Raw genomic sequence first — 45,822 nt, 5'->3', positions numbered from 1 at the left:
TTTTTTATTTTCTGTCACAAAATATATTTGCGTACCACAAATAGACTGTCTGATTGGCAGTCTAAAAAATTATTTATTTTATATAAGATTATATATTTTTATATAGTTCGGTTACTCGAGCATAATAAATGCGTAAAAACTTATTTAATCCGGCTATCTTTGCTGATTTTTTACTTTTACCTTCTGATTCCTTTTTTACAACATATCGGTAAACCGGATCTTCTGGTCTGGAACGCATTTTTAAACTTCTCATTGTTTCGTATCCTACTTTGCGCAATGATGCTGAACCACGTTTCGAGATTTTCCTATTACAACCTACAAATTGACCAGATTCATACGGTGGTGGATCAATTCCTGCGAATGCAACCAATGCCTTCCCGTTGCGAAATCTGCGAACATCTCCTATTTCTGCAATTAACTTTGGGGCTAATGTATTTCCCACTCCACCCATTTCTCTTACAACCGAATATTCTGGCAAAGTCTTGGCTATTTCCTGCATCCGTGATAAAATTAGACCAAGGGTTGCATCAACTTCCTTGAGCACCCGAACTGCTTCAGTCACCAGCATTTTGATCGATGAGGTTTCTGAAGGTAATGTGGGAATACTTTCCTGAGCCAGGGTGTATATAACTTTGGCTTTTTCCTGGCTTGGGACGTATTTCTTTTCTTTTGCCCAAAGTATATACTCTTCAGTAAATTCCTGTTCAGACATAGATGTTATTACATCATAATGCCAAAAACGTTCCACAAAATCACTTCTTTTATCTTTCCGATTTGTTTCATTCCAACTTGCAAGAAGATTCTTTATTCCAGGCATGGTCAAATCTAAAAGATGGGTCAATTCAGCGAGAGATAAAAGATGAAGTTTCATATAATGCCGATATTGCTGTCCAAGCAACTTCAACTCTTCATAAATCTCTCCAGAAGTTTGAAATTCTTTTATTTTAAACCAATGATCAATTCCATAATTAGCAATGATACGGGAATCAATCTTGTCGGTTTTGGCTTTTCGCAGACTTTCGTTACGATAACTTTTCATAAGATACGGATTAATTACAGAAACAAAAAATCCTTTTTCCTGTAAATATGTAAGAACTGGAAGATGATAAATTCCGGTTGCTTCCATAACGATTTTGACTTCATCATTTAGTCTGAAAAGCATGGAAGATAATTCGCTTAAATCCTTTTGGGTATGGGTAATATTGAAAGGCTTACTAACAATCTCTCCATATGGTTTCAAAATACATACTGTACTTTTCCCTTTTGATACATCAATTCCTACGCTGATCATAATATACTCCTTTTCTTTTTATAGAATTGCAGTTGTTTATCCCATCTACACTTATTATGATTCAGTTTAGTTCGTTACGCGAAAGCTCCTGCGAGTTTCAACCTGCTTAAATGAATGTTTATAATAAGGGGATGGCTGACGGTTTCATTCACGGATGTGAAAATCCTAATGGCAATATGTCATACCAACTACTTCCCTTATTATAATAAAATAAGTGTAGATGTTAGAGTTAATTCCTCTCTAACAACTACACTTTTATGGTACTAAATGGCAAATGCGTAACCGTAGTGGCCTCCACCGAGTTACACTTCCGGGCATTTCATTTATTAATATCCGCTGCCAGTCACGACTTGAAGAAAACAATAGATAAGGATTATTGTGAATGTGGAATGCCGTTAGAAACAATTAGAGAGTCAGAAGCACCGTTAAAGGAACGAAGCGAACGTGTTTGAGGCGAACGCCGAGTTTGAGCGTAGTTCCTTTGCTTTTAGGTGATTCTGACTCTCTTAGTGTTTCTTATGGTATGGAACCTGAACAAGAAGCCTTATCTATTGTTTCCTTCAAGGACTGAGAGGCCGCTTCCCCAGTTAATAAATTAAACCCCAATTTATTTCAACGTATATATAAATTCAAAACACCGTATGGTATACTGACAATGTTACCGCCTCCATACTGGCAACAGGAAGGAGGTGTTCATTATGGATTTGGCATTATCTTTTATTGTCGCTGTTGCGGCTGGTGTAGTTTGCCACTACATCATCAAATGGTTAGATGGCGACAAATAGCCGGTAACTAACCTGTGGAGTTAAGCCTTTCCACACCAAAATCAGGAATAGAAAAACCCTCGGATGGCACTCCGAGGGTTTTTCGTTGCTGTTCACTATGGAATAGCATTATCTTTTTGCCTACTGGCATTATAGCATATGCAATTTAACAATACAATATGTAAATTTAATAGAAAGTGGGTATGTTCTTGCTTTTCTTGTCTTTTCATGCTATACTATCACCCGTTACAAAACCCGAAAAACCAAGGTCTTACAAGGGTTTCGCCGATTCCCGGCGTAAAGAAGATGATAGAAAAGACATCCACCGGATTTCTTTCCTATCCGCTACGGCGCGTGTGTTCGTGACCTTCCACACGTAAAACAAAACTAAAGGAGAATTGAAAAATGAAAAACAAAAATCTTAGTTTCATGACCCAGGCAGCCATGATCGCTGCAATCTATGTGGTGCTGACTTACATCTTTGCACCATTTTCTTTCGGAGAAGTACAAGTTCGTATCTCCGAGGCACTCACTATTTTACCAATATTTACACCAGCCGCTATTCCGGGACTCTTTGTCGGATGTCTGATCGGTAATATTCTGGGCGGTGCGATCCTTCCGGATATTGTATTCGGCAGTATTGCAACTCTGATCGGTGCATTTTTCACATGGAAACTGCGTGAGCAGAAGCCGGTTGTCGCAACACTTCCACCGATTATTTCGAATATCATCATCGTTCCGTTCGTACTGCGTTACGGTTATGGTGTGACACTTCCGATTCCGTTTATGATGCTGACGGTTGGAATTGGTGAGGTGATCTCCTGCACTGTTCTTGGTCTGATCGTGTATGGGGCATTGAAGAAATATAAAGGAACACTTTTCCACACAGCTTAATCTATATCTGAATGGTATTAAAAAGAGCGGACATATAACTCATTTCATAACAGTTATATGTCCGCTCTTTTTTATTTTCTATACACAACTATCCAATATACGCATTTCCGCTTCCGGATGTCATCTGATCCATCTCTTCATACTTCACGCTGTGTCTTGTACTGTCATTCAAGTCTTCATACACAACATTCGTATCACTATATCCCACCAGAATAACCGCATTCTGCGAATCCAGCATTGCAATGACCGGTCTGCCCTGATTGATAATGTACAGGATCTCTTCTGTCGTACATCCGGTCAGGTCATAGGCAGCACCATCATTTATATCCTTCAAAATATCAATTGGCTTCTCCTGGTTTTTAAGACGGTCCTTGATTGTATTTAATACGTCATCTTTCTCTGTGATCGAATACTGCAGGTTACGGTTACCACGCTCCCATACATAGTCCTGTGAGGAATCGACTACCACTCCGTTGTAATCATTTGCTTTCTTGATCGCATCCCCTGCCTTTGTATACACACCCTGGATCTCACCATGTCCATAGACATAATATTTCTCCGGTGCGTCTTTGTCTGAAAATGTGATCGTCTGCGGTGTCTCGAACAGGATCTGTTTTGGTTTCAGTACTTTTGGTTCCTTATCCGATATCCCATCATTGTATGTCAGTCGTACCTGTGTCTGCTTCAGATCTGTCGCATATGTCTCCAGTGTAATATTGCTTTTCGTCTTCTGTTCATTGTTCGTAATATAATCCGGAGCTGTTGCAGTATAGGTGGCCCCATCCTTTGATGCACGCTCCAGCGTGATCATATCTTCATCAAATGCTGCATTTAAAATGTAAATGCCATCTGTCTGATAGGTTTTGATCACTTTTCCTTTTTGATTCCGGATCTCCAATTTGTACATTGGGACGGTTGCTTCTCCAGACACGGTATTTCCTATGTCTTCCGTCTTCGCAATTCCATATACAAAATCACTTCTGATGAAGCCCAGTGGACGGATGCATTCTCCTTCGCTGCAGGTTATTTTCTGCTTCTTTCCTGTCCCTACATTCAGGATCGATACTTTCGTTGCAGTTCCAAGTTCTCCGTCTGCCTGATATGCGATCAGACTTCCATCTTCCGATACGACATACTGCTGTGCGTCCAGACCTTTGACCAGTACTGTTTTCTCATCATCCTCTATACTATACTGATATAGTGTACCGTCCACCATGGTGTAGAGCATGTCTGTCTTCGCATCATAATAAGACATTTCTCCCAGTTCACTGACTGCCTGTGCATAAGATTTATTGGTAGAGATAAAGACTTTCTCTTCCACGGAATTTTTCTCTATATCGTAATAATATACGGCCACTCCGACTTCACCTTCATGCTCACCACGATTCATATATCCCGACACAAGGAAGGTCGTGTTGCCCTTTGCGTCTACTTTCAAAATCTTAATCTTGTGATCCGGAACCAGATTTCTCACATCTGTATTTTCCGCATCTGAAAATCCGAATACAAGTGACACCTCATCCGAATCTTTATTATAATTCCAAAGTTCATTTGCCTCGACAAATGATACGATCGTCCCGTCTTTATTCACCTTATAAGACAGATTCGTTGGTGCAATTCCGAGGATAATTCCCTTCTCATTCAGAACCTTCTTCGTCGCATCAAATATCTGATCCATCGTTCTGTCATAATCTAAGAGGTATGCCTTTTGTGCATCTGCGATGTATCTGACACGGAAGAATTCTTTGACCGCATACCGGTCGGATTCATTTTCCTCTCCTTTACAGCTTACCCTGTATTGTAACAATACCGACATGCAGGTACTGTTCAGTTCTTTGATACTCCAGCGTTCTTCCTGTTCTACCTGTGGTTTCAGACTGCCCCATGTAACCTGTTCGTAATTCGAATTGATCGTTACATGCTGAAGCGTCGTATTATCCGCATCATCCGTCGGCTCAAGCGCTGCTCCTACGCCTGCATTCTCTGCCTTTGCAAGTGCATTTTCATGATAATCACTGATATAATTCAGACACTGTGCAACATTGGCATCTTCATCACTGACAATTCTGGTGTAAAAATATACCGGATCCGCACCATTTCTGTTCAGCCGAACCTCCAGAATTCTTTCTTCATCCAGTACCTTATCTCCACTCAGATCCAGACTGAAGTTCTTTCCTGCCTTTTTGATTTTCTTAGATTCCAGTTCACTTGTCCCGTCCAGTGTGTAGACTTTATAGCTGGCTCCTGTAAATTTATTGCCATATGCTTCTATATTTACATCCAGACTCTGATCGGCTACCGGAGTGATGGTATTATGCATAGAAGACACATCCATCCTCTTTGCATAGCCTGTAAGTGTATTGATCTTATAATCTCCATATGAAAATGAGATCTGTGGAAATGTTGCGGCTCCCATATCAGCCGTCATGTTGTCATTCCCCTTATTCGTCACGTAGCTGAATATAATGACAGCCACGATAAATACTGCAGACAGAACGCCCACATTTATCAAACGTTTCTTTAAAGTTAATGTCATTTATACTCCCTCTTTATTCCGTTTTTCCCTGGTTATCTAACAGATGCCCCAGTGTCGGTGACACCCTGAGTTCTGCTTCACATTTCCGAATAGATGCTTCGATTTGCTGCCGCCTTACAGATTCTTTCTGATCTGCTTTCTGATTCCTTTTTACTGCCCGGATCAGGATATTCTTCGGCGTGTGTTCCATATCGATGAATTCCAGTATCTGTGCTTCATACCCCTCGCGCTCCAGATACTGTGCCCGGAGTCCGTCCGTGATCAGCGCCGCCATACGTTCCTTCAACAGTCCATATCTTAATACCGGTTCTAATACCTCATTCCGGATCTGTCGGTTCAATTCATGCTGGCAGCATGGTACAGACAGGATCACTTTTGCATCCCAACCGACCGCTTTCGCCAGTGCATAATCCGTTGCCGTATCACAGGCATGTAGAGTTACTACCATATCTACTTTGTTGACTCCGGTATAATCTGCAATATCCCCTTCCAGAAATCTCAGCTTTTCATAGCCGTATTTCTCACTCAGTTCATTACAGTGACGGATCACCTCTTTCTTCAGGTCCAGTCCTATGATTCTTATGTCATATTCTTTCAATTCATGCAGGTAATAATACATGGCAAATGTAAGATAAGACTTTCCACAGCCAAAATCCAGGATTGTAAGTTCTCTTCCCTTATCCAGCTCCGGAAGGATATCTTCGATAAACTCCAGAAAACGATTAATCTGGCGGAACTTATCGGATTTTGCACGCACAATCTTTCCATCCTGCGTCATAACTCCAAGATCCTGAAGAAACGGTACCGGGACTCCCTCTTCCAACACATACTTTTTCTTACGGTCATGGCTCATATCAATCTTCTTTTTCCCGCCCTTTTTTATCTTACTTTTTATGGTCACTTTTCCTTTTTTACTTACAAGAACCGTATAATCCGCTCTCTGTGTCTCCATCTGCATCTGGCGCATATTTCCCATATATTCGAGAAGTATTTCACAAGCTTTTTTCTCCTCCACATTCTCGTGAAATGCCTGATTGTTCCGGAACGATTCAAACTGGAAGTAAAGTACCTCTTTTTTCAGTACAGGTCTTACCTTTACCTTCTGCACATCGTCTTTCTTCTTCGGATTACTCAGCGTTGCTGATATAAATTCTATATTTAAATTTTCCTGTAATAATTTACTTAATTCATTCATAATATTATATTTTACTGTTTTTTAGACAAGAGCGCAAGTATCATGGATAGCAATTTTACCGGACAGAACCGAGAAAATGCAGTTAAGGACGGAGGATTGCATGCAATCCTCCGTCCCCAACTATGAAACCGGGAATTTTATTGTCACTTTAAACAAATCTCCATCCAGATATAATTCAAATGTTCCGCCCTGCATTTCCGTCAGCGACTGTGCAATCGACAATCCCAGACCACTGCCTTCTGTGCTTCTTGATACATCCCCGCGGATGAATCGTTCCGTCAGCTCGGAAGCCGGGATGTTCAGCGGCCGTGCCGATATATTCTTCAGGCTGAAGCATGCCATGCCATCTTTCTTCTCGAGATCAGCATAAACTCTTGTTCCCTGCATCGCATATTTTGCCGCATTGTTATATATATTAGACAGCACTCTCCAAAGCCGTCTTCCATCTGCGCGGATCACAATCTCCTCATTCGGAAGGTTCATGACCTCTTCCAGATCTCCTGCCTTGAATTTTTCCTCGAATTCTCCACTCGTCTGCTGGATCATTTCCACCAGGTTCAGGTTCATGAATTCCAACGTAATATTCCCTGAACTTACCTTGGAAGCCTCTACGACGTCTTCTGTCAATGTCTTCAGGCGCTGTGATTTCTGTTCCAGAACTTCAATGTAACGCCGGATCTTCGGATCCTTAAAGTCCTCCTGCTTTAACAATTCTACATAATTAATGATAGATGTAAGCGGCGTCTTGATATCATGCGAGACATTCGTAATGAGGTCTGTCTTCAGCCGTTCGCTTTTCATACTCTTTGCAAGTGCTGTTTCCAGTCCTTCTCCAATAGAATTTACTTTCTCTGCAATCTCTTTCTGCTCTGCCAGTAATCCATTTACCGGAATCTGATACTCCACTTCGCCGCCGGCAATCTTCTCGATCCCTATCATGATCTTTCCGGTTCCTTTTGCCTTTTGAACCATCCAGACGAATGCTGCGGCATCTGTTACCAGCAAGATGAATGCCCACGCCCAGGTAGTACTTCCATCTGCAGCAAATATATAGGTCAGCCAGTGGAACAGTAAAAATGCTGCTAATCCGATCATCATTTTCCACAGATACCGGATGTTTTGAAGCATCTCTTTCAAAAAGAGTAACAGCCATCTGAATACACTGTTCTTCCATACAGTCTTCGCCTTGATTCTTCTCACCAGACTCAGATAACCCAGAAGGAACATCGCACAGCTATACAGCGCCCCCAGACATCCCACCACCATTCCTTGCAGATATATCTGTTTATTTTCTGTATAGATAGTCTCTCCATTTACGCTTTGCCATGTAAATATCCCGGCTTTTGTTACTACCAGCATAACTACTGCCCAGAGCAATATTACACCAACTGCTGCCGGTTCTGTCTTTATGTGATCAAACTTCACCAGATGCACTTCTTCATCTTCTGCACTTCTTCCGGCTCCGATCGTCAATAACACCAGAATCGCCAGATAAGCTGCGACTGCCAGAACTGCCCCTATACCGGCCGCTTTTGCCCCGGCCGCATATTGTGTAAAGATCTGTTTCTGCTCGTAAAAATCATCTTTCACAGGATACGCTGTATCCACAACCGATGCATATACATAATCTGACGCATTTACATAACCGGCTACTGTCTTCTGCCATTCCTGTGCCATTGAATCTCCTTTGCCGGCTTTTTCAATATTACTTTCATAGTCTGCAAGCTTCGGTCTTACGATCACATATTTCCCTGATTTTTTTATTTGTTCCAGGCTCTCCTCGTAATGATCATAGTCCTGATATTTCTTTTTATTCGTAATGACCGTTCCGTTATCCCGGTTCACATACAGGTATGTGATATTCGTATTTCCTTCCTGATACTGCTTCTGGTTTAGCACATAATTGTCAACATCCGAATAGATGATCTCGGCCGCATCATTTATCATTCTGTAGGCATCACTCAGCCTGCCGTTCCATATCTTGGAATTATTCACAAGCTGAAGTACCGTTTCTCCGTTTACCGTCTTATAGTCTCCGGGAATCTTTGTCCCGTCATAATTCCAGCAATTGATGTAAGCAATCTTTCCATCGATATCCTGAAGTCCCCTGAATCTGGATTCCCCGCTGCTGCTTTCCTGATATTCCCCCTGTTTCAACTCATCCAGAATATCATCTGCAGAACTGTTTCCTGTAATGACAAATGACAGATCCCCTCTGTCGATCATCTGTTTAAATTCTTTATAACGGAAATAGTGGTAGCTTCCGTCTGACCGCTGACACACAATGATAGCGTCCTGTTCGTCCCGGGTATCTGAGACGGAACCATCATCTGTCATCGTTTCTGCGATTAATTTGCCCCAGGAATACATGTCCCCCAGCCGGAAGGACAGTCCGGTCTCGTCTTTACCCGTTATCCCGCCTGTATCTTCATATTTTGCCACATCTACGATCTTATCCGGGTCATATTTTCCATCTGTATCATATAAGGTCTGATATTGGATCTCGTCCAGGATGTGATAATTGGCATTGGCCACAGCATTGGCAAATGCATTGCTTTCCTCATACGTCTTCGCAGCATCAGCAGAACACAGCTCCTGTATCAGCATCGGATAACGCGTAGCCCACAGGATGCATAACACCCCTGCAGCTGCAAGTATATGTGCCGCTGCCAGCAAAAAGAATTTTACTCTTGGCATTCGGTACCATTTCTTCATATATGCTCCTTCCTAAAGCTTCTCTATCTTATACCCGACACCCCAGACTACCTTCAGGTATCTCGGCTCCTTCGGATTGATCTCGATCTTCTCTCTGATATGGCGGATATGTACTGCCACTGTATTATCCACCCCGATAGCATCCTCATTCCAGATACTTTCATATATCTGATCGATAGAAAATACTTTTCCCTGATTTTTCACCAGTAATAATAAAATATTATATTCGATCGGTGTCAGTCTGACCGGTTCCCCGTCAACCGTAACCTCCTTCTGTTCATCATCGATAGATAATCCACCGACCGCATAAACAGCCTGATTACTTTTATCGATCGTGCTTCCAAGCTGTGTATATCTGCGAAGCTGGGACTTTACCCGCGCTGTCAGCTCCAGCGGATTGAATGGCTTCGTCATATAATCATCCGCTCCTACATTCAGCCCCAGGATCTTATCGGCATCCTCAGATTTTGCCGACAGGATTATGATCGGCATATTCTTCTTCTCGCGGATCTTTAACGTTGCCCGAATCCCATCCAGCTTCGGCATCATCACATCAATGATCAGAAGATCCACCTTCTCCCTGTCCAGCACTTTTAACGCTTCCTCACCGTCATAGGCTTTTAACACTTTATATCCTTCCTGCGACAGGTATATCTCTATTGCTTCTACAATCTCTCTATCATCATCACATACAAGTACGTTGTACATTTCTCATCACCTCCCTTATACTATACAAGAATATCAACTAATTTTTAAGTCCTGGTCTTGTAAATTCTTAAGATATTATGAAAATATGCTCTTTATCCGTTCTGTCGTCTAAAATAGAAACTGCTAATATTATGTCTAAAAACAATAAACCATATTTTCGTAAAGATATTTTTTCTATATAATAATCCCTGGTGATTTAAGAATCTTTTTTATTTTTTCATACTCCGTGGGATTTTCATCTTGTCGGATTCTTCCAAACAAAATTTTTAGAAAGAAGATGACATATTATGCATGAACCAGAAATAGAATATCTTATTCGCTCTCTTGGTATTGGTGCAACTTACCGTGGCTATGAATATCTCATTTATGGTATACGTCTTTGTCTGTCTGATGAAAACTACCTCCTTTTCGTCAGTAAGTATCTTTATCCAGACATCGCACGTCACTATAATACGACAAGTTATAGTGTTGAACGTGATATCCGCACTGTCATCAAGGTCTGTTGGGAGCACGGAAACAGACCGCTTCTCGAAAAAATTGCATTACGCCCTTTAACTCTGAAACCAACCTCCGGTGAATTCTTTGATATCGTAACTGCTCATTTACGCAAATACTCTGAATGCTGTCCTTTACTTTCCGCTCTTTAGAATCTGTTTTTGTCTTCTTCATTTTTAGTTAAGATTTTTTCGAATTCTTTTATGTTTTTAACATACTTTAGACATATTTTTTGTCTATACTATATATCAGATAGTTGATAAGCAACAACTATCACCCCCCTCATAAAGTAAAACACCGGAATCACTCTCCGGTGTACACTTTACTCTCATTCCTTTAGTAATTATAACAACAACAAAAAGCTCTCCGAAAAGGAGAGTTTTTTGTTGCATTTTTTTATAAAATGAACATACTTTTTTCACATTTCTTGATTATAATACTTTCAGATAGTTGGATAACAACTATCGCCCCCCCTCATAAAGTAAAGGCCGCCAGAAGATTACTTCTGACGGTCCACTTTACCGATAATTTCTGCGGATGTCTTTACGACTCCGCTTTTGTTTTATTTCTTTCTTCGATCCATGCAAGGATATCCTGATACACATTCTGCCGGTCCACCTCATTCAAGATCTCATGCCGGTCGCCTTCATACAGATGGATCGACACATCTTTGATCCCGGCATCTTTATATTTCTCATAGACTTTGGTCACATTCTTTCCGAATGCCCCTACCGGGTCATCGGATCCTGCCATAAAGAGCACCGGAAGCGTCTTCGGAATCCGCTTCATACTTCCCTTCCGTACCAGAACCTTCATACCGGTAAACATCTGATAATAGGCTCCCAGTGTAAATGTATAGGAACACAGCGGATCCCGCACATATTCATCCCTTTTCTTCTTGTCGGATGTGATCCATTCCTTCGATGTCTCGCCCGGTTCAAATTTCTTATTGAAACCTCCAAAGCTCAGATTATCCACAAATGTACTTCTGTATTTCCATCCTTTGAACGCTGCGATGATCCTGCAGATCATCCTTCCCGCACAAAGCGTCAGCATTCCCTGATAACCGGTTCCCATAATGACAACTCCCGCAAGGCCTTCCGCATACATCGTCAGATACTGTCTCAACAGGAATGACCCCATACTGTGCCCCAGCATAAAATACGGCACATCCGGATATTTTTTCCGTGTCATCTCCTGCAGCTGATAAATATCTCCGATTACATACTGATTCCCTTTCCGTTCATCAAAATATCCCAGATCAATTTCTGTCTGTATGGATTTTCCATGTCCCAGATGATCATGTCCGACTACATAATATCCGTGCTCCGACATAAATTCGGCAAATTCATCATAACGGTCAATATACTCCACCATTCCATGACATATCTGTAAGACACCTTTTATCTCTCTATCCGGAAGCCATTCGATCGCATGGATCTTTGTCACGGAATCTCTGGATGTATAATAAAATTCATGCTTCATCATCTATCATCCATTCTGACATACTCTTTATATTCGGCCAGCGGTTTGTACGCCGGACGAATGATCTTATCTACATTCTTAAGCTCTTCCAGACGGTGTGCACTCCATCCGACGATACGCGCTGCCGCAAAGATCGGTGTATAAAGTGACGGTGGAAGATCCAGCATACTATATACAAGTCCGCTGTAGAAATCGACATTCGCATTTACACCTTTGTATATCTTACGCTTTTCTGCGATGACCTCCGGTGCCATGTGCTCTACCTTTTCATACAGTGCATATTCCTTCTCACAGCCCTTTTCTCTTGCAAGCTGCTTAACGAACTTCTTAAAAATATCGGCTCTCGGGTCAGATACGGAATAGATTGCATGCCCCATTCCGTAGATCAGTCCTTTCCGGTCAAATGCCTTCTTATCCAACAAATCGGTCAGATACCGGCGTACCTCATCATCATCTTCCCAGTCACTGACTTTTTCCATCATATCGTCAAACATCTGGGTTACTTTGACATTTGCTCCCCCGTGCTTTGGTCCTTTTAAGGATGCCATAGCAGCCACGATCGTCGAATAAGTATCCGTTCCGGATGATGTTACCACATGCGTTGTAAATGTAGAATTGTTACCGCCGCCGTGATCCATATGAAGGACAAGTGCCATATCCAGGATCTTTGCCTCTAATTTCGTATATTCCTTATTCTCACGCAACATCATCAGTATATTCTCTGCTGTTGATAATTCCGGTGACGGTGCATAGATGAAGAGATCTTCTCCCATACGGTAATTATATGCATGATAGCCATAGATCATCAGCATCGGGAACTGACTGATCAGATTCAGGCACTGACGCAGTACATTTGGAATCGACGTATCGTCTGCATGAGGATCATACGTGTACAGGCTTAAGATTGATCTCGACAGGCTGTTCATCATGTCACGGCTTGGCGCTTTCATGATCACATCACGGACAAATGTCGGCGGCAATGTCCGTCTTTCCACCAGTGTCTCATGAAATGTCTGCAGCTGCTTCTTATCCGGAAGTTCACCGAATAACAGCAGATAGGCGATTTCCTCAAATCCATAGTGCTTATCTTTCAGAAACCCCTGCACCAGATCTTTGATATTGTAGCCGCGATAGTAAAGATTTCCTGCACATGGCACTTCCTCTCCGTTCACGATCTTCTTCGCACATACATCGGAAATGTTCGTAAGTCCCGCAAGGACACCTTTTCCGTTCAGGTCACGGAGTCCCCGTTTGACTTCGTACTTCGTATACAGCTCTTTGTCTATCGCATTGTTCTTCTCGCAAAGTTCTGCAAAATGGCTGATTTCCGGTGTTACCTCAAATAGTGTCTGTCCTTCTTTTCTGTCCATCGTCATCATCCTTTCTTATATGGAGATAATAAATCACTCAATCTTGCGAATTCTTCCAGTGTCAGTGTCTCACCTCTCACACTTGCACCCTTTCCAAGTGCATCAATCGCTGCTTCCACTTCTTCTTTTGTAAAATCTAATGTCGCCGCATTCTTCAGACCGTTCGCCAGTGTCTTCCTTCTCTGGTTGAAAGATGCACGGATGATGTTGAACATCAGCTTCTCATCCTGCACCTGTACCGGTTTCTCCTGATGACAGGTCAAGCGTATAACCGCTGATCCCACCTTCGGCCTCGGCATGAAACAGTTCGGCGGAACATTTGCCACAATATACGGGTCGGCATAATACTGTACTGCTAATGACAGTGCGCCATAGTCCTTATTACCCGGTCCGGTCTGCATACGGTCCGCAACTTCTTTCTGCACCATGACAGTGATACTCTCTACCGGAACCTCATTTTCAAAAAGTCCCATGATGATCGGCGTCGTAATATAATATGGCAGGTTCGCCACCACTTTGACCGGCTTTCCGTTGTTCTCTTCGTCTGCAAGCTTCTTAAGATCCAGCTTCAATACATCTTCATTGATGACACGTACATTGTCATATCCGCTTAATGTATCCTCCAGGATCGGGATCAGATTCTTATCGATCTCAACTGCGATCACCTTTCCTGCCGCCTGTGCCAGATATTGCGTCATCGTACCGATTCCCGGTCCGATCTCCAGTACCATATCATCCTCCGTGATATTCGCCGACTGTATGATCTTATCTAATACATGTGTATCGATCAGGAAATTCTGACCGAATTTTTTCTGAAATGAAAAATTATATTTCTGCAGAACCTCGATGGTATTCTGCGGATTTCCTAACGTTGGTTCCTTCATAGATCCTCCCGTATCTGTTATATGGTTTCTTGATTATTTCTCATTATACAATAATTTGGCCGGGATTGACAGCGATAAAAAATGAAATATGTATAAATAGAACATTGTATTCTACAGCCGATACATCTCTCTTGCATTTTTCTCCGTCTGTTCGACTACCTCTTCATACGTAATACCTTTTAATTCCGCAATCTTCTCTGCCACATAACGGATATAAGCAGAATTGTTGCGCTTTCCACGATTCGGTTCCGGTGCCATATACGGGCAGTCCGTCTCGAGTACAATTGACGTCAGTGGAATATTTTCCACTACTTCTTTCAGCTTCTTCGCATTCTTGAACGTTACCACTCCGCCAACGCCGATATAGAATCCCATCTTGATATATTCCTGTGCCATCTCTTTAGAATACGAATAACAATGGATCACACCGCTTAGTCCTTTCGCATGCTCCTTCATAATCTCCATGGTATCTGCCGCTGCCTCCCGGCTGTGGATCAGAACCGGAAGATCCAACTCTCTTGCCAGTTCCAGCTGCCGTATAAACCATTTTTTCTGCACTTCTCTCGGCTCATTGTCCCAGTAATAATCCAGACCGATCTCGCCTATCGCAACCACTTTCTCCTCTTTAAACAGCTCTTTCATCTGTGCAAAGTTCTCTTCATTCAGGCAGCCGACCTCATCCGGATGAATCCCGACTGCCGCATATACAAATGGATATTCCTTTGCAAGTGCAATAACCTTCCTGCAGGAATTATATGCTGCACTGACATTTACAATTGTGCCAACGCCCTGCTCTTCCATAGAATTCAGCAATTCTACTCTGTCCTCATTAAACTGCTCATCGTCATAATGTGCATGTGTATCAAATATCATATATCCCTCCGGGGACGGAGGATTTTCAAAAATAATGTCTTAAATCCTCCGTCCCAAATCAAAAATGTCCTGTCCCCAGTATCCCAATATTTATCCCATCTTTTCCACACGTTATCCCAAGGAATTTCATGGTTATCCCACCCTTATCCCAAGGTTTTCCACATACTTATCCACATCATGTGGATAACTTGTGTGACAGATACTGTATATAGATGTCGGATATTGGAGATATATATCAAACAAGGACGGTGATTCCAAAAATCCTCCGTCCTCATTTTCATTCTTTCATATACAAAGCCAACTATTATCAACCAGTTTCTTTGTATCTTTCTATACTTGCATTAGCAGATCTCTGCACCGGCCGGCATATTCTTCTCCGGTGTCATAAGTGCCAGATTACCTTCTGCGTCTTCCGCGCACAGTAACATACCCTCAGATAATACTCCGGCAAGTTTTGCAGGTTTTAAGTTCACAAGAACCATAACCTTCTTGCCTACCATCTCTTCTGCAGAGTAATGTTTCTTAATTCCGGATACGATCTGTTTTACTTCGCTTCCGATCTTAACCTGTGAGCAGAGAAGTTTCTTAGATTTTTTCACTTCTTCGCAGGCAATGATCTCACCAACCTGGAACTGCATCTTTCCGAAGTCATCGAATGTGATCTCTGGTTTTGCTTCGATGTCGATCACTTCTTCGTCAGCTTCTTCTTTTGCCTCTTCCTTCTCTTCTACATGTGGGTGAAGTTCTTCTACTTTTTTCATTACTTCATTGACATCCAGTCTTGCGAAAAGGATCTCCGGTTTTTCTGTTACTTTTCCGTCTCCAAGCTGAGCAAGGATCTTCTCTGAAGTCTCCGGCATGAAGGATTCCAGAAGTTTTGCTCCTGCTTTGATGCTCTCGATCAGGTTGTAGAGAACGGTCTCCAGACGGTCTTTCTTTGCCTCATCTTTTGCAAGTGCCCACGGCATTGTCTCGTCGATGTATTTGTTGCAGCGTTTGAACAGTACGAAAATCTCTGTGATTGCATCTGCGACACGCAGTTCATCCATCTTCGCATCGACTCTCTTCGGAGTATCTTCTGTGACAGCCTTAAGATCTGCATCGACAGCCTTTTCTTCTTCTGTCTCGGCAACACCCTTATCTGTTACAACACCGCCGAAGTATTTATTTGTCATGGAAATAGTTCTGTTTACCAGGTTTCCAAGTGTATTTGCAAGGTCAGAGTTCATACGCTCTACCATCAGCTCCCATGAGATCACTCCATCATTTTCAAATGGCATCTCGTGAAGTACGAAGTAACGTACGGCATCTACTCCGAAGAAATCAACCAGCTCATCTGCGTAAAGTACATTTCCTTTGGACTTACTCATCTTACCGTCGCCCTGCAGAAGCCATGGATGTCCGAATACCTGCTTTGGAAGCGGCAGATCCAGTGCCATCAGGAAGATTGGCCAGTAAATGGTATGGAAACGGATGATATCTTTTCCGATCAGGTGGAGGTCTGCAGGCCAGTTCTTATTAAACAGTTCTGTGCTGTTACCGTCGCAGTCATATCCGATTCCTGTGATATAGTTGGTCAGCGCATCGAGCCATACGTATACGACATGTTTTGGATCGAAGTCTACCGGGATTCCCCATTTGAAAGATGTTCTGGATACACACAGATCCTGAAGTCCCGGAAGCAGGAAGTTGTTCATCATTTCATTCTTACGTGAAACCGGCTGAATGAATTCCGGATGCTCATTGATGTGGTTGATCAGTCTGTCTGCATATTTGCTCATCTTGAAGAAATATGCTTCTTCTTTCGCAGGCTTACACTCACGTCCGCAGTCCGGACATTTACCGTCTACTAACTGAGACTCTGTCCAGAAAGACTCGCATGGAGTACAGTACATTCCTTCATAAGATCCTTTGTAAATGTCTCCCTGATCGTACAGTTTTTTGAAAATCTTCTTAACCTGTGCTTCGTGATCTTCGTCTGTTGTACGGATGAATTTGTCATAAGAAGTATTCATCAGATCCCAGATCCTCTTGATCTCGCCTGATGCATTGTCAACGAATTCCTTTGGTGTAACACCTGCTTCGTCTGCCTTCAGCTCGATCTTCTGTCCATGTTCATCTGTTCCTGTCTGGAAGAATACATCGTATCCCTGACTTCTTTTATATCTTGCGATGGCATCTGCCAGCACGATCTCATACGTGTTACCGATGTGCGGTTTGCCTGATGCATAAGCGATTGCTGTTGTAATATAATATTTTCCTTTATTACATTTTTCACACATGTTTTTTCTCTCTCCTTCTATGTTTACCGGATATATGAAATATAGAATGTGCCCTGGCACATTCTCGCGCTGAGCGCGGTCGCTTGCGACATCCTACTTCTTCGCGCGAATGCGCATCCTGCCGGAGGCTTTTTATATAACAGGAAACTCAGTTTCCTGTTATATAAAAAATCTCCCCTGCATTCACTCCTCATAACTTCTGTTACAATTCGTAAATCCCAGGGAAGACGAAAATCCGTGTTACCACTTCCATTCACTATCAGTCTCGCAACCGACAGTCTCTGCGGGTGAAGTCACCACTCCACCTCTCCGCTGTAAAGGGCGGAACCCTTCGTGAACTTACATTTTCCATGCTCATCCACACCGCTCAGTAAGCCATCTTCTGTAACGTTCCACCTGTCCCTCTCAGCATCACACTGCAGTATTCTCACCTGCAGTTCACGGGATTCTCTGTAAGGTTTCCTGTTACATACTCTCTTCATCAATGCGTTTGTCATATATCCATTCGTAATATAAATCGTAGCATATAAGCGGGCGGGATGTCAAGGTCTACAGGCTGTACGTATCAATCTTCTGCAATTAAATTCCTTAACTATCAATCAAGTACTTCCTTAGAATCAAACTGCTCCATAAATTTTGTATATTCTGCAGAATCTTTGAATACCGGTTTGTAATTTTTAACCAGTTCTTTACTTCTTGCAGCTTTCTCTTTCAGCAATCCATATGCTGCCAATGCAAACATTTTCGCTGTATCAATATAAGCCTCTTCTTCATTCGTCACTTCAAAGTTAATCTGATGAAGTCCGCCTTTTACACCGCCTGTATTGAATGTATAAACAGGCATCAGATGCTGCACATCACCTACATCTGTAGAACCGCCGGAATGTCCCGCGGCCTCTCTTACAGGTACTTCCGGTGCTGCAAGTTCTGCAGCTCTCTTCAACTCTGGCAAAGCCTGTTCTGCAAGTGTCGGAAGGTATCCCGGCAGTGTAGTAATCTCTACTTTTGCTCCCATCGCCACTGCACCTGCCTGAAAAGAACGATCTGTTTTCTTTGCCGCATCCGTAAATGCTTCAATTGTTTTCGCTCTTACCAGTGTCTCGATCACAATTTCATCCGGAATAACATTAACCAGATTTCCACCTTTCGTAATGATCGGATGAACACGGACGCAGTCTTCGTCACGAAAAGTCTCACGGTTGAGCCCTAATGCCTGAAGGCCAAGAGAAGCTGCGGAAAGTGCATTCACTCCCTTGTCAGGAGCTCCGGCTGCATGAGCTGCTTTTCCTAAATAGCGGATTACTTTTGATACAAATCCATTTCCTGTTCCGCTTCCGACTTGAATTTCATCTCCCGGCTGAATATGATGCGCCAGGCAGAGATCAATATCATCAAACGCTCCTGTACGGATCAATTCGCATTTTCCACCTCCATAGCGAATCTTGCCCTGCTCACGCAGCTGATTCTTAAATTCAATCTCACCATACTCTTCTGCAGGTGTGGCAAAAAATACTACCTGTCCACCCAGTTTTTCTGCAATCTCAGGTACTGTAAGTGCAAGTGCCGCACCAAATATGCCTGCCATCTGTGCATGATGTCCGCAGCAGTGAGCCGCATCTGTTTCAGGATTTACATAGGCATGTTCCGGGATTCTCAGAGCATCCAACTCTCCTAAAAGTGCAAGACTTGCATTCTCCTTCTTCTCTTCATTCAGGTATGCTTTTACACCTGTGATGGCAAATCCTGTTTCTGTGTGAAGTCCTAATTCTTTCATCTTATTTACAAATTTCTGTGAGGTACGGAATTCTTTATAGCCAAGTTCCGCATGTGTATAAATATCTCTTGCAAACTCAATAATTTCATCTCTATGTTGATCAATTATATCTATAATTAACTTTTCCGTCTGATCCATGTCTTCTACCTCGCTTTCTTTAACTCCGCTCAGAACCACTTACTGAAGTTCTTCTGGGATCCACCATAATCCATCATTATTTTTTTTCATATATTCTTTGAATTCATCAGAATGATATGCATCTACGATTGCCTGTGCCCATGCTGCATCTTTGTTCTCTTTTTTTACTACAACCTGAAGTACAAGGTAATCTTGGATATCTTCGTTCGCAAGTGCTGTAGAAGCATCGATTCCTGCATTGTATACAACACTTCCTGTAATTGCTACATAATCAAAATCAGCCATTGTAGCCGGAATTGTCATACTGTTCATCTCTGTAAACTTAATGTTATGTGGGTTCTCAGTGATATCATCCTGTGTTATTGCGGATGGATCTGCATTCTCATCCAGTTTGATCCAGCCGATCTTCTGAAGCATCAGATAACACCGTGCTGTGTTAGATGCATCGTTTGGAACTGCCACTTTTGCACCGTTCGGAATATCGTCGATCGAATCATATTTATCAGAATATACACCTGCCGGCACTGTCGGGATCGGGCTGATTGCTACCAGATCTCCGTTATAACTCTTGTTGAAATTTTCCATGTAAGCTGTATGCTGCTCAACGTTAACATCAACATCTCCGTCATTTAATGCAACGTCTGCTGTCTGAAGATCAGAAAGATCAACGCCCTTTACTGTGTATCCCTCTTTTTCAAGAATCGGAACAATGGCATCTTCAAAAAGCTCTGTATATGGTCCCTGAGATTTTCCATAGACGATTTCCTTCTTATCTGTGTTTTTTGCTGATGAATCACTCTTTGCAGAATCGCCTGATCCTGAGTTTCCGCATGCCACAAGACCAAATGCTGTTGCCGCTACTAATACACTTGCAATAAATTTTTTCATTTTCATAATCTAAATCTCCCTATTCTTTTTATCTATCTCATGTCCGGCTGTCGTTACACAGTGACTGTAAACACTCACAACTATTATTACCAGGCTTGTTGTCCTGTCTTTTTTGTTTCTTACAGAACTCTGATATTTATTTATGCTGTCTTAATTTTCTTGAAATTGTATTTCCTGCAAACTGAAGGATCTGTACAAAGATAACCAGTACTACAACTGTGAAAATCATCAGTGGTGTGTTCATTCTCTGGTATCCATAAGTCAGTGCCAAATCTCCGACACCGCCTCCACCTACATATCCTGCCATCGCAGATGCTCCGAGAAGTCCGATTGTACCAGTTGTCAGTGCCAGAACAATAGATCCCAGTGTCTCAGGAAGAAGGAAGTAACGAATAGTCTGCCATGTTGTAGCTCCCATCGCTTCTGCTGCTTCCAGAATACCCGGATTAATTTCCAACAAACTGTTCTCCATCAATCGTGCCAGATATGGACTGATGTAAATAACAAGTGGTACCAACGATGCCGTACTTCCAATCGTAGTTCCAACAATTGTTCTTGTCAGTGGCATGATTGCTACAAGAAGGATTACAAATGGAATGCTTCTTACAATGTTAATGTAGATACTTACAATATTGTAAAGAATCCGATTCTCTGCAAGTCCGCCCTTGCGACAAAGCACAAGGATCAATGCTAGAATGATTCCTATGATGGTTCCGATGATCAGTGACCATGCCACCATATATAAAGTCTGTCCTCCACTGGTCAGTAATTTCTCCAGTGAAACTCCAAAATACTGCTGATCCATTAAATCACCTCTACCCTTTCTCTGATTACTCCGTTTTCGTCAATCTGTTTCTCTGCTTTCAGAATCTTCTCTTCAGATCCTAGCAACTGTAAAATGAACACACACATTATGTTGTCCTGAAGTTCTTGAACGGTTGCTCCTAAAATATTTACTACAATTCCTTCTACATGACAAATATCTGAGATAACCGGGCGTTTTACGCTGCTTCCGATAAATTTCAGTCGTTCTACACGGAAATGCTCTTTCTGCTCTTTTACAAGACTTATGATGCTTTCAGGAATCTGATCATTCACAACAGTCTGAACAAATCTCTTTGTAACTGGTGCCTGCGGTTTTCCGAATACATCCAGTACACTTCCCGCCTCGACTACCTGGCCTTTCTCCATGACTGCTACTTTATTACAGATCATCTGAACCACCTGCATCTGATGTGTGATCAGAAGGATTGTAACCCCCATCTCACGATTAATCTTCTTAAGCAGTTTCAGAATTGCCTCTGTTGTCTGTGGATCCAAGGCACTGGTTGCCTCATCACAAAGCAGGATATCCGGTGTTGTTGTCAATGCTCTTGCAATTCCGACTCTCTGTTTCTGTCCACCAGAAAGCTGGCTGACATACACGTCTTTCTTGTCTTCCAGTTCTACAAACTGAAGAACTTCTTTGACTTTCTTGTCAATCTCAGCCTTCGGTACTTTCTCAAGAATCAGCGGCAATGCTATATTATGATAAACTGTTTTGGATTCCAGAAGGTTGAACTGCTGGAATACCATTCCAATTTTTCTTCTTAATTTACGAAGCTGCGGTTTCTTCAGACTTCCAAGTTCTTCTCCATGAACCGTTACAGTTCCGCTATCCAGTGTTTCAAGTCCATTTACAAGACGAATCAATGTGGATTTACCGGCTCCGGAGAATCCGATGATTCCGTAAATGTCTCCCTTTTCTACATGGATGCTTACATCCTGCAAGGCATGTACCTTACCGTATTTTCCGGAAAAGGTTTTGTTTGCGTGTTCTACTTTTATCATACTCATCACTCCATCTATGTGTGTTTTTCGTATCTCAGATTCGATATGCGTATGATACTGCTTTTACCCTACCTTGTCAATAGGTTTTGTATGTTTTATATGTTTTCCACTAATTCGGCAGCTATTTTGAATTATTTCTATTCATTTTTTTATTCGTTTACATAGTATACTGTTATCTTTGTTCTCAATCTCTCCCATCTTCCACTTTTCACATCATTGACGCAACCAATCAGAGCGCTTATAATATTCTCGTTATTTACAGAAACTATACATAAGATTGGGGAATTTATTATGACCAGAAGACAATATTTCACCGCCGGTTTCAAGGACGGAATACCGATCTGTCTTGGATACATAGCGGTTTCATTTACATTTGGGATCATGGCAAAAAAAGTCGGAATTTCGATCTTTGATGCGGTTCTGATCTCTCTGACAAATGTGACCAGCGCCGGACAGTTTGCAGGGCTGTCGCTGATCGCATCGACCGCTTCTTATATAGAGATGGCCATCACACAGCTTATCATCAACTTAAGATACTGTCTGATGTCCTGCGCACTTTCGCAGAAGATTGATCCGGAAGCGCCGCTGTTCCACCGTTTTCTCATTGCTTACGGTGTGACCGATGAGATCTTCGGCGTCACAGTTTGCAAGGGTGGAAAACTGAGTCCTTTTTATTCTTACGGGGTTATATTTATCTCTGTATTCGGATGGGTATTCGGTACATTTCTTGGAATCCTGTCCGGTAATATATTACCGGCTCGTGTTGTCAGTGCATTAAGTGTCGCACTTTATGGTATGTTTCTGGCGATCATCATTCCGCCGGCCCGTAACAACCGTGTACTCGCAGGTGTTGTTGTCATTTCCATGGCAGCCAGCTTTTTATTTGACAAAACACCTGGGCTTAGGAATATTTCATCCGGATTCCGTATTATCATCATTACTCTGATCATTGCAGGAATTGCGGCTTATTTCTTCCCGGTGAAAGAGGACGAGTACGATGAACTGGAAGAAGCTGGCGAATTGAGTGACAGTACAAAGGAGGCACACCATGAATCATAATATTTACATTTACATATTTGTGATGGCGGCAGTTACTTACCTGATCCGTATGCTTCCGCTGACGCTGATCCGCAAAGAGATTAAAAGCACGTATATCAAATCATTTTTATACTATGTCCCTTATGTGACGCTTGCTGCTATGACATTCCCGGCAATCCTCAGTGCCACTGCGAATATCTGGTCTGCACTTGCCGGATTTATCATCGCCGTATTTCTGGCCTACCGTGGCAAGAGCCTGCTGAAGGTATCCTTGTTCGCATGTCTCGGCGTCTTTATTGTTGAGCTGATTACCGGATTATAAGTCATATAAGTTACCGGAAGTTTATGATATTGGCTTCCGGTTATAAACAATGAATACATATTTGCGGGAAATCCCCATATAAATGATACAAATGATTTATATGGGGATTTTTATGCAAAAATTTCTCGAAAAATTTAAACGGAAGCCATTACTCTTTTTGCTTCCGTCTGCATCCGTACTTCTACTCCTTTTTCTTCTGTTCTTTCATTCTCAACAGGATGCGGATCAGGCATTTTCGAAATATACTTCTGAACTTTTCCGACAGGAAATCAGTGGAAATACAATTACTCTCCACTACACCTTAAAAAATCCCGAAAAATATGGCATAAAAAATGCGCCCATTTCTTATGGACAATGTACCACCGATCCCGAACTGGTCCGGTCTAGTGTCGACGCGGAACGGACCAGACTTCGCTCCTATAACAGAACATCTCTTTCCAAAGACAACCGTCTTACTTATGATGTGCTGAATGACTATCTGAATTCTGCCTATGATCTGTCCCCTTATACACTCTACGACGAACCACTTGCACCTCTCACAGGAACTCAGTCACAGCTTCCGGTCATCTTATCAGAATACCGTTTTTATGAGATCTCCGATATTGAAAACTATCTGCAACTTCTTACTAAAACACCGGAATACTTCCGATCTATCCTGAATTTTGAACACACAAAATCCGAATCCGGTCTTTTTATGGCCTCCTACACTGCTGACTCTATCATCAAAGAATGCCGGGATTTTGTTAATTTAAAAGAAAGCAATTATCTCTATTCTTCTTTCGTGGAACGACTGGAAGAACTTGCTTCTGCCAGAGACGGTGTCCTTACCGAAAAGCAGCGGGAAGCCTATACCCGGCAGAACAACGTTTACATAAAAAAATATATTTTTCCGGCCTATGAACAACTTATTTCCGGATTGTCCGAACTCCGCAGTTCCGGCAAAAACAATAACGGGCTGTGCTATCTTCCGAATGGCCGGACTTATTACGAATATCTGGTAAGAAGTGAGACCGGTTCCTCCCGCAGTATTGCAGAGCTGCAAAATCTTGCAAATACACAGATACTTTCGGATCTTACAGTTATGCAACGGGTGCTGACTGGTGATTCCTCTTCTGCCTCATCCTCCATAACTTCTGATATTTTCAGCCCCCAGGGTACACTGCTCGCCGAATCTGATCCGAAAAAGATTTTATCCACATTATCCGGCAAGATTACGAAAGATTTTCCACCATATCCACAGATTCATACACAGATCAAATACGTCCAGAAATCCATGGAAGACTACTTAAGCCCGGCTTTCTACATGATTCCGGCCATCGACAACACTTCTGAAAATGTAATCTACATCAACAACGGACACATCACCGACAACCTCTCTCTCTTCACCACCCTCGCCCACGAAAGCTACCCCGGACATTTATATCAGAATGTCTATTATGCAAGCCTTCATCCCGATCCAATCCGTTGTGTACTGAACTATGGCGGATACACCGAGGGCTGGGCCACTTACAGCGAGATGATGAGCTACTACTTTTCCACACTGACGAAAGAGCAGGCTACATTATTTCAACGCAACTCATCTGTCATTCTGGGACTATATGCACTTGCCGATATGGGAATCCATTACGATGGCTGGAAACTTGCCGATGCGGCGGCTTTTTTCCACACTTATGGGATAACGGATGATGCGACCATTGAGAATATCTACGATCTGATCATTGCCGATCCGGCTAATTATCTGAAATACTATATTGGGTATCTGGAATTTCTGGAACTTAAGAAAAATGCAGTGGATAAGTGGGGTGATAACTTTACGCAGATGCGGTTTCATAAGGCGGTTCTGGATGTTGGGCCGGCGTCGTTTGATGTGATCCAGAAGTATGTGTTTAAATAGAAACAGGGACGGGGAAAATGGAATTTTCCCCGTCCCCATTGGCCCATTGGCCCCTTAATTCGTATTACTAGCCGCAATCTTCACCTTACTCCAAAGATTACTGATCTCTTTCTTCGTCTCTTCATTATACTCAAAGACTTCATCATTCTTATTATCTGTTCTTGGTATATATGCATCAATTCCTTCGAAATCTCCGCCCTTGCCATACAGATCTTTCATAACCTTCTTATTCGCCGATGTATAACCTACATAACTTGAATTGTCATAAGCTCCGTCATAATCACTTGCATAATTGATAAATGCATGTGCAAGTTCCGGATTCTTCGCATTCTTCGGAATGACCATGGCATCGGACCACTGATTGGTTCCGCCTTCCGGCATGTAGTATCCCATGTTTTCATTCTCATTGATCACATATGTCGCATCTCCGGAATAGATCAGACCAAGTGCCTTCCTTCCCTGTGCCATGTTATCAATGATCTCATCGGTAACGATCTCCGGCTTCATGGTCTGTACACATTGAACCAGCCAGTTATACGCTTCCTGGATCTGGCTTTCGTCAGACGTATTCATCGAATATCCCAATGCCTTCAATGCCATCATAAAGGAATCTCTCTCTGAATCATACAGGTAGATGTCCCCTTTATATTTCTGATCCAGGAAAATATTATAGCCTTCTTTTTCCAGGTCTTTGATGTCGACTTTTGTCTTATCGTACACGATTCCGACTGTTCCCCAGAAATACGGAACAGAATATTCATTCTCCGGATCATACGGAAGTCCTTTGACCGCATCATATAATTTATCCATACAGTTCAGTTTCGACTTATCTAATTTCTGTAAATATCCTTCGGAAATGAGTCTCTGGATCATATAATCACTTGGTACAATAATGTCGTAAGCTTCTCCATTTGCAACCTTAATATACATCTGTTCATTCGAATCAAAATTTTCAAGAAGTACCGTTGCCCCTGTCTCTTTCTGGAAATCCTGGATAATATGTTCACCTACATACTCGCCCCAGTTGTAGATACGAAGCGTCTGTCCCTCGAATGGAAGCGGTTCTTTCTTGTTATTATATGTTACAACTCCGGCAACCACTGCGAGCGCACATACAACTGCGATTGCAGGTACCAGTACGTTTCGTCTGCCGATGCTGTTTCTCTTCGCACGTTTTGCAAAAAGTGCCGGTGCAGCATTGATGATCACAAGTACGATCGTGATGATCACAACCACCAGTGTCGAGATTGCATTGATACTCGGGTTGACACGTTTACTCATCGTATACACCATGATACTTAAGTTCTTCACACCACGTCCGGTTACGAAGTAAGAGATAATGAAATCATCCACTGACATGGTAAATGCGATCAATGCACCGGCTACGATTCCCGGCGTGATCTGCGGCACAACAACTTTCGTCAGTGCCTGCCACGGTGTTGCCCCCAAATCCATTGCCGCATCGGCAAGGTTCGGATCCAGCGATTTGATCTTTGGCATGACCGATAACATAACATACGGAATACAGAATGCAATATGTGCCAGAAGCATCGTTACATAACCTTTTTCCACATGAAATGTAATAAATAATAACATAAATCCGATTGCTGTTACAATCTCCGGATTCATGATCGGAAGGTTGTTGATCTGCTCCATCAGGTCACGCACAATCTTCTTTGATTTACTGATACCGATTGCTGCAATTGTTCCTGTTACCGTTGAAATAAAGGTCGCAAGCAATGCAATACTGAATGTTGTCGACAGTGCATCCATCATATCTGATGAATCCAGCATATGTTTGTACCAGCGGAGTGAAAATCCTGTAAAACTCGTCAGTGATTTCCCATCGTTAAATGAGAATATGATCATATACAGGATCGGGAGATAGAAGAACACAACCGCCAGTATCATAAGGATCTTCCCTATCGGACGTTTTCCCTTATTATTCATAACGATTATACCCCCTTTCCGCCCTGGTTACGAATCTCGATCTTACGGACAACCATCATAAGTACCATCATGATGACCGCCATGATCATGGAAATGGCACTTCCGAAGTTCCACTCTCCAACCGTAATGAACTGGTTCTCGATCATATTTCCGATGAGGAAATACTGACCGCCGCCGAGCAGCTTCGGTATGAAGAAAGAACTGACTGCCGGAAGAAATACCAACGTAATCCCGTTGATAATTCCCGGCACGGAAAGCGGCAGTGTCACACGCTTAAATGTCTGCGCCGGGCTTGCCCCAAGGTCTGCACTCGCTTCCAGCAAGGAATTGTCCATCTTACTAAGTGACGTCTGGATCTGCAGGATCATAAATGGCAGAAAGTTATATACCATTCCCAAAAGCACTGCCTCTTCTGTATAAAGAAGAGACCCTTTTCCCAATCCCACCAGTTGTAAGATTCTCTGGATCAGGCCGCCGTCACTTAAGAGTCCGATCCATGCATATGTTCTTACCAGCATGTTGATCCACATCGGGATCGTGATTACAAGAATCAGCGCATTCTGCTTTTTCTGCTCACTGCGCGCAATATAATATGCGATCGGATAGCCCAGCAACAGGCAGATCACGGTTGTCTTTACCGCAATCACAATGGAACGCCAGAGGATTAATAAGAAATCCGGGTCGGTAAAAAATTTGGCATAATGTTCCAGTGTAAATGTGAACGACAGAATGGTATTTCCCTGGTCTGTCACTGAATAAAGTGCGATCAGAACCATCGGGAACACCAGCATCAGTACCGCCCACACAATGTACGGAAATGCTAACTGTGAAAATTTCTTCATCTTAGAATACCACCTTCGGCATAACATGGATATCTTCCGGGAAGAATGTCAGGCCGACCTCCTGTCCTTCCTCCGAATAATCCGTTGTATGGATCTTGAACTCACGTCCCGTAGTGGAAAATGTAATCTCATACACGCCTTCTGTTACTTCTTCCGGATCAAAATCATAGTCTACACTGATGTCCACGCTCTGGTCTTCATCCGTCAGTTTCCATCCCTGTGCATTTGCCCATGTCTTAAGATCCGTATCCAATGCCTGGGATTCTGTAATCTCATCTACCGTCTTGAAGAAGTTGAATGCCATAACACCTTCATTTGCCTTCTCATTCTTAACGAACGGCTGGTTAACTACAAAGATGGTTCTCTCGATGCTGGTTCCGTTTGCTGTGCTGAATGTTACCGGATACTGGCCTTCTTTTGCTTCCAGTTCATATTCAATATTTGCAATGGAAATGTACTCATCACTTTCCGTCTCCCATGCCTGTGCATTCGACAGTGCGACAATTTCCTTATCATCCAGATTCTCCACATCTTCCAGATCTACATAGAAGTTGTTGGCACTGATCTTCTCGCTTCCGTCTTCGCTGGTCACATCGTGATTACGGATGACACGCATGTTGACCGTAACACTCGTTCCGGGAACCGTCTCCACCATGATCTCATAGTGCACACCCTTGAACAGAACACTTAATACCTCACCTGTCATCTTGCCGTCTTTTACATCTACGATATCGATGTCTTCCGGACGGATCACGACATCCACCGGCTCATTTTCCTTAAAGCCCTGATCCACACAGTCGAACGTGATATCATCAAAACGGACTTTGTAATCCTCAATCATTCTTCCGGAAATGATATTGCTCTCTCCGATGAAGTTTGCAACGAAACGGTTCGTCGGCTCATTGTAAATCTCCTGCGGGGTTCCGATCTGAAGGATCTCACCTTTCTGCATAACGACGATCTTATCCGACATCGTAAGTGCCTCTTCCTGATCGTGTGTTACGAAGATAAATGTAATGCCGACCTCCTGTTGGATGCGCTTCAGTTCATACTGCATTTCCTTCCGAAGCTTTAAGTCCAGCGCTGCCAGCGGCTCATCCAGAAGCAGTACCTTCGGCTCGTTGACCAGCGCTCTCGCGATTGCCACACGCTGCTGCTGACCACCGGAAAGTAAGGTCGTATTCTTACCCTCATAGCCTTCCAGACCGATCAGTTTCAGCATCTTCATAACCTTCTGTTCAATAATATCTTTACTCATTTTTTTAAGCTTTAATCCAAATGCGATATTTTCATATACGCTCAGATGTGGGAATAATGCATATTTCTGGAATACGGTATTCAGTTCTCTTTCATACGGTGGTTTTCCGGTGATATCTTCATTGTCAAAGATCACCTTTCCTTCATCCGCATCCAGGAATCCTCCAAGGATTCGGAGCAGTGTAGTCTTACCACATCCACTTGGTCCAAGCAGGGTTACGAATTCATTTTCATATATGTCCAGGTTGATCCCTTTTAACACAACCTGCGAATCAAAGCTTTTCACAATATTGCGAAATTCGATTAGTTTTTTCTCTTCCATGGTTCTCCTTTCCATGGGGACGGGTTTTCCGGCTTTTTTACTGTCCCCTCTGGTTTATTTTTAAAAGATTGGCGGTGTCGTGATCCACAATATCTTTGCCGGGCTATTCCCGTGATTATAAAGATAATGACTCTTCGCACCATCCATATAAAACGTCTCATGCGCCTTCACTTTATATTTTTTACCGCCGCGCATAATCGTAATATTTCCCTTCAGTACATAGCCAAATTCCTCGCCCGTATACGACGTCTGGATATGACTCTTTTTATGCGGATAGAGTGTCATAAGAATCGGCTCCATCTGGTTCTTCTGCGCATTCGGAATGATCCATTCCACCTGGTAATCTTCTTTCTCATCAACGAAGAAATCATCTACTCCGAACACGATCTGCTTTTCTTCCTCTTCATGAAAGAATTCCGACAGATTACTTCCAAGTGCTTCCAGAATGTCCTCCAGTGTCGCAATACTCGGTGCCGTCAGGTTACGCTCCACCTGTGACAGAAATCCTTTCGTAAGCTCACTGCGCGAAGCCAGATCTTCCAATGTCAGATCATTCTGCTTTCTAAGCTCTCTCAGCTTCTTTCCGATATCCACATTTTCACCTCCATATTTTCAAAAGTTTTCTATTACTATACTTTTTTTTCAAAAATACCGAACAAGCTTTATTATACACATGTATGTGGATAATGCAAGTGAAATGCATGTAAAACCTTGACATAAATTAAAAATATGCTATAAGGACATTGCTTGCCCGGAAGTCTGTGGTCCGCAATGCCGCTTACGGAACTTGTGATCGCAGTATATGTGGTGTATCATCTGCGGAAATATACGTGTTCACTGCCGGGATAATGTGTTATCATTAACCATAGAAAATTTTCCAGAGGTAACCACATGAATACAGCAACTACAGCAAATATTCAAAATAATAATCCTACTGCCTTTTACCACCTCCCAGGCCTGTTTGAATTTTACGAATTGTACCGCATATTCCTTCCATTATTCCGGAAACACAGGGAATATTTTTACGACTGGTGTGAGATTGGCTCGATCTATGGCGCTCCTTCGGATTGTATCTGGGGCGGCGGGCGTACTTCATTTGGATATTCTGATCCGGAAGACGTGCTTGATCTAATGCGGGAATACGGCATCTCGGCCCGGCTGACGTTCAGTAATTCGTTGCTACGGGAAGAACATCTTACAGATAAGAAATGTAACGAGCTTTGTAAAATGTTCGAACACGCCTCTGATGCTGATAATTCACCACATACACACCAACTCCAGAATGGCGTGATCGTGCACTCCGAGCTTTTATTAAACTATTTACAAAAAAATTATCCTGATCTCTACCTTATCTCTTCAACCACAAAAGTTCTGACAGATTTTCAGGATTTTTTAACTGAAATAAACCGAGAAGATTTCCGTTATATTGTACCGGACTTCCGGTTAAACAAAGTATTCGATAAATTAGACCTGATGTCGCAGCACCAGAAAGATAAAGTAGAATTCTTATGCAATGAATGCTGCTGGTTCGGCTGTAAGGACAGAAAGACTTGTTATGAATCCGTCAGCCGGAAGAATCTCGGAAATCCTGCCCCGGAGTTTCACTGTGCTTCGCCGGATGGCGGTAACGGTTACCGCTTTTCCAAGGCAATGGAAAATCCCGGATTCATCAGTGTGGATGATATACCGAATATTTACATGCCCATGGGATTTTCTAATTTTAAGATTGAAGGACGCGGGCTTGGAAGTGCGCTGATTCTTGAATTTCTGCTTTATTATATGACGAAGCCGGAATATCAACTGCATGTCAGGGAAGAGATTTATCTGGATAATATGCTCGATCTTTTTTAGCCATGTAGCCATGTGGACAGAGTTTTTGACTTTTTTATTGTCCCTTCCGGATCAAAAATGAACGCAAGAAAACCTGCCCGTCGGCAGGTTTTCTTACATTCTAATCTATTTTTATTTTCTTTTGCTTTTCTATATCTCAAACGTCTCCAGATCATCCGGCACATACAGATTGCCATGATAATACTGCTGTCCTTCCTCCGTATACAACTTCTTTCTCTCCGCCAGATGTGTCTCTTCTGTATGATACAACAACAGATTCGGCACACCGAGTTCTTCCGCAAGCTGGCATGCTTCTTTTACTGTACTATGATGCTTCTCATAAGGCTTGAATTTATCCGCCTCACCGAACAGGCAAAATGCCTCATGAAGCAGCCAATCACTGCCCTTCACATATTTATAATCCACCTCATTGTACGGCTCGTCACCAACACAGGTGAATTTCTTACCGCTTTTAAGCTGCATGGTGAATCCGAACTGTTTCGCCTTTGTCGAACCAATATCGAAGAATGTCACTGGACATCCGAGAATCGTTCTGCTGTCTCCGTCTTTCACGACATCAAACTGGATTCGCTCCCCCATGTGCTTACAGACCTTCTGCTGGATCGTCATATTTGCGATTGCCTGAATCTTCTCTGCCAGCTCCTCATGGCAGTAAATGCGAAGATCACCTTCATATTTTCCCTGGTTCATTCTCTGTCCGAGCATACGCACCAGCCAGATAATTCCAAGCACGTGGTCTACATGCTCGTGTGTAACGAAGATATCGTGGATATCATTCATGTCGATTCCTGTGTCTTTTAATACTTTCAGAATACGGTTGCCACCGCCTGCATCTACAAGGAAATGTTTACCTTCATCGCTGATTGCATAGCAAGTATTATAACATTCACTTACCGTTGCATTTCCGGTTCCTAATATTGTTAATTTCATATGCTTTTCTCCATTTCTGGTTTTTGTACCGCTTTTTCGTAGTACTTCTATCAGCAGTATAGCATATTTTTTTCAACTGGTTATGTACTGGATTTTGAAATAATATTCATTTTTTCTTTTTATAATATAAATGTGCTAAATATTTACAACACTGTTGACAATTTCCTCAAAATCTATCTTACACTCCCCATCATAAATTCCAACCGGCACTTCCCCATCCATTCCATATATCATCAGATCCATATTTTCTCCAAAATCATCTCTCAGATCATACACAATTACCTTCTGATTTTTCACATCCGCAATCCAGTATTCCCGTACTCCCGCATTTTCCAGTTTCTTACCGAAATCCTTTTTTCTGGTGGACGGAGAGCATTGCAGCTTCTATCTCTAAATTTTGTATATTCAAAAGTTAATATATTTAATTTTATTTCATCCGTATAACATTGTTGGTTCGCTTGCACGACTGATTTTCAGAACGATATTTATTAAGCCTGAGAAAGCCAAAAGCACAACCAAAATTCAGAATCAGGATGAGAAGATTTTGGAATAAATGATTTCCCGTATCATTTCAAGCCACAAAGATTGGAAACGGCTGTTGATTTTTTTCATATTTTTTTCTTACCTCTCATATATTATCCTTAGTTTCATATTCTAAAGTATGTCTTAAAAATGCCTTCTGCAAAACATACCACAAAGTATGACATGTAGATTGCAGGAATGATTTTTCATATATGTTCTAATTACAAAACAATCACATTCTATTTTTGTCTTGTGTATAAGACAAAAATAGAATATAATTGTTCTATATATTTTGGAGGTATGTTATGAATAGAGATAGTTTAAAACAAATCATGATTGACCAAAAAGAAATCTACCTTAATAATCCACTTATTCCAAGACATTACTATCTGGAAGAAAATGTCAATTACTGTTTTGTTGGCATTCGTAGAACCGGAAAATCTTATATGATGTATCAACAGATAAAACAATTGGAAGCAAATGGAATTCCATTATCACAAATCGTTTATGTTAACTTTGAAGATGAACGTCTTTTGGAAATGACCGCCGCTGACTTAAACCTTATTTTAGAAATCGGGTTAGAGATATCCAGAACTGACGTTAAACCATATTTATTCTTAGATGAAATTCAAAATATCACTGGATGGGAAAAATTTGTCCGTAGAATTGCTGATATGAAATATCGGATCAATATAACAGGCAGTAACAGTAAAATGTTAAGTAGTGAAATTGCATCTACTCTTGGCGGTCGCTTTGTGATTATGAATATTTATCCATATTCTTTCTCAGAATACCTGATTGCCAATCATATGAAAAAGAATTATCTGGATGTAATCAGCACCAAAGATAAAGCTGATGTGCAAAACCAATATAACCAATATGTAACATATGGAGCTTTCCCTGAATTAACGGAAATAAATAACAAAAGAGTTTTTTTGAATAGCATCTACCAGACCGTATATCTTGGTGATATCATAACAAGAAATAAAATTACCAATGACTTTGCTGTGAGATTGATTTTAAAAAAGATTGCCGAATCTATTACGAAACCTTTATCTTTCAGTAGACTGACTAATATATTAAAAAGTACAGGAACATCTATTGGCAAACAAACTGTAATCAATTATGTTGGCTACATGACAGACTCCTATTTGCTTTTTACTCTGCAAAACTATGCTGCAAAACTGGTAGAAAAAGAGACTTCTCCCAAATATTATTTCATGGATACAGGACTTCTTGGACTTATGTTACTAGACTGTAAATCTGCCCAACTGGAAAATCTTGTCGCCATCGAATTAATCCGTCGTTACGGAGTAGAAAATGTTTACTTCTTTGAAAATAATGTGGAAATCGACTTCTATGTTCCGTCAGAAAATCTGGCTATCCAGGTCAGTATGCAGGTATTAGATAATATAGATACACGAGAACGTGAAACCCGTGCTTTCGTCAAATTAAATAATTTCATACCGGACTCCAAATGTATTCTGATTACAAATAGTGAAGAGGCTGTTCTTGACTGTGAAGGAATTCGTGTTGAAGTGATTCCAATCTGGAAATGGCTATTGATGAATGATTTGTAGAAGCCACGAGGAACGCTAATTCCCTGCTTTTTTATTGTCCCCGTTGACTCTACCAGGAATTTTCACTTGACTCCAATTTTATTTTTCTACTAAACTATAAAAATTACAAATAAAAACTATATATAAAAGCACTTACAGTACTTACCAACTATAGTTTCCTGTAAGTGCTTTCCCGCAGGTGGCAGCTTCTTCCGTATCTTTTACTTTCTCTTGTATCTTTTATTCTTCCTCCGCCAGCTCCCCAAACTCCGTCTTCTCAAATTCCTGAATGGAAATGTGTCTCTTATTCGGGTTCGCATACACGAAAGTCTTATCTACATTCTCCAGATAGTTCTGGATCTTATCGTTCGTCGCGCTGATGATCGCCTGGAAGCCAAGTCCGCGGATCAGCGAGATACAGCTTGCCACCTTCTCGGCATCCATCTTGGAGAACGCCTCATCCAACACAACCAGACGCAGTGTCGGTGACCGGTGCATCTTCGGCGACAGATTGATCTTATAAAGCTGCGCAAAGCTTGCCAGAAGTGCCACGTACAGCGGGTTCTGTCCCTCTCCTCCCGAGTTCTTCTTGATCATCTTACTCAGTCCGATCGTCATCTCCTTATCGCCATGTACGATCTGCTGCATATCGAATGACAGATAGGTTCGGTAATCCGCATACTTATCCATGTTACGTTTCGCCTCATCCATCTCGTCCTTCGTCGCATTCTCCGGCGGGATGAAGATGTTGATCAGCTCGTTCATCATCTCCCCATACTGATTCTCATGCTCCATCGTGAACATATCAAGCTGGTTGTCCATCGTATCATCTAAGTCAGACGGACGGATCTGCAGGGAATCATCCATGAACATCTTATAATATTTTCCATCTGCACCCTTGTTCTTCGTGATCACGAACTGATACTTATCCTTACCGAAGTCCAGTTTGCTGATGATCCGGTTCAGCTCATCCCTTCTCTGATAAGCCTCCAGGATCGCACTCCGGATCTTGAAGATGAAGTCATCTTTGAAATGCTCCACAGCCGCTTTCGCCTGTGTCTTCGCCGACTCCCTGTAAGTCTCCAGATGATCGCAGGACAGCGAATTCAAAAGCTTCTCATACGGCGCGTTGTCCCGGATAGAAGTTGAGAATGTACGGTTCGGATATTCTCTGATATAACTGCTTCTCTCTTCCACCAGCTTCCGGTAAGCGTCTTCCTCTTCTTCCCTGAGCGTATATACCCGCGAAACCATCTGACGTCTCAGATACTCATAATTCTCGGATTTTCTGCCCGACAGATATTCCTGGAACTCCTTCTCGTAACGCTTATCTGCTACTTTTCTCTTCACGTCCTTCATCTGTTCTTCCGATTCGAGAACTTCTGCATTCAGACGTTCGATTTCTTTCTTGTTCTCCCAGATTGCTTCCTGCACCTTGGATACGGATTCTTTCTTCGCATCCTGTGCCGCCTGCACTTCTTTCTTCTTGCCTTCCCATGCAGCAACGGATTCATCCTTTAACTTCTGCATCTGTTCCAGAAGCTGAGCCTTTTTCTTTTCTTTGGAAATGATTGCCTTGCTGTCAGCCAGCCATCCGAGATAATCCTCTGCCGGCTGCTTCAACATCTCCATCTGCATTGCCTGGCGGATCTCTTCTAACAGCTCCTGTACCGGCATTCTCTCGCCACTTAACTTCTCACATTTTTCTTCCAGCTTGCGGATTCTCTGGCGCATACTCGTCTCACCGATGTAGGCTCTTCTGGTGTAATTCTCCGGATTCATGTGCTGCAGTTTGTAGCTCTGGTACAGCATACAATCCGGTGTCACACCGATCCTGCACTCACGCAGTTCATCCAGTGATTCGCATTTCTTTACATTTCCAAGGAAGAAATTAATGTATTCCTGCACATACGCTTCTTTCGCTTTTACTACTTCTGCCAGCGCGCCCGGCTGTACCTGATGCTTGTCCTTCGTAAGCTTCTCCGTATCCAGGACTGCTGCCCGGAAGAAACGTTTCGTATCCATCTCCTGGTAAATGTCCATCGCAGCCCTGGCATACTTTGGTTCCACGATCAGCTGCAATTTATTATTTCCAAGATAACCCTCCACTGCATTGTGCCATCTCTCATCCTTCACATCCAGAAGATCCGCAAGAATATGCACATTCACGAACTTGCCGCAGCGCTCATGCAGACGGTTACGCAGTTCGAATCTCGCCTCTTCCAGCTCTCTCGGATAAGCCTTCTTTCCCTGCTTCAGTTCTTTTAATTCTGCTCTTGCCTCTTTCTCTTCTTTCTTGATCCGGCGAAGGTCTGCATCCGCTTCCTGTCTCTGGTCTTCCAGCTCCTCCTGCAGATCTTTTAAGCCTTCCTGCAGGCGCACAAGCTCTTCTTCGGAAATGCTTCCGTCTGCGAATTTTTCGATATCCCAGATCACCTGATTTGGCGTAATGTCTTTCTCCGTCCATGCCTTCAGATGCTCTGCAGTCTGCTCCCAGCGGACTTTTCCGTTATTCAGACGCTCCAGCGTCTCATTTAATGTATCCAGATCTGATTCCAGCCTTGCATATCCACTGTCTGCGATCCGCAGAATGATCTCTTCATACTCTTTCTGCAGGTTCTTTTCTTCCTGCTCCAGCACCTGTTGCTGCTTTTTCAGATCTTCGATGGCTTCCTGCCTTACCTTGATCCGGTCTCTGGCTTCCTGACTCTTCACCTCATGGTTCATAATCTCCAGACGGTCGATCTGATAAGAGCACACCTTCTCCTCATCGGATTTTTCTGCATACTGCTCATATTTTCCGCAGATCAGCTTCAGTCTTCTGATCTCCTCCATCGTCTCTTCGATCTTACTGCGCATACGTCCATACTGCATGACACTTTCCTGCAGATCCTCAATATGGATATCCTGCTCCATACAGATATATTCCTTTACGAAATCTTCCAGTTTGATATTCATACGGAACGAGATCGCACGTTTGAATAGCTTTGGAAATTTTTCCATGTCCAGACCGCCAAGATAGATATCGTATAGTTGTCTCCGGAATCTTTCATTGCTCGGACCGCAGTAGAACTGTTCCGGCGTAAAGGAACGCTGCATGTACTCCCGCATTTCCGCAGTGGTAAGGCACCGGCCTTCCGAACGGTAATGATTCGGAAGTAATTCTCCCGTATGCCAAAAGAACAGGCGGCTTACGTCATTATTCGACGTATCCACGTCAAACACAACACCGACACACTGCTTATCCCTGGTATTCGTCTGTGTCAGCTCCAGCACGATCGTACTGGAAAAATTACGATTTCTTAAATACTGTGATTCATTATTTTCACTGATATTCACCATACCTCTTAAGTACTCGATCAGTGTACGGTCCGAATCATCTGCTGCCGCCTTGTTGAAGAATCCACGGCCGTCCGTATTGGCATACAGCACGATCTGGATCGCATCCAGAACCGTCGATTTACCACTTCCGGAATGTCCGGTGAAGAAGTTGATTCCTTCATTAAGCGTCAGTATCTTTTTATCTATGTAATGCCAGTTATTCAGGCATATCTTCGAGAGTGCTTTGAATGGCTGCTTCGTCTCCAATTTGATCCTCCTCACTGAATGTTGCTAATAATTCCCTGATGTCGTCTCCTAAAAGTACCGTATGGATACAAGGGTAAATGACCAGGCGGGTCGACTCGTTTAATTCTTCCAGAACATCAAGCGGCTCGATGATCTGATACTTCTTCAGAAGTGCGATCGTCCGTCTCATTTCCGTAATTGACGGAAGACTCTTCAATACATGAAATTCTCCCGCTTTTCCGTTTACTGCACCAAGTGTTGTCACCACATGGCTGCTCGACGATGCAGTCTGCATCTGCTCGTCATAGATAAGCTTCAGCACCAGTAAATAGATTGTCGCCAGACGCGGCAGCTTCTCACCCCATAACTGCTCTCCCTGGATATAGATCACACCCATATGTACATTTTCCCGCAGTGTAATCCCCGCCACCTCAAAATATGCTTTAAAAAATTCTAGATGCTTCGTACATGTACGGTATTCTTTTGTATACTGCATCCTTCCCGCACGTTTATCAAATTTTCTTTCCAGAAGAAATGTCTGACGGTACAGTGTCTGGATGACCTCTGTGACCTCTTCTTTTTCTTCCTGAGTTAACTGTTCGTAATAATCTATCATTTATTTTCAGAACTCCTTTTATCTATTACACGCGCCGTTTCACAAACCTGAGTGCCGGATACCGGTATCCGTCCTTTTCCACCATCTCCGGTTCTTCTTCCAGCACCATATATCTGCTGTTCTTACGCGTACTGTAATCATAAGCAAGAATCAGTTTTTCAAATTCTTCCTCGTCAGCAATATTGATCTTCGACGCATCCATCACTTCATCTTCCATATTATTCTCGATGAATTCTTCAATCTGCTTCTTGCTGAACCGCATCTGTATCCGGTTCAGTCTTAAGATATCATCCTTATCCAGATCTCCCGTCGTCTCATCCGGAAGCAGCTGACTGATGAAGTCTTTTCTGGATTTTCTTCTCTTATATAAAGACTTCTCTGACAGAATCTCCAGAAGTGACAGATTCATGCGCTTTCCGGTCTCTGTGATGATCTCTTCCATCTGCTCCGGTTCTTCCGACATCTTATTCAGAAGCTGTACCACCAGGCCCTTCGTATCCGTCTCACCGCTTAACAGATAATTCATTCTGGTTACCGTTGCCCGGACATATTTCGTATGTTCTTTGTCCATATTGGCAATGCGATGCTCGATATCGTCAAATCCACGCTCGATCAGATCCAACAGATCCAACACATCATCCTGGTTATCTCCCAGCATCTTCGACCGTGCCTGTACCTTCATGATAAATGCTTCATCATCCCGGATCTCTCTCAGACATTTCTTAATATCCATCTTATAGATATAAAAGTTGTCCGATGTTTTCAGAATATGATACTTCTTCCATACGATCTCTTCCACATAACTGTCCAGATGTTCCCGCAGGATCCCACTGTAAGAATCCTGCTGCAAAAGCTTCGCAAAGAATTTATTCATATTATGAAGCATATCCTGCAGTGCCTTATTCAGCCGCCTCGTATTCACCAGAGCCGTCCTTAAGAGCCCGACACTTGCCCGCGGATCATTGCGGAACGCATACAGCGTTGCATACACATTCTGAATATAAATATCCGTCTCCGATGCATCTTCCGAATTCAGCTTTTCAAATGCATCGATCATCACCGCCGCATAATCCGGAATGACAATATTTGTCACCAGTGTATTATAATCCTCGATACGCTTCAGCCATCCTGCCCGTAGCAGCCAGTTTAAGATCCTCGAAGAAGGCGTCTCCAACATATCAAAGTCTGTATCATTTTCCTCCCGCTGTAGCTCAAAGCGCTTCTTCGCATTCATATCACTTAAGATCTGGATGCACACCTCTTTCGTCAGAAAATAGTTATTATATTCGTATTCTTCATTAATACATAAAAGTGCTTCAATATAAATATCCCGGTTGACCGAACGGAACAGACTCCAGAACGTATCCGGGATTTCATTCATTAACTGCATCTTGTTTTCCTCCAAATGATTCCTTACAATTCTACCATTTTTAGGGGAGTTTTTCTACTGCAAGTTATTTTCCACTATTTTATGTACTCTTTATTTGTTTTTTGCCTTCATAGCTGATATGATAAAATAATAAAGATAAAATAAAAGACAATATAGAAATGAAGACGGAGGTAAAATTATGTCCGAAAATATAGAAAAAGCAGTACAGACCGAAGAATCGTCTGAGACTAAAGGAACTGACAACGTTGTGCTTTATCCTGTTTCTGATGAGGAGAAAACTGTATCTGCTGCGCAGGAAACTTCAGATACTGAAAGCAAAGCTACCGACGGTAAAACTGCCGATAACACTAACAAATTCAGTGACACCCAAAATACAAAAGAATCTTCACCAAAAGATGCGGAAGAAGAAGACGACGATGACTTGGAAGAAGATTTCTACGAACAACAGGAAAAATCCCGCTCCAAAGACGAGCATCCGTTCCGCGAATTTTTCTCCAATTTCCGTTCCAAACGCAAGATCGAGATGAACCGTGATGAACAGATCCTCTCCCGCATCAGCGATAAAGATCTGATGGAGTATCTCCGCATGGAACAGAAACGTATGGAACTTCTCCAGCAGGCAAAGGAAGTACGTGAGAAAAGATTCTGGACTACATTCCAGCTCGCCATCTGTCTGTTATCCGTTATCCTCGTCATTTATTTTCTGAAGGATAATCCGGTAATACTCGTGACGATCCTGTATACACTCGGAATCCTCGCCGCCCTCCGTATCTGGAGCAAAGCCCAGAATGGAAAGGGCAGCAAAGGCAACAAAGATAAAACCGATGCTTAATTCCCAAAAGTTATCCACAATCAACCAATATCCTGTGGATAAATCTTTTTCTGCCGCAGTTTAATGTAGACAACTTCCCGGAACAAAGCATAGAACACTGACATCAGCGGAATAAAGATCAACATTCCAACGATACCCATCAGGCTTCCGCCTATACTTACCGCTGCCAGCACCCAGATAGACGGAAGGCCGACCGAATTGCCCACCACATGCGGATAGATCAGATTGCCCTCTATCTGCTGGAGTACCAGGAACAGTACGATAAATATCAAAGCCTGAACCGGACTCACCATAAATATCAGAAACGCACCGACCGCACAGCCGATGAATGCTCCAAAGATCGGGATCAATGCGGTAAATGCGATCACAATTCCCGTAAGAAGTGCATACGGAAGCCTAAGCAGCGTCATCGCAATCACGAACATAGATCCCAGGATCAGAGCCTCTACACACTGTCCCGTCAGAAAACTGGAGAATGTCTTGTATGTCAATGCAAGAACCTCCAGCGCAGCCTCTGCCCTTCCCTTTCTGACAAATGCAAATAACACTTTTTTCGCCTGTCTTCCCAGCTTTTCTTTCTGCAGCAAAATATACATTGCAAATACAAAAGCGATAAAGAATGTTCCCACGGCACCAATGATATTTTTCGCCGTATTGATCGTAGATTCCAGCATACTTCCGGCTCCGTTCTTCAGAAACTCCAGCGCAGCCTCCATCACCTTGTTCCAGTCAAATTCCAGATTGTTGACTACATTCATGATCTCCTTATTATTATGAAACCAATGATCTGCCCACTCCTGCAGCTGCGGGATAAAATCCTGGATACTCTTCCCGAGACTGGCAAATGTCCCGGCAAGCTGCGGAATCAGTCCAAACATGATAATTGCAAGAAGCCCGATCACACCAGAAAGAACGATCAGAAGACTGACCCCTCTGGCATATTTTCTTTTATATTTTTCAGGAAGCTTTCTCTCCGTGAATAATTTTCTTTCCACAAAATTCATCGGAACGCTTAGGACGAATGCAATCGCACCGCCAAGCAGAAATGGATATAAAATATTCAATACGAATCTAAACGCATCCATCACAACATCATATTTCCACAGACAGACGATCAATAATGCCGTAAATACGATCAGCCCCCTGATCTGTTTTACCGTTTCTTTTCTCAATTCCATTCTCTGTTTCTATCTCTCTTTCAAATATTTCATTCCCTGGATCACAGGAAGATTCAACAATGCAAGCCCATATACTGTCATCAGCTGCTTCAGGCTCAACGTAACTACTTTGAACATTCCGTGCAGTCCCGGAATCATAAGAACACTTGTGATCAGGATCATACCCAGAACAAATGCTCCGATCAGATACTTATTATTAAAGAATCTCTTTGTAAATATTACCGGTTTATCATCCTTACAGTTAAATCCATGCACCAGACGGCTCATGCATAAGGTTCCGAATGCCATCGTACTTGCAAGAGCTGCATTCTGGCTTGTGTATCCGCTCAGGAATGCAGCCATCGTCATTACGCCGATGCTTACTCCTTCCGTTGCGATACTCAGCAGATATGGCTTTGTAAGGATTGACTCGCTCATTGGTCGTGGTCTCTGCTCCATAACCGCTTTGGAATGTGGTTCTACTCCCAGTGCAATTGCCGGCAGACTGTCTGTCAGCAGATTGATGAACAGCAGATGCACCGGTGCAAATGGAACCGGCAGTCCGGCAACGGATGCACATAATACAACCAGAATTGCCCCGAAGTTACCGGACAACAGGAATTGAATCGCATTTTTAATATGCTGATACAGATTTCTTCCATTTTCCACAGCTTTTACAATGGTTGCGAAATTGTCATCCGTCAGGACCATCGCTGCCGCATCCTTGGCAACCTCACTTCCGGTCACTCCCATCGCAACACCGATATCGGCCTGTTTCAACGCCGGTGCATCATTCACACCGTCACCTGTCATTGCTACGATATTCCCCTTTTCCTGCCATGCACGGACAATTCTGATCTTATGTTCCGGCGAAACCCTCGCATACACAGAAATTCCTTCTACAAAATCCTGCAGTTCCTCGTCCGACATATCTTCAATTACGGCTCCCTCACAGGCCTCCGATTCTTCTTTTAAGATGCCGATTCTCTTTGCAATAGCCGCTGCAGTAATCTTATGGTCACCGGTGATCATGATCGGACGGATTCCTGCACGTCTGCACTCCTCCACCGCAAGTCTCGATTCTTCTCTCGGCGGATCCATCATTGCGATCAGACCGATAAATATCAGCTGGTCTTCATCCTCCATACCGATCTCTTTCTTTTCCTCCATCTGCTTATATGCAAATGCAAGAACCCTTAAGCCTTCTCTGGAAAATTGCATGTTCTGGACGGCAATGTCCTCCCGGTCAGAATCAGTCATCTTTCTTACAGTATTCCCGACCCGTATTCTGTCCATACGCTCCAACAGGACATCTACCGCACCTTTTACGATCATCATATGTCCTTCCTGAAGGAGTGCATCATTCATATTGTGAGCAGTCGACATCAGCTTCCGGTCACTGTCAAACGGCACTTCCGACAATCTCGGGTATCTCTCCCTTACCTGCATCGCATCAATACCAAGATTCGTTCCAAGATTGATGAGCGCCGTCTCTGTCGGATCACCGATCTCCTGTCCGTCCGTATTCGTAGAATCATTACACAGGATACTGAATCTTAAAAGTAATTTTTCATTTTCATTCTTCAGATTAATCTTTCCTGCCGGAATCCTCTTTCCATTTACATAATAATCCTCGACCGTCATCTTATTCTGCGTAAGCGTTCCCGTCTTATCCGAACAGACAATCGATACACTTCCCAGACCTTCCACTGCCTGCAGCTTACGTATGATCGCATGTTCCTTTGCCATCTTCTGCGTACCGAAGGATAACACGATCGTAACGATCGAGCTTAAAGCCTCCGGTATTGCCGCAACTGCAAGTGCAACAGCGAACATAAATGCAGAACCCCACGATTCACCCTGAAATACATTCACTCCGAATATCACTACGGAAAATGCTAGGATCAGCACCGATAATTTCTTTCCGAAATCATCCAGATTCACCTGCAGCGGTGTCCTCTTTTCCGAAGTATTCTTCATAAGATCTGCAATCTTTCCGACTTCTGTCTTCATACCGATCGCAGTTACTTCATATCTTCCTCTTCCATATGTGACGAAGCTTCCGGAGAATACCCGGTTCGTCTGATCTCCCAGTGCCGCAGCTTCTTCCACTTCATCCAGATTCTTCTCTATGGAAATGCTTTCTCCCGTCAGAGCACTTTCATCTACTTTCAGACTTGCACATTCAATCAGCTTTCCGTCTGCCGGGATACAGTCTCCTGCTTCGAGGATCACTTCATCATCGATCGTGACTTCCCTGGACGGGATCTGGATCACGCTGCCATCACGCACAACCTTGGCTTCCGGTGCCGATAACTGCTTTAAACTGTCCAGTGACTGCTCCGCCTTTACCGTCTGTATCGTTCCCAGAACCGCGTTCATCGTAATCACAACGAAGATAACAATTGCGCTCTCCGCATCTCCGAGAATTCCTGATATGACCGCCGACACGATCAATATAATAACCAGAAAATCTTTGAATTGTTCCAGAAATATCCGGAGTACACTTTTCTTTTTTCCTTCCGTCAATTCATTGAATCCATATTTTTCCTGATTCTGCCTTGCCTGTTCACTTGTTAACATCTTATTCTCCTTTCTGTTGTGCAAAGTTATACAAAACCGTTGTGCAAAATAAAGCGTAAATCTTAATAATAAAAAAAGAGACCTTTATTGCACAAAAACTATGCAATAAAAGTCTCACCATTTCATTACGATACGGATGACCTGTCTGTCATCGTACTGACGTCATCGTAAACATCTATCCTTAAAAATAAATAGATGCCGATTACTCCCTTTTATTAAAATATAATATAAACATTTTTCTGACTTCTGTCAATCATTTTTAACAAAAAAAGAAGCAGTACTTATATACTACTTCACTCTCATTCCATGAGCGTGCGGGGATTCGAACCCCGGACAACTTGATTAAAAGTCAAGTGCTCTACCACCTGAGCTACACGCCCTCATTTCCTTTTGCAAGGAAAATGCCCAGAACCGGAATCGAACCAGTGACACGAGGATTTTCAATCCTCTGCTCTACCGACTGAGCTATCTGGGCATACACATAATATTATGTGTGAGTTGCGGGGGCAGGATTTGAACCTACGACCTTCGGGTTATGAGCCCGACGAGCTTCCAGACTGCTCCACCCCGCGATATTAAGTTAAGTCTTGTGACTTAAAGCCGATGATCGGACTCGAACCGATAACCTGCTGATTACAAATCAGCTGCTCTGCCAATTGAGCCACATCGGCGAGTGCCTTACGGCTAATGGATGGAGGTGGATTCGAACCACCGAAGCAATTTGCAGCAGATTTACAGTCTGTCCCCTTTGGCCACTCGGGAATCCATCCATATTATTTAATTTGATGGGACCAATAGGGCTCGAACCTATGACCCTCTGCTTGTAAGGCAGATGCTCTCCCAGCTGAGCTATGATCCCATACAAACGACCCAGAAGAGACTCGAACTCTCGACCTCCGCCGTGACAGGGCGGCGCTCTAACCAACTGAGCCACTGGGCCATCTTCAATTGAAGCTATGTACCTTCAAAACTGCATACAAGAAATATTTTCTTTCATCCTACCTATCACCTTGCTTGGTCATGCCCTCGACCGATTAGTATCAGTCAGCTCCATACATTACTGTACTT

33 protein-coding genes, 7 tRNA genes and 1 pseudogene are annotated in these 45,822 nt (G+C 42.7%); 8 read left to right on the top strand and 33 right to left on the bottom strand.

Going from position 1 to position 45,822, the window contains the following annotated elements; all coding sequences use genetic code 11:
- Positions 1-88 precede the first annotated feature (88 nt).
- Positions 89-1,291, bottom strand: coding sequence for an IS110 family transposase (locus tag GT508_RS11095; RefSeq protein WP_161144246.1), 1,203 nt, complete (start codon positions 1,289-1,291; stop codon positions 89-91).
- 1,169 nt (positions 1,292-2,460) lie between these two features.
- On the opposite strand from GT508_RS11095, the gene GT508_RS11090 reads away from it, so the two are divergent.
- Positions 2,461-2,949, top strand: a complete 489-nt coding sequence (locus GT508_RS11090; protein ID WP_161144245.1) for a QueT transporter family protein — start codon at positions 2,461-2,463, stop codon at positions 2,947-2,949.
- Positions 2,950-3,037: 88 nt separating this feature from the next.
- Here the strand turns inward: GT508_RS11090 and GT508_RS11085 are convergent, their stop codons facing one another.
- The 4 genes from GT508_RS11085 to GT508_RS11070 all read right to left on the bottom strand — a co-directional run bounded on the left by GT508_RS11085 (position 3,038) and on the right by GT508_RS11070 (position 10,103).
- The gene (locus GT508_RS11085; protein WP_161144244.1) at positions 3,038-5,485 is read right to left on the bottom strand and encodes a hypothetical protein; all 2,448 of its coding nucleotides are present in this window, start codon (positions 5,483-5,485) and stop codon (positions 3,038-3,040) included.
- Positions 5,486-5,498: 13 nt separating this feature from the next.
- Positions 5,499-6,680, bottom strand: coding sequence for a class I SAM-dependent methyltransferase (locus tag GT508_RS11080; protein WP_161144243.1), 1,182 nt, complete (start codon positions 6,678-6,680; stop codon positions 5,499-5,501).
- A 120-nt stretch (positions 6,681-6,800) separates the two neighbouring features.
- A complete protein-coding gene (locus GT508_RS11075; RefSeq protein WP_161144242.1) occupies positions 6,801-9,395 on the bottom strand; it encodes a sensor histidine kinase in 2,595 nt (864 codons plus the stop codon).
- A gap of 12 nt (positions 9,396-9,407) precedes the next feature.
- On the bottom strand, positions 9,408-10,103 hold the full coding sequence (locus GT508_RS11070) for a response regulator transcription factor (RefSeq protein ID WP_055284552.1): 696 nt from the start codon (positions 10,101-10,103) through the stop codon (positions 9,408-9,410).
- A 287-nt stretch (positions 10,104-10,390) separates the two neighbouring features.
- On the opposite strand from GT508_RS11070, the gene GT508_RS11065 reads away from it, so the two are divergent.
- Positions 10,391-10,750, top strand: coding sequence for a sporulation initiation factor Spo0A C-terminal domain-containing protein (locus tag GT508_RS11065; RefSeq protein ID WP_118224872.1), 360 nt, complete (start codon positions 10,391-10,393; stop codon positions 10,748-10,750).
- Between the two features lie 391 nt (positions 10,751-11,141).
- Here GT508_RS11065 and GT508_RS11060 read toward each other — a convergent pair whose 3' ends face one another.
- The 10 genes from GT508_RS11060 to GT508_RS11015 all read right to left on the bottom strand — a co-directional run bounded on the left by GT508_RS11060 (position 11,142) and on the right by GT508_RS11015 (position 22,122).
- Positions 11,142-12,086 (bottom strand): alpha/beta fold hydrolase, encoded by a 945-nt coding sequence (locus GT508_RS11060; RefSeq protein ID WP_192934815.1) that lies wholly within the window; start codon positions 12,084-12,086, stop codon positions 11,142-11,144.
- On the bottom strand, positions 12,083-13,462 hold the full coding sequence (locus GT508_RS11055) for a citrate/2-methylcitrate synthase (RefSeq protein WP_161144241.1): 1,380 nt from the start codon (positions 13,460-13,462) through the stop codon (positions 12,083-12,085). Before GT508_RS11055 ends, GT508_RS11060 begins: the two co-directional genes overlap by 4 nt.
- Entirely contained in the window at positions 13,459-14,337 is an 879-nt protein-coding gene (rsmA, locus tag GT508_RS11050; protein WP_006427524.1) for a 16S rRNA (adenine(1518)-N(6)/adenine(1519)-N(6))-dimethyltransferase RsmA, read from the bottom strand. The genes GT508_RS11055 and rsmA overlap by 4 nt, the downstream gene beginning before the upstream one ends.
- Positions 14,338-14,448: 111 nt before the next feature.
- On the bottom strand, positions 14,449-15,210 hold the full coding sequence (locus GT508_RS11045) for a TatD family hydrolase (protein WP_161144240.1): 762 nt from the start codon (positions 15,208-15,210) through the stop codon (positions 14,449-14,451).
- A 341-nt stretch (positions 15,211-15,551) separates the two neighbouring features.
- Positions 15,552-17,492, bottom strand: a complete 1,941-nt coding sequence (gene metG, locus GT508_RS11040) for a methionine--tRNA ligase (RefSeq protein ID WP_161144239.1) — start codon at positions 17,490-17,492, stop codon at positions 15,552-15,554.
- Between the two features lie 293 nt (positions 17,493-17,785).
- Positions 17,786-17,989, bottom strand: a complete 204-nt coding sequence (locus tag GT508_RS11035; protein ID WP_161144238.1) for a hypothetical protein — start codon at positions 17,987-17,989, stop codon at positions 17,786-17,788.
- A 98-nt stretch (positions 17,990-18,087) separates the two neighbouring features.
- Positions 18,088-19,404 (bottom strand): amidohydrolase, encoded by a 1,317-nt coding sequence (locus GT508_RS11030; RefSeq protein ID WP_055284609.1) that lies wholly within the window; start codon positions 19,402-19,404, stop codon positions 18,088-18,090.
- 39 nt (positions 19,405-19,443) lie between these two features.
- Positions 19,444-20,298: a MetQ/NlpA family ABC transporter substrate-binding protein gene (locus GT508_RS11025; RefSeq protein ID WP_055284566.1), complete on the bottom strand. Its 855-nt coding sequence runs from the start codon at positions 20,296-20,298 to the stop codon at positions 19,444-19,446.
- A 130-nt stretch (positions 20,299-20,428) separates the two neighbouring features.
- On the bottom strand, positions 20,429-21,097 hold the full coding sequence (locus GT508_RS11020) for a methionine ABC transporter permease (RefSeq protein ID WP_028088377.1): 669 nt from the start codon (positions 21,095-21,097) through the stop codon (positions 20,429-20,431).
- The gene (locus GT508_RS11015; RefSeq protein ID WP_055284568.1) at positions 21,097-22,122 is read right to left on the bottom strand and encodes a methionine ABC transporter ATP-binding protein; all 1,026 of its coding nucleotides are present in this window, start codon (positions 22,120-22,122) and stop codon (positions 21,097-21,099) included. Before GT508_RS11015 ends, GT508_RS11020 begins: the two co-directional genes overlap by 1 nt.
- A 291-nt stretch (positions 22,123-22,413) precedes the next feature.
- Between GT508_RS11015 and GT508_RS11010 the strand changes: the two genes are divergently transcribed.
- The 3 genes from GT508_RS11010 (at position 22,414) to GT508_RS11000 (ending at position 25,376) form a co-directional block, all read left to right on the top strand.
- Positions 22,414-23,181: an AzlC family ABC transporter permease gene (locus GT508_RS11010; protein ID WP_022415264.1), complete on the top strand. Its 768-nt coding sequence runs from the start codon at positions 22,414-22,416 to the stop codon at positions 23,179-23,181.
- Complete coding sequence (locus tag GT508_RS11005; protein ID WP_006427531.1) at positions 23,171-23,482, top strand: AzlD domain-containing protein; 312 nt, start codon at positions 23,171-23,173, stop codon at positions 23,480-23,482. The genes GT508_RS11010 and GT508_RS11005 overlap by 11 nt, the downstream gene beginning before the upstream one ends.
- A 112-nt stretch (positions 23,483-23,594) precedes the next feature.
- Entirely contained in the window at positions 23,595-25,376 is a 1,782-nt protein-coding gene (locus tag GT508_RS11000; RefSeq protein WP_161144237.1) for a DUF885 domain-containing protein, read from the top strand.
- Positions 25,377-25,430: 54 nt separating this feature from the next.
- Here GT508_RS11000 and GT508_RS10995 read toward each other — a convergent pair whose 3' ends face one another.
- From GT508_RS10995 to GT508_RS10980, 4 genes and pseudogenes are all read right to left on the bottom strand, one after another.
- Positions 25,431-27,326, bottom strand: coding sequence for an extracellular solute-binding protein (locus GT508_RS10995; protein WP_161144236.1), 1,896 nt, complete (start codon positions 27,324-27,326; stop codon positions 25,431-25,433).
- Between the two features lie 5 nt (positions 27,327-27,331).
- Positions 27,332-28,168 carry an ABC transporter permease gene (locus tag GT508_RS10990; RefSeq protein WP_055284575.1) on the bottom strand — a complete coding sequence of 279 codons (837 nt, stop codon included), beginning with the start codon at positions 28,166-28,168 and terminating at the stop codon, positions 27,332-27,334.
- Between the two features lie 499 nt (positions 28,169-28,667).
- Positions 28,668-29,747: pseudogene (locus GT508_RS14825) on the bottom strand (ABC transporter ATP-binding protein); the annotation flags it as partial.
- A gap of 60 nt (positions 29,748-29,807) precedes the next feature.
- A complete protein-coding gene (locus GT508_RS10980; protein ID WP_055284579.1) occupies positions 29,808-30,341 on the bottom strand; it encodes a helix-turn-helix domain-containing protein in 534 nt (177 codons plus the stop codon).
- A gap of 297 nt (positions 30,342-30,638) precedes the next feature.
- Here GT508_RS10980 and GT508_RS10975 point away from each other — a divergent pair, with 297 nt between their 5' ends.
- Complete coding sequence (locus tag GT508_RS10975) at positions 30,639-31,598, top strand: hypothetical protein (RefSeq protein ID WP_161144234.1); 960 nt, start codon at positions 30,639-30,641, stop codon at positions 31,596-31,598.
- A 129-nt stretch (positions 31,599-31,727) separates the two neighbouring features.
- On the opposite strand, the gene GT508_RS10970 is transcribed toward GT508_RS10975, so the two are convergent.
- Positions 31,728-32,528 carry an MBL fold metallo-hydrolase gene (locus GT508_RS10970; RefSeq protein ID WP_161144233.1) on the bottom strand — a complete coding sequence of 267 codons (801 nt, stop codon included), beginning with the start codon at positions 32,526-32,528 and terminating at the stop codon, positions 31,728-31,730.
- 135 nt (positions 32,529-32,663) lie between these two features.
- The gene (locus GT508_RS10965) at positions 32,664-32,825 is read right to left on the bottom strand and encodes a hypothetical protein (RefSeq protein WP_330576922.1); all 162 of its coding nucleotides are present in this window, start codon (positions 32,823-32,825) and stop codon (positions 32,664-32,666) included.
- A gap of 530 nt (positions 32,826-33,355) precedes the next feature.
- On the opposite strand from GT508_RS10965, the gene GT508_RS10960 reads away from it, so the two are divergent.
- Positions 33,356-34,630 (top strand): ATP-binding protein, encoded by a 1,275-nt coding sequence (locus GT508_RS10960; protein ID WP_161144232.1) that lies wholly within the window; start codon positions 33,356-33,358, stop codon positions 34,628-34,630.
- A 219-nt stretch (positions 34,631-34,849) separates the two neighbouring features.
- On the opposite strand, the gene GT508_RS10955 is transcribed toward GT508_RS10960, so the two are convergent.
- Genes GT508_RS10955 through GT508_RS10945 form a run of 3 tightly spaced genes read right to left on the bottom strand, consistent with a single transcriptional unit; the run spans position 34,850 to position 40,182 of the window.
- The gene (locus GT508_RS10955; protein WP_161144231.1) at positions 34,850-38,197 is read right to left on the bottom strand and encodes an ATP-binding protein; all 3,348 of its coding nucleotides are present in this window, start codon (positions 38,195-38,197) and stop codon (positions 34,850-34,852) included.
- Positions 38,148-38,792, bottom strand: a complete 645-nt coding sequence (locus tag GT508_RS10950; protein ID WP_118224850.1) for a DUF4194 domain-containing protein — start codon at positions 38,790-38,792, stop codon at positions 38,148-38,150. Before GT508_RS10950 ends, GT508_RS10955 begins: the two co-directional genes overlap by 50 nt.
- A 25-nt stretch (positions 38,793-38,817) precedes the next feature.
- Positions 38,818-40,182, bottom strand: coding sequence for a Wadjet anti-phage system protein JetA family protein (locus GT508_RS10945; RefSeq protein WP_028088411.1), 1,365 nt, complete (start codon positions 40,180-40,182; stop codon positions 38,818-38,820).
- 178 nt (positions 40,183-40,360) lie between these two features.
- Here GT508_RS10945 and GT508_RS10940 point away from each other — a divergent pair, with 178 nt between their 5' ends.
- Positions 40,361-41,014, top strand: a complete 654-nt coding sequence (locus GT508_RS10940; protein WP_161144230.1) for a hypothetical protein — start codon at positions 40,361-40,363, stop codon at positions 41,012-41,014.
- 20 nt (positions 41,015-41,034) lie between these two features.
- On the opposite strand, the gene GT508_RS10935 is transcribed toward GT508_RS10940, so the two are convergent.
- The 9 genes from GT508_RS10935 to GT508_RS10895 form a co-directional block, all read right to left on the bottom strand.
- Positions 41,035-42,192, bottom strand: a complete 1,158-nt coding sequence (locus GT508_RS10935; protein WP_161144229.1) for an AI-2E family transporter — start codon at positions 42,190-42,192, stop codon at positions 41,035-41,037.
- 9 nt (positions 42,193-42,201) lie between these two features.
- Positions 42,202-44,754: a cation-translocating P-type ATPase gene (locus GT508_RS10930; RefSeq protein WP_161144228.1), complete on the bottom strand. Its 2,553-nt coding sequence runs from the start codon at positions 44,752-44,754 to the stop codon at positions 42,202-42,204.
- 307 nt (positions 44,755-45,061) lie between these two features.
- Positions 45,062-45,134, bottom strand: a tRNA-Lys gene (locus GT508_RS10925).
- A 22-nt stretch (positions 45,135-45,156) separates the two neighbouring features.
- Positions 45,157-45,229, bottom strand: a tRNA-Phe gene (locus GT508_RS10920).
- A 23-nt stretch (positions 45,230-45,252) separates the two neighbouring features.
- Positions 45,253-45,326: transfer RNA gene (locus tag GT508_RS10915), tRNA-Met, on the bottom strand.
- Between the two features lie 26 nt (positions 45,327-45,352).
- Positions 45,353-45,425, bottom strand: a tRNA-Thr gene (locus GT508_RS10910).
- A gap of 17 nt (positions 45,426-45,442) precedes the next feature.
- A tRNA-Tyr gene (locus GT508_RS10905) sits at positions 45,443-45,524 on the bottom strand.
- 16 nt (positions 45,525-45,540) lie between these two features.
- Positions 45,541-45,613: transfer RNA gene (locus GT508_RS10900), tRNA-Val, on the bottom strand.
- A gap of 7 nt (positions 45,614-45,620) precedes the next feature.
- A tRNA-Asp gene (locus GT508_RS10895) sits at positions 45,621-45,694 on the bottom strand.
- Between the last annotated feature and the right edge of the window lie 128 nt (positions 45,695-45,822).

Origin of the sequence: Dorea sp. BIOML-A1, from assembly GCF_009875615.1 — a bacterium.
GTDB lineage: Bacteria > Bacillota > Clostridia > Lachnospirales > Lachnospiraceae > Dorea_A > Dorea_A amylophila.
This window is presented reverse-complemented; position numbering and strand designations above follow the sequence as displayed.

Coding starts and splice junctions, on each gene's coding strand:
- GT508_RS11085 (WP_161144244.1), bottom strand. CDS start 5,485: ATGACATTAACTTTAAAGAAACGTTTGATAAATGTGGGCGTTCTGTCT.
- GT508_RS10945 (WP_028088411.1), bottom strand. CDS start 40,182: ATGCAGTTAATGAATGAAATCCCGGATACGTTCTGGAGTCTGTTCCGT.
- GT508_RS11080 (WP_161144243.1), bottom strand. CDS start 6,680: ATGAATGAATTAAGTAAATTATTACAGGAAAATTTAAATATAGAATTT.
- GT508_RS10970 (WP_161144233.1), bottom strand. CDS start 32,528: ATGAAATTAACAATATTAGGAACCGGAAATGCAACGGTAAGTGAATGT.
- GT508_RS11035 (WP_161144238.1), bottom strand. CDS start 17,989: ATGACAAACGCATTGATGAAGAGAGTATGTAACAGGAAACCTTACAGA.
- GT508_RS10995 (WP_161144236.1), bottom strand. CDS start 27,326: ATGAATAATAAGGGAAAACGTCCGATAGGGAAGATCCTTATGATACTG.
- GT508_RS11095 (WP_161144246.1), bottom strand. CDS start 1,291: ATGATCAGCGTAGGAATTGATGTATCAAAAGGGAAAAGTACAGTATGT.
- GT508_RS10950 (WP_118224850.1), bottom strand. CDS start 38,792: ATGATAGATTATTACGAACAGTTAACTCAGGAAGAAAAAGAAGAGGTC.
- GT508_RS11060 (WP_192934815.1), bottom strand. CDS start 12,086: ATGATGAAGCATGAATTTTATTATACATCCAGAGATTCCGTGACAAAG.
- GT508_RS11025 (WP_055284566.1), bottom strand. CDS start 20,298: ATGAAAATGAAAAAATTTATTGCAAGTGTATTAGTAGCGGCAACAGCA.
- GT508_RS11020 (WP_028088377.1), bottom strand. CDS start 21,097: ATGGATCAGCAGTATTTTGGAGTTTCACTGGAGAAATTACTGACCAGT.
- GT508_RS11070 (WP_055284552.1), bottom strand. CDS start 10,103: ATGTACAACGTACTTGTATGTGATGATGATAGAGAGATTGTAGAAGCA.
- GT508_RS11075 (WP_161144242.1), bottom strand. CDS start 9,395: ATGAAGAAATGGTACCGAATGCCAAGAGTAAAATTCTTTTTGCTGGCA.
- GT508_RS10975 (WP_161144234.1), top strand. CDS start 30,639: ATGAATACAGCAACTACAGCAAATATTCAAAATAATAATCCTACTGCC.
- rsmA (WP_006427524.1), bottom strand. CDS start 14,337: ATGAAGGAACCAACGTTAGGAAATCCGCAGAATACCATCGAGGTTCTG.
- GT508_RS10940 (WP_161144230.1), top strand. CDS start 40,361: ATGTCCGAAAATATAGAAAAAGCAGTACAGACCGAAGAATCGTCTGAG.
- GT508_RS10930 (WP_161144228.1), bottom strand. CDS start 44,754: ATGTTAACAAGTGAACAGGCAAGGCAGAATCAGGAAAAATATGGATTC.
- GT508_RS11090 (WP_161144245.1), top strand. CDS start 2,461: ATGAAAAACAAAAATCTTAGTTTCATGACCCAGGCAGCCATGATCGCT.
- GT508_RS11000 (WP_161144237.1), top strand. CDS start 23,595: ATGCAAAAATTTCTCGAAAAATTTAAACGGAAGCCATTACTCTTTTTG.
- GT508_RS11005 (WP_006427531.1), top strand. CDS start 23,171: ATGAATCATAATATTTACATTTACATATTTGTGATGGCGGCAGTTACT.
- GT508_RS11055 (WP_161144241.1), bottom strand. CDS start 13,462: ATGATGACGATGGACAGAAAAGAAGGACAGACACTATTTGAGGTAACA.
- GT508_RS10960 (WP_161144232.1), top strand. CDS start 33,356: ATGAATAGAGATAGTTTAAAACAAATCATGATTGACCAAAAAGAAATC.
- GT508_RS11015 (WP_055284568.1), bottom strand. CDS start 22,122: ATGATAAAAGTAGAACACGCAAACAAAACCTTTTCCGGAAAATACGGT.
- GT508_RS11045 (WP_161144240.1), bottom strand. CDS start 15,210: ATGATATTTGATACACATGCACATTATGACGATGAGCAGTTTAATGAG.
- GT508_RS11065 (WP_118224872.1), top strand. CDS start 10,391: ATGCATGAACCAGAAATAGAATATCTTATTCGCTCTCTTGGTATTGGT.
- GT508_RS11010 (WP_022415264.1), top strand. CDS start 22,414: ATGACCAGAAGACAATATTTCACCGCCGGTTTCAAGGACGGAATACCG.
- GT508_RS10990 (WP_055284575.1), bottom strand. CDS start 28,168: ATGAAGAAATTTTCACAGTTAGCATTTCCGTACATTGTGTGGGCGGTA.
- GT508_RS11030 (WP_055284609.1), bottom strand. CDS start 19,404: ATGGATCAGACGGAAAAGTTAATTATAGATATAATTGATCAACATAGA.
- GT508_RS10935 (WP_161144229.1), bottom strand. CDS start 42,192: ATGGAATTGAGAAAAGAAACGGTAAAACAGATCAGGGGGCTGATCGTA.
- metG (WP_161144239.1), bottom strand. CDS start 17,492: ATGTGTGAAAAATGTAATAAAGGAAAATATTATATTACAACAGCAATC.